Below are 57019 nucleotides of genomic sequence, written 5' to 3' on the forward strand. Positions count from 1 at the left end.
CAATACATCGCCTTCGGCTACCTTACTGCCATCTAAGATATCGGCCTTCTCAACAATACCTACGCAGAAGCCGGCCAAATCGTAGTCATTGCCTTCGTACATGCCGGGCATTTCGGCAGTTTCGCCACCTACTAATGCGCAACCAGCCAGTTCGCAACCAGCACCAATGCCGGTTACTACATCTGCAGCGATATCCACATCCAGCTTACCCGTGGCATAGTAGTCAAGGAACAGCAGCGGTTCAGCACCGGCAACGATCAAATCGTTGACACACATAGCGACCAAGTCAATGCCAATGGTGTCATGCTTACCAAGGTCCATGGCAAGACGCAACTTTGTGCCGACACCATCCGTGCCGGAGACCAAGACTGGCTGCTTATAACCAGCGGGAAGCTCACACAATGCGCCAAACCCGCCAAGGCCACCCAGGACTTCAGGGCGTGTCGTGCGTTTGGCAACGTGTTTGATGCGATCAACTAGCGCGTTGCCGGCATCAATATCGACACCTGCGTCTTTATAGCTGAGTGAGGGAGTGGCCTGAGAAGTGGAGGTATCGGTCATGACAGATCCTGTGAAGCCTATAGCAGTACGGGTAGTGCTGGCGAAATGGCCAGTGCTGGGGCGATAACGGAACGGATTGTAACACCCAGAGACGTAAGTCGCATCGATGTGCGGCGTTAACCGATGTTCAATACGCTACTTTTGTTACTATTCAGTACGCTAAGGGCGCTAACCATCTTTCCAGGAGGGATATAAAGAGCATGCGACATTCATGGTGGGGCGTTGTGTTTTTGGTGGTGTTGGTGGGCTGCCTGTATTTACTCGATGCGGTATTGATGCCATTTATCGCTGGTTTAATTTTGGCTTACCTGGCTGACCCGCTTACCAATTATTTTCAGCGCTTAGGCATGAAGCGACCTTGGGCGGTGAGTAGCGTATTTTTAGTTTTGTTGCTGATTCTTATCTTAAGCCTGCTCGTTTTAATACCGCTGGTTGTTCAGCAGACGAAACAGTTAGGAGAGGCGTTACCGAGTGTCTTTAATTGGGTAGAAAACATTTTGGCACCGCAAGTACAAGAGTGGACAGGGTATGATCTAGGGGCAGAGTTAACGAACGTTCGGGAAACATTAGTCGAGAATTGGCGTGATGCGGGTAGCTATGCGGCTCAGGCGTTAAGTCAAATAGGTCGTTCGGGTATGGCTTTTGTTTCCTGGGTCACTTACGTTGCTTTGATCCCAGTCGTCACATTTTATTTGTTACTTGATTGGAGCAGGCTGCTTTCAAGTCTTGCTGATTTGGTTCCCCGTCAATGGACAAGTGATGTTTTCCGGTTGGCCCAGCGCTGCGATGAAGTTCTATCCGCCTTTCTGCGTGGTCAGCTACTGGTTATGCTGTGCTTAGGCATTATTTATGCAGCAGGCTTAACGTTAATGGGTTTGAATTTTGGCTTGCTGATTGGTGTTGTGTCTGGGCTTGTTAGTATTGTGCCATTCCTGGGTTTCATTGTGGGTTTGGTGGTGGCCCTCATTGTTGCGCTTTTCCAATTTGATACGTGGTGGGCTGTGCTGGGGGTGATCGCGGTATTTGGTATCGGTCAAGCGGCAGAAAGTGTCATACTTCAGCCTAAACTGTTAGGCGATAAAATCGGTTTGCATCCTGTTGCGGTTATTTTTGCAGTACTGGCGGGGGGGCATCTGTTTGGCCTTACAGGGGTGCTTTTAGCATTGCCTGCCGCAGCGGTCATTATGGTGCTTTTAAGGGAAGTTAAAGATCGTTATAAAGGCAGCGCTCTCTATGATGCCGAGCAACGTCCGACAGAACAGCAACATCATAATGATGGACAGGGTCGTCACGATGAAAGGGAGTCACCATGAGCCGATTACCGGCACAGCTACCGCTTGGGGTAGGGTTGCGAGACGACGCGACATTTAATAATTACTATGCCTCACAAGCAAATGCGTCATTAATGGAGTACTTGAGCCGGCAGCTTAAGGCGGATGCTGAACCATTCTTGTATTTATGGGGCGCGCCGGGCAGTGGCCGAAGCCATCTTTTACAGGCGGCATGTCACGCTGCCTCCGATGCAGACAAGCGAGCGCTCTACCTTCCGCTGTCAGATCTTGGCCACTTTCCACCGCTTATGCTGGAGGATATAGAGTGTCTGGACCTTGTCGCCATTGATGATCTTGAATATGTGATAGGTCGTAAGCGCTGGGAAGAGGCGCTATTTCACGCCTTTAATCGGCTGCGCGATGCGGGAAAAGCCTTAGTAATCGCTGCTAATACGTCTCCGCGCCAGTTAGACGTTGCCTTGCCTGATTTGGCGTCACGATTAACGTGGGGAGTTACGTTTCATCTACATCCACTGGATGATAACGAGCGCTTAGCGGCATTAAAGCTTCGTGCTAACGTTCGGGGAATGCAGTTGCCTGATGACGTAGGGCGCTACATTATGCATCGTGGGCCACGTGAGCTAGGAGAGTTGTGTCGTGCACTTGAGACGCTTGATCAAGCGTCGCTATCCGCTAAGCGGAAGTTGACTATACCTTTCGTCAAGTCGGCGCTTAATTGGTAACACATAATAAGCAAAACGCCCCCGCCAGATCACTGGCAGGGGCGTTTTAGTAACAGCAAGTCAATAACCGAAACAGGTTAAGCTGTTTTGCTCATTTTGCTGGCTGCTGCTTGTGCTTGCTTAACGTTATCTTCAGTCAGTTTTTGACCTTTCTGCAAGAAGTCTTGCTGAAGAGCGACCACTTTATCCGCATCGCCTTTTACACGCTCAGCCAGTTCTTTAGCCACTTTCTGCTGACCTTCCATATAGCTACGCAGGCCGCTGGCATCTTTAACGCTCATCAGCTGACGCATTTGGGCGATGCCGGTATCTACGTAAGATTTGTTGGCATCAAGCTGTGCGTTAAGCATTTTTTCAGAATAGTCGATACTTAGCGTCATATAGGCACGTACAGGTGCCATGAAGAAGTTATCGAACTGCTGAGTCATTTCGTTGGTGTTAAATGTTTGCATGGTAAACACTCCTGTTCCATTGCTCACTAATCGGCCCAATGATTGGCGGTGCCGTTAGTGTTGGTTGATCAGCAACGGTTTTGTTAAGCATTCACCGCGGCTGATATCTAGTTATCTTGCGTTGCAGCATAACAGGGGTTTTTGTGCAGTGCAACATTGCTGAGGATTGGATTTATAAAATATGTAACTGTCGCTGAGGAAGTTAATAATGCGTGTAGATTTACCTAACGCGTCGATGGCGCTAGGCTTAAGCGTATAGATAACCGTTACCACTAAAATAATCATTATAAAACATTATGTTAGTGATGTGGGTAGCGTTAGTTTAGGTTGTTTTAAAAGGAGTGCAAGGATGGACACACGTATTGAACGGGACAGCATGGGTGAGCTTGATGTGCCTGTGAATGCACTTTATGGTGCTCAAACACAGCGGGCTATCAACAACTTTCCTGTTTCGCATACTCCCATGCCATCAGCGTTTATTCATGCTGTCGCGCGTATAAAGCTTGCTGCCGCACGCAGTAACTATCAGTTGGACTTGCTGGATAAGCCTCGTGCCGATGCGATCATTAAAGCTGCTGGAGAGGTAATTGAGGGTCAGCATGACGCGCACTTTCCGATCGATGTCTTTCAGACAGGGTCTGGTACGTCGACTAATATGAACGTTAACGAAGTGCTAGCGACGCTTGCGAGTCGTGAAGGGATCGACGTAACGCCAAATGACCACGTTAATATGGGGCAGTCGAGCAACGACGTTATCCCGACGGCCATTCACTTGTCGGCAGCGATAGCTGTTCATGAAAGGCTTCGTCCTGCCTTAGTGTCGCTGCAGGCGACGATTGACCATAGGGCTAGTGAGTTGGCTCACGTTGTTAAAACAGGTCGTACCCATCTAATGGATGCCATGCCGCTGCGTATGGATCAAGAGTTAGGAGCGTGGTCGAGCCAAGTGGGGCAGGCTATTGAGCGTTTTGATAGCGCCATGACAAGATTGTGTCGATTAGCGCAAGGCGGTACGGCGGTAGGCACCGGTATTAATGCGCCTGAAGGGTTTTCCGAGCTAATGGCTCGCGACTTAAGTCAGCAAACCGGGCTGCCCTTTGAGCCTAACGAGAGCTTTTTTGCCAGTTTGGCCTCCCAGGATGCTGCCGTAGAGTTATCTGGTCAGTTAAAGGGATTTGCATGTGTGGTTATGAAGATCGCTAACGATTTGCGCTGGATGAATTCAGGGCCGTTGGCAGGGTTGGGCGAGATTGAACTTGAGGCACTGCAGCCTGGTAGTTCCATTATGCCGGGTAAGGTAAATCCTGTGATTCCTGAGTCGGCCGCCCAAGCAGCAGCACAAGTCATCGGTCTGGATGCCGCAGTAACGGTTGCTGGGCAGAGTGGTAACTTTCAGCTCAACGTGATGCTGCCGTTAGTAGCGTCGAATCTTCTTACATCGATTACCTTGATGAGTAACACAGCCACTTTGCTGGCTGAACGTGCTACCGCCACCTTCCGCGTGCGTGATGATAATTTACAGGGGCCACTCGCACGGAATCCTATTTTAGTGACTGCTCTTAATAGTGTGATTGGCTATAACGCCGCTGCCGCGGTGGCTAAAAAAGCCTATCAAGCTGGGCGGCCAATCATCGACGTCGCCGAAGAAGAAACTGATCTGGATCGCGCAACGCTTGAGCGCTTGCTAGACCCTGTTGTGCTTACGAAAGGAGGCATACCGAAGTAGCCTCTGTTGAGTGTTAAAGGGTCTGTTGAGTGTTAAAAGGGCAGACGTTAGGTTTCTTGCTCTTCCGTTTTGCCCTTTTGAATGGTTTCACTCGCCTCTTGGCGCTCTGCTGCACTGGCATCAGGTGTGTCGTGCTCATCCTGGCGTGAGGGGCGGTAGCAAAAAGTTGCCAATATAGGAAAGTGATCAGACCCAAACGCCCCAAGGCGTTGCATGTTAACGAGAGTGAAATGCTCGCTAACAAATGCGTGGTCAAGGGGCCAGCGAAGAATGGGGTAACTGGCATGAAAGGTACTGAACATACCGCGTCCACGGCGTGGATCAAGCATGCCTGCTATACGGCAGAAGCGCCGAGTTGTGCGTGACCAGGCAACGTCATTCAGATCTCCTGCGACAAGAGTGGCTTTTGGGTCTTGATGGATTTCTTTTCCAATCCATAAAAGCTCCGCATCACGCCATAGAGACTTTTCACTTTCACTGGGCGCTGGTGGCCTTGGATGAACGGCAAATAGACGGATATGCTGGCCGCTTTTCAGTTCTACCTGAGTGTGAATTGAGGGTATGTCGTCTTGTATAAGCCACTTTACCTCGGTATTTTTCAGCGCTAGCCGTGAATAAAGATGCATGCCATAAAGGTTATCTAGTGGAACCTTAACGCTATGAGGCCATTGCTCGTCTAGTGCTGGATCCAATTGATCTTGCCACCATTGATCTGACTCTAAAGTGAGAATCATATCGGGCTGATGGTGCGTTATCATCTCCAGGAGTTTTTTTGATTGACGGTTTGGTGTCAGTACATTGGCGATGAGTAGGGTGATCATCTGGTCTTCAGGCGCGTTATGTGCGGTTTTAACCTGAACTGGCCAGAGCTTTGTCCATGGCAAGATGTAGCGTAATTGCAGCCCTAACGTAACGAATGAAACAAGTATTGCTGTCACTTGCCACTGTCCTGGTTCTAATACCAATAGGCTCGCCAAGCCGCACGCCAAAGCGAGCACGGCGATTTGTAGTCGAGGAAATTCAAAACTGCGCACCCACCACCAGCGCATCGGCACGCGAGCGATAAGAGTGGCAAGTAACAGGGAGATGGCGGTGCATCCTAGCAAAGGCCCAAGCAAGGTTTACCTCCTGGTTTAACCGTGAATAGTTATTAATCTACGAAATAGTCGCTAAGCTATGATCAGCTTAGCGGCAAGAAGAGATATGTGTCGATCTCACTTTGCAATTGAGCAGTGTTAGTTTATTAGCCTCATTTCAAAGTGCTAAAAACTACTTGCAATTCAGCTATGAAGCCGTAGAATACGCATCCGTTGCACAGCAGGACCATAGCTCAGTTGGTTAGAGCGCCACGTTGACATCGTGGAGGTCGGCGGTTCAAATCCGCCTGGTCCTACCATTTACGTTATGTGCAACTAGTTACTTATACTTTTTATGTAGCTTACATTTAGGACCATAGCTCAGTTGGTTAGAGCGCCACGTTGACATCGTGGAGGTCGGCGGTTCAAATCCGCCTGGTCCTACCAAATACCTGCACTTGAAAGCCCCCTGCATATGCACGGGGCTTTTTTGTTATTGGTTGATAAAGAAGGGTAGGTCAGTTTGGCGAATAAACGTAGCCACAAGTGCTTCAATGCCTGACTGATCTTCTTGGCTAAAGCGTGCGTGCTGGGGGCTATCTAAGTCGAGCACTCCCCATAGGTGGCCGTCGATCACGATGGGAACAACGAGTTCTGAGCGTGAATCCGCATCGCAGGCGATATGATCAGCAATGGCGTGAACGTCATCAACGCGTTGAGTCGCCTGCAGGCGTGCCGCAGCTCCGCAAACACCTTTGTTGAAGGGGATTGGGTGGCAGGCGGGTTTACCCTGAAATGGGCCAAGGCTGAGTTGGTTGGGCTGGCGTTGGAGATAAACCCCCACCCAATTTAGCTCTTCTAATGTGTGATAAATAAAAGCGCAGGTTTGAGCGCTATTGGTTAGCCAGTCTCGGGTGTCTAGTAAGGCTTCAAGCTGCCGATTGAGCAGCGCATAATCAACACTATGCATACGCATTCCTTATGGGATTAAACGCATCATGCCAGCCCTAGGGCTGGCATGATTAAATTGCTAGAAAAGCGGTGCTGTTTATTCGATCCAGCCGGGAACTGCCGCACCCTTAAACAGTTCTTCTGCTTTTTCGATGACTTCATCGCGCTGGTAAGCATCAACAAGTTGACGGATTTCTTCGCGCTCTTCATCGCCGCCACGCACCGCGATTAGATTGACATAAGGGGACTCAGGCCCCTCCTTGATTAACGCGTCATCTAGGCTCAAGCCAGCCGGTTGAGCGAACGTATTATTAATGAACGCCATGTCCACATCGGGTAGCACACGGGGTAGCTGTGCTGCTTCAATTTCGCGGAAGCGGAAGTTACGCGGATTTTCAGCGATGTCAATGGGGGTGGCTTCCAGGTTGCTCGGATCATTTAGTGTGATCAGACCCTGGTTATGCATCAGAATGAGTGCACGTCCTTCATTAGACGGATCGTTAGGCAGTGCGATTTGAGCGCCATCGGGCAGCTCTTCAATGCTGTCGTACTTCTCAGAATAAGCGCCGATCGGGTAAACAAAGGTGTAGCCCGCAATGGCAAGATCATATCCACGGTCATTGACCATGGCCTGTAGGTACGGTTCGTGCTGGTATGCGTTAGCGTCTAAACTGCCGTCAGCGAGCGCAGCGTTAGGCGTCACGTAGTCAGTAAACTCAATGATTTCGACGTTTAGGTCGAACTCTTCTTTGGCAATCCGAGCAGCCACTTCCATAACTTCGGTTTCGGGGCCTGCTACGGTGCCCATTTTGATGGTGCGTGTTTCTGCGTTAGCAACATTAACCGCTAGTGCTAAAGCAGTTAGGCCGCCGATGAGTAGTTTTTGCATAGTGTCGCTCCTGTCGCGCAGTAAAGGTTGTATGTGATTATGGAGTAATAAAGAATAAAATTCTAATGCGTTTTGGTTATATTCGTCTATGCCGATAAAAGGCACAGGCTATTATCACTTGCGGTCACTTTTACGCACCAAGTAGTCGCCCAGACTTTGGAAGCCCTGCACCATAATCACTAAAATAACGACGGTAATTAGCATGATGGTTGGGTTAAAGCGGTTATAACCATAGCGAATTCCTAAATCACCAAGCCCGCCGCCACCTACTGCTCCTGCCATGGCAGAGTAGCTGACCAGTGTCACTAGTGTAATCGTTAGGCCTGTGATGATGCCGCCCCTTGCTTCAGGGATGAGAACTTTGGTAATAATTTGCCAGGGTGTTGCACCCATTGATTGTGCAGACTCAATAAGCCCAGGAGATAGTTCGTTAAGTGCACCTTCTATTAAGCGAGCAACAAAAGGAATAGCAGCAATAGTTAGCGGCACTGAGGCTGCATTAATGCCAATAGAGGTGCCTACCAGCATGCGCGTGAAGGGAATAATCGCTACCATCAAAATGATAAAGGGGATTGAGCGGCCAATATTGGTAACAATGCCTAGCACTTGATTAAGCACCGGCATGGCCAAAATTTGGCGAGGACGGGTAACGTAAAGCATCACGCCAAGCGGCAGGCCAAGTAGGGTAGCAATGACGCCGGAAATGGCCACCATGTAAAGCGTATCCAGCGTGGCTTGTAAAATAAGATCAAACATTGCGCTGGACATGGCCGAGTACCTCTACCTGTAGTTGATGTGCTTCTAAATAAGCCATTGCTTCCTGGGTTTGTGCGGGGCTGCCGAGCAGCTCAGCAATCATCAGGCCTAGCGTACGGTCTTGAATAGACTCGACCTTTGCCTGAAGTATGCTGACGTCAACGCTGCACTCTCGTGCTAAGCGAGAAATAAGGGGGGTCGAAACCGCATCGCCGGAAAATGTTAGTCGAACAACAGGGTGAGTATGCTCACTCGGCGTGTCGCTTAACCGCTCAATCAACTCTTTAGGCGGACTGAGCTGCAAAAAGTCATTCAGGAACTCTCGACCTAACTGCGTTCTAGGCGCAGTGAAAAAATCACCGACCTCAGCATCTTCAACAAGCTCGCCATTGGAAATAAGACTTACGCGGTGGCAAATTGATTTCACCACTTCCATTTCGTGGGTGATCAGCAAAATGGTGATACCAAGCTGCTGATTAATTTCTCTCAGCAGCTCAAGGATAGAGCTAGTGGTCTGGGGGTCCAGTGCTGACGTGGCTTCATCGCACAGCAATACGTTGGGTTTACTGGCCAGTGCACGGGCAATGGCAACGCGCTGCTTTTGACCGCCAGAAAGCTGGGCTGGATATTGCTTGGCTTTATCAGACAAACCTACCAGCTCTAATAATGGCGCTACACGATTTTTAATAGCGCTGCGACTTTCACCCATTAATTCAAGTGGGAGGGCCACATTGTCAAATACTGTGCGCGTTGTTAGCAGGTTGAAATGCTGAAAAATCATTCCAATACGATGGCGGGCGCGGTTTAATTCGCCACGGCTAAGGCGAGTCATTTCCTGACCGTCGACGACTACGCTGCCAGTGCTTGGCCGCTCAAGCAGGTTGACGCAACGAATAAGAGTCGATTTACCTGCGCCCGAAAGGCCAATAACGCCGTGAATCTTGCCTTTGGGGATCGTTAAATTAACGTCTTTTAGGGCATGTACGGTGCTATCACCGGTGCCATAGGTTTTACTTACATTGCTAATTTCAATCATAGCGTCTGCCTTAATGGTAGGCCGAAGACGGAGTGCGAGGGAGCAAGCGTAGGGCGGGAAATAAAAAAAGGCCACCCTTACGGGTGGCCATCAACGCTGGACACACCCTTTTAGCTGCACTTCACCAAGCTATTCGCTGGGTGGACGCCCGCAATCTGGGTACAAATCGGCGTCATTACATTTGCGGCGAAAGTCTAAAGAGTGGTGGCTGGCTTGTCAATTAGAACCCTTCTATTTCATGCTTTTGTGCTTGGGAGCAGATTTATTTACTGACTAAATGACTTTAAAGAGTGGTTAGTGCTTTTTTATGTGTTTTTTGGTTGGTTGCTGTCAGGAAAAAGCTATTCCAATGCTGGTATCTGGGGCTTTGGCTGCACAAGCCCTAGGCATTAGTAGTAAGCTTGCACAAAATTTTTAACTCTATTTTATCTTGAAAGTGTTTCATAAGAGGACCAAGCCATATGTTTACAGGCATTGTGCAAGGCGTCGCTAAAGTTGTTGCGGTAAACGAACTCGAAGAGTTTCGTACCCATGTTATTGCATTACCTGAGGAAATGCGCCGAGGGCTGTCGATTGGGGCATCGGTGGCTCATAACGGTGTTTGCCTGACGGTAACCGCCATAGAGGGTGAAAATGTCAGCTTTGACCTGATGCGTGAAACATTGCGTTTGACAAATCTTGGTGCAATTGCACCAGGGCAGTGCGTCAACATAGAGCGTGCGGCGCGCTTTGGTGATGAAATTGGGGGGCATTCCATGTCCGGCCACATTATTTGCATGGCTCGCGTAGTAGCGATAGAAGAGGCGCCTAACAATCGCAGGCTATGGTTTTCACTGCCAGAGAAAGTCGCTAAGTTTGTATTTGAGAAGGGTTACATTGGTGTTGATGGTATTAGCTTAACCGTAGGTGATGTGCGCCCCGCGAGCGATAGTGCTGGGGTTGAGTTCAGTGTCAATTTGATTCCAGAGACGCTGGCGCGCACGGTATTAAAAGACCGATTGTTGGGTGACCGAGTTAATATCGAGATTGATCCACAAACTCAAGTGATTGTAGAGACGGTAGAAAGGGTGTTGGCTAGCCGTCTTTAGAAAGTTATTTTGATCTACCGTTGACCGATCGGTTAGCTCATGGCCTGAAGTTTGCTATTCATATAAGTGGGTGGGCGACTTCCCATCAACGCTAGCGGCACACGGGGTACTCGCAAGACGAAGAGCCTTTCGGTAATATGTGCCGCTTTTCTCGCATCAAGGGACGCATTCAGCGTAAGCGCGAAGGATAAAAACGACATGAAACTTCTGGACAACTACTTCAAGCTCACTGAGCAGAAGACCACTGTAAAAACCGAGGTGATCGCTGGATTCACCACGTTCCTTACAATGGCTTATATCATTTTCGTTAACCCGAGCATTCTTTCGGAAGCGGGGATGGATTATGGCGCGGTGTTTGTTGCCACCTGTGTGGCTGCTGCGATCGGATGTTTTGTCATGGGGCTTTGGGCAAACTACCCAATCGCACAAGCACCAGGAATGGGGCTGAATGCCTTTTTTACCTATGGCGTCGTACTTGGCATGGGCTATACCTGGGAAGCGGCATTAGGGGCTGTCTTTTTCTCTGGTTTTGCCTTCTTTTTGCTGAGTATTTTTAAAGTCCGTGAATGGATCATCAATTCAATCCCGCTCTCGTTGCGTTTAGGCATTGCTGCAGGTATTGGCTTATTCCTTGCGATGATTGCACTTAAAAATGCCGGTATTGTGGTCGCAAATCCAGCCACCTATGTGGCACTTGGTGATCTATCCCAGCCTCCCGCACTTTACGCCTTATTGGGCTTTTTCGTTATTACGGCGCTTTCCTACCTGCGCGTAACCGGCGCAGTAATGATAGGTATTTTAGGTGTTACGATCCTTGCGATGTTGTTTGGTCATAACCAGTATGGCGGTATTATGTCGATGCCTCCTTCCATTGCGCCTACCTTTATGGCAATGGATTTAATGGGCGCGCTGGATGTGGCAATGCTTAGCGTTATCTTTGCCTTTTTGTTTGTTGATCTTTTCGACACATCAGGCACGCTCGTAGGGGTTGCTCATCGTGGAAAGCTGCTGGATGAAGATGGCAAGTTGCCACGCATTGGTCGCGCCATGATGGCCGATAGTACCGCGTCTATGGCAGGTGCTGCACTGGGTACTTCAACAACGACTAGTTATATCGAGTCAACTGCAGGTATCGCTTCGGGAGGCCGCACCGGTTTAACCGCAGTTGTGGTGGGGCTTCTGTTCTTAATTAGTCTTTTCTTTGCACCATTAGCAGGGTCTATTCCTGCTTATGCGACCGCAGGTGCTCTGCTGTATGTAGCTGTACTGATGGCGGGCAGCTTGGCTAATGCTAATTGGGAAGATCCTACTGACGCCGCGCCGGTACTAATTGCTGCCCTAGCCATGCCGCTGACCTTCTCTATTGCAGAAGGTATCGCGCTAGGTTTCATCAGCTATGTGGCGATTAAGACTTTGGCTGGTCGTTTTAGCGATTTGAATCCAGCCGTTATTATTTTGGCACTACTGTTTGCAGCGAAGTTTTTATTCCTGGGTTAAAAGCCCGTCTTACTATTAATCAATGAGAGACGCGATGAGCATCTACGGCGACTACATTAAGTCCGTTATTCGCACGGTTCCTGACTGGCCAGAGCAGGGCGTAAATTTTCGTGATATCACGCCACTTCTGCAAAATAGCGCTGCCTTTCGCAAGCTGATCGACAGCTTTGTGCACCGTTACCAGGAAATGAACTTAGATGCCATCGCGGCTATTGATGCCCGAGGCTTCATTATTGGTGCGCCGCTGGCATACGAGCTAGGCTGTAGCTTTGTCCCTGTGCGTAAGAAGGGCAAGCTGCCGTTCAAAACAATCAGTGAGACTTATACGCTTGAATACGGTCATTCAGAGGTTGAGCTTCATTCTGATGCTTTTCAGGAAAATGATCGCATCCTGTTGATGGATGATCTGATTGCAACAGGTGGCACCATGCTCGCAGCAGCGAATCTTATTCAGCGCTCTGGTGGTCAAGTGGTAGAAACAGCAACCATTATTGATCTCCCTGAACTGGGTGGTTCTCAGAAAATTCGCGATGCTGGCTATAGCGTATTCGCGGTATGTTCCTTCACTGAAAGCGAGTAACGCACCTTATGAGCAGCGAGCGCTATCATCAACACTTCACCGTTTCTTGGGATCAGCTACATCGCGATGTGCGCCAGCTGTGTCATCAGCTAATAGAACGGGACTTTAAAGGCATTGTAGCGATTACCCGTGGTGGTTTAATTCCTGCAGCGCTGATTGCACGCGAACTTAACATCCGTTTGATCGATACTATTTGTATTAAAAGTTATGATCATATGGATCAAGGTGGTTTAGACATCATGAAGGGCGTTGATCATGATGGCGATGGCTGGCTGCTAGTCGATGACTTGGTGGACACTGGTAAAACCGCGCGTGCTGTTCGTGAAATGCTGCCGAAAGCACACTTTGTGACAATTTATGCCAAACCAGAAGGACGTCCTCTGGTAGACCAATACCTTACCGAAGTGGCTCAGCAGTGCTGGATCCAATTTCCTTGGGATATGGGCATTGCGTATGTTGAGCCGCTAGCGGATCAACTGAAGAAGTAATATGGCCAACCCGCTACCCGACGACTGGAAGCAATGGCTTGGGCAAGAATTTCAGGCTGACTATATGTCAGCGCTGAAAGCATTTCTGGCCCAAGAGAAAGCAGCAAAAAAGGTGATTTATCCGCACTCATCGCACTGGTTTCGCGCTTTTGAGCTGACGCCTTTAGCCTCTGTAAAAGTCGTTATTTTAGGGCAAGACCCTTATCACGGCCCAAACCAGGCTCATGGCTTGTGTTTTTCAGTACAGCCAGGCATTCAGGTACCTCCCTCTTTAGTCAATATTTATAAAGAGTTAGCGTCTGATGTAGGTTTTAGGCCTGTGCGTCATGGCTTCTTAGAGTCGTGGGCGACTCAGGGAGTGTTGTTACTGAACGCTGCGCTAACGGTTGAGCAAGGCAATGCCGCTTCTCACCGTGGTAAGGGGTGGGAGCACTTTACCGATTGTGCCATTGAAACGGTCAGTCAGCATGCTGAACCATGTGTCTTCCTGCTATGGGGTAGCCATGCGCGGCAGAAGAAAGCACTGATTGATCAATCGCACCACTTGGTGTTGGAGTCTCCGCATCCGTCTCCACTCTCTGCGCATAGAGGCTTTTTTGGTAATCACCACTTTTCTAGGGCCAACCAGTTTCTAACCGAACATGGGCGCTCACCGATTGAGTGGCAATTGCCGGAAACCCCTTAACCTAATGGTCAGTTGCGGGTAGAATGGCGCGCAATTTTGTAAGCTTGTCGATGCGACCTAGGTCGCCATCCTGAATCCCCTGCAGCGAGGAAGTCCCATGAGTGTTTACGCCATTAACCATCCGCTTGTTCAACATAAGCTGGGACTAATGCGCGAAGCTGATTTGAGCACCAAGAGCTTCCGAGAACTAGCAGGTGAAGTGGCGAAACTGCTTACTTATGAGGCTACCAAAGGTCTCGAACTTGAAGATCATGAAATTCAAGGCTGGAACAATGCGCCAATTGCCACGCGACGTTTAAAAGGCAAGAAAGTGACGGTTGTGCCGATCCTACGTGCTGGCTTAGGTATGTTGGAGGGAGTCACTGACCTGATACCCAGTGCTCGTGTCAGCGTTGTGGGACTTTATCGTGATGAGGAAACACTTCAGCCAGTGCCTTATTTCGCTAAGTTTGCAAACGATATCGAAGAGCGCATGGCGCTTGTGATTGACCCTATGCTTGCGACGGGTGGTTCAATGGTTGCAACACTAGATATGTTGCGCGAGCGGGGTTGTGAGCATATGAAAGTCATTGTGCTAGTGGCTGCGCCTGAAGGTATCAAACGAGTCCAGGATGCTTACCCTGATGTTGAAATTTACACCGCATCAGTAGATGACCGGCTCGATGAGCACGGCTATATCGTGCCTGGCTTGGGAGATGCTGGCGATAAAATTTTCGGGACGCGCTGAGCTTTCTGACTAACAATGCCCCTTACGCTTTGCGTCGGGGGCATTTTTTTGGCTAACCACCTATTGTTGGCTAACCACCTACTTTTTGCTAACCACCTACAACGAAATATTGGAAGCGTTTAAATGAGCAATTCAGCAAGTCATGAGTCTTGGCCAAAAATGCTGCTAACAGGCGCGCAAATGCTATTTGTCGCGTTTGGTGCGCTGGTATTGGTGCCGTTACTGACCGGGTTAGATCCCAGTGTTGCGCTATTTACCGCTGGAGTTGGCACCCTAGTATTTCACGGGGTTACTAAACAAACGGTACCGGTTTTTCTGGCCTCCTCATTTGCATTCATTGCCCCGATTCAGGGTTCGATTGCAAGTTTTGGCGTGTCGGCAACGCTGGGGGGGCTGATGGCTGCGGGGGTTGTTTACGTTGTTATTTCCCAGGCAGTGCGTGTTAAAGGCACGGCATGGCTACATAGGTTGCTGCCGCCTGTTGTGGTCGGGCCGGTTATCATGGTGATTGGTTTAGCATTGGCGCCAGTCGCTGTCAGTATGGCGACAGGCGAGACAAGCGATAACATTGGTTATGGTCAAGCGATTTTCCTTTCTATGGCCAGCTTGCTAGTGACGCTTGTATTAGCTGTTTTTGGGCGTGGAATTTTACGTCTGGTGCCGATTATGGGCGGCATTGCAGTAGGGTATGGCTTAGCGCTTGTGATGGGTGTCGTCGATTTTACCTCCGTACGTGATGCTGCTTGGTTGTCGGTGCCTAGTTTTACCGCCCCTAGCTTTCACTGGGCAGCGATTTTGTTCATGATTCCCGTTGCAATTGCTCCCGCAGTTGAGCATATCGGCGACATGGTGGCGATAGGCTCGGTGACCCGTAAAAACTATCTTGAAAAACCTGGCCTTCATCGCACCTTGTTAGGTGATGGATTGGCGACCATGACCGCTGCCTTGTTTGGTGGACCTCCCAATACTACTTATTCAGAAGTCACGGGGGCGGTGACGCTGACTAAGGCGTTTAACCCGATGTATATGGTAATTGCCGCCGTTATCGCGATTGTACTGGCCTTTGTAGGTAAGCTGGGTGCGTTATTGCAAACCATTCCAGGCCCTGTGATGGGGGGGATTATGACCCTGCTGTTTGGCTCCATTGCGGTGATTGGCATGAACACTCTGGTGCGTGCTGGTCAGTCATTAACAGCGGCGCGTAATCTCGTGGTGGTCTCGTTAATTTTAGTGTTTGGGATAGGTGGAATGCAGTTCGGGGGCGGACAGTTCACTCTTCAAGGCGTGAGCTTAGCCGCGCTGGTCGGCATTGCGCTAAACTGGCTCTTGCCTGTTGAAAAAGAGGGTGAGTAGCTACTTAACTGTCTGTTCATTTACTATCTGTTCATCATTGGGAGTCGTTAATGGAAAAGGCCATTGATAGTCCATTTCCTGTGCTAGGCATTGCCGCATGGAGCGGAACTGGTAAAACGACCCTGTTAGCGCAGCTGTTGCCTCGACTGCGCGAGGTGGGCCTTCGGGTGGGAGTAATAAAGCATGCCCACCATAGTTTTGACGTGGATCAGCCAGGAAAAGACAGCTATCAGCTTCGTAAGGCGGGCGCTGAGCCGATGTTGATTGCATCTCGGGAGCGTTTTGCTCTGATGCAAGAGACGCCTGACCAAGAGGAGCCAGATTTGGCCTACCTTGTTTCAATGATGGCTTACCATGCGCCAGATTTAGTCATCGTAGAGGGGTTTAAAACGTGGCCAATTCCAAAGCTAGTTCTGTATCGTGAGGGCATTGGAGATGATTCCATTATGAGTGGTGATTGGGTGCAAGCAGTGGCGCTAAGCGGTTCGTCCCCTGAGTCGCTGAGTCCAACCGTAAAGCGGCTAGATCTTAATAATAGTGAAGCGATCACGCAGTGGGTGCTCGAATGGTTAAGCGCCCAGCCCAACAGCACCACTTCCTAACACCATGGCTTGATTAAATAGGTAACGATATGCAGCTAACTCACCTCAATAGACACGGCGAAGCCAACATGGTTGACGTCGGAGATAAGCGAGAGTCCCGTCGTGAGGCAGTGGCGTCTGGACGTATCGTTATGCAGCCTAAAACATTGCAGCTGCTGAGTGATGGCGATTTACCGAAAGGCGATGTACTAGCGACCGCTCGTATTGCTGGCATTCAAGCGGCTAAACGTACTCACGAGCTGATTCCGCTATGCCATTCATTGGCGCTGTCGAAGGTCTCCGTTGACTTCGATATCGATCACGCTAACGGGTGTGTTCATGTCTCAGCGCTATGTCGCCTTAATGGGCAAACAGGGGTAGAAATGGAAGCCCTAACAGCCGTATCGGTGGCGTGTCTGACACTTTATGATATGTGTAAAGCGGTAGACAAAGATATGCGCATTGAGGCCATTCAGCTGGAAAGTAAGCGAGGGGGAGTCCGCGGAGACTACCAGCGTGGTGCGCCAGAGCCTATTGTGACCGGCGGTAGTCTGGCTGGAGAGGTCAGCTTGGGTGAGCGCTGTTCATCGCCTTGTGTACGGGTGAAATTCCTTGCTGAATTACGTGAAAGGGTGGAAGAAAGTGATCTTTCTATAGGGCTTGATCAACTGCCAAGTCGAGATGTGGCTGGATTGAAAGCGGCATTAAGCGCTAGGGATTCGCGCTTTAACGTGCTCTCTGAGCAACGCACGCTATGCGCTATTAACCAAGTAATGGCAAACGATAGTGCACGACTTACTGATGAGGATGAAGTTGCCTTCTTTCCTCCAGTGACGGGGGGGTAAGTCCATGACTGACATCGCAGAGACTGAGTTGGATATTGCCGTTAGGGTTCAAGAAGCGCCGTTTGAAATGGATGATGGCTATGAAAGTACGCTTCGCCAGCGTACCGATATTGGTGCTATTGTCACCTTCACTGGGTTTGTGCGTGATTTTAATGAAACCCCAGATGTCATTAGGCTTACCCTAGAGCACTATCCTGGGATGACTGAGCGCACATTAACGCAGATTGGTGAACAGGCTTATCAGCGCTGGGCGTTGCAGGCCATACGGATTATTCACCGTATTGGTGATTTGGCCCCGGGAGACCCTATTGTACGTGTCCTGGTGGCTAGCGCTCATCGCCGTGATGCTTTCCAAGCTTGTGACTTTATTATGGATTTTTTAAAAACCCAGGCGCCATTTTGGAAGAAAGAGCACTCCAGCGATGGTGCTTACTGGGTAAAAGAGCGCCACACCGATCAGCAGGCGGCAGAGCGTTGGTAGTTAAGGATAACAAGCCAGGGATGGCGGGCTAAGGATATTAGTTTTGATCGCTAGTACCGCCGTGACCGTTAGTTTCGCCGTCTAAAACGTACTGCCAAGCGCTTCTGACGAGGGCATTTCGGTTGCCATTATCTGCAAGTGCACGTCTGGCATGTGTTGGAGGTGATTGGCTAACCAGTGAATTAATCTTGGCTGTAGCGCTTGGCGTAAATCAGCCAAGGTGGCCGCTTCTATCTCTTCCAGCTGGTCATCTAGCCATTCGCTGAAACTGTCTTCGTCAAGTGGGCTGGTCGCGCTAGCATCCAGCATTAAACGGCCAATCCGGCACCAGCCAGTGTCGGTAGCCGTAACGGGAAGCGCCAAAAACAGGCTGCCGCGTCGTGTCGAGTGAGAACCTGTCTCAAGCCCTGGATGAGGCACAACGCTATTTTGGTTAACGATACAGGGAGGCTGTGGGTGGCGAGCTTCGCAACGTAACCCTAGATTGTCGAACGCCAGCATGTCGCCATTTACCGGAGCGAGCGGGGCGTTAATGCCGAGGCTGGCGGCAATTTCCTGATGGGCGGCCTGGTGACGAGCTTCACCGTGAACTGGCAGCAATGTTTTTGGGCGAACCCATTGATACAGTTTTCTTAGCTCATCTTCAGCAGGATGCCCGGTAGCATGTAGTTCTGGATGGTTCATTTCATCGAAAATTACTACCCCAAGCTGCGCTAGACGTTTTTTAAGCTGTTCAATAGGGCGCTCGTTACCAGGTATAGCTTTGGCAGAAAAAATAATACTATCGCCAGGCTCGAGATCAACAAACGGATGCCTGCGCTGTGCTAAACGCTGTAGCGCGGCACGCGGTTCGCCTTGGCTGCCTGTGGCAATAATCACAACTTCTTCTGGCGGCAGATAGCCTAGATCATGGGGCGGCACTAACGGCGGAAAGTCGTCTAGATACCCCAGCCCTCTTGCCACGCTCACCATACGCTCCATTGAGCGACCCATAAGACTGACCCGTCGGCCGCATTGTTGCGCAGCCAACCCAATGGCTAATACACGGGCGAGGTTGCTCGCAAAACATGATACAACGACGCGGCCTGTGCACTGTCTTAAAGTATGGGCAAGTGCCTTTGCTACGTCTCCTTCACTGCCAGAATGACCGGGCATCGGGGCATTGGTGGAATCGCCTACGACCAAATCAATAGGTGCGAGTGCACGAAATTGAGCAGCGTCAATGGGCATGCCGATTAACGGGTTAGGATCTAATTTCCAGTCTCCTGTGTGCAGTACGCGATAGTCACCTGCCTGCATTAGAATTGAGCAGCTTTCAGGAATTGAGTGGGTGACCGAAAGGTAACGCAGCGTAAAAGGGCCAAGTTCCATGGCATCGCCCGGCTCCACAACCTGAATGGCAGCGCTGCTAAGCTGGTGCTCTGCGAACTTATGACGCAGCAAGCCCGCTGCTAGCGGTGTTGCAAAAATAGGGCAGTTCCACTTAGGCCAAAGCCATGCCACAGCGCCAATATGATCTTCATGGCCGTGAGTAATGTAGAGAGCCTTAGGGGTAATGCTTAACGCTGCTAGTGTCTCTGTATTGGGCACCTGCAATGGGGAGTTAGGTAGATCTTGACGAATCATCATGCCGCAGTCGACGGCGATCCACGTATCGTCGTATCCATACAGCGTAAGATTCATTCCAATTTCACCACACCCACCTAGCGGCAGTAAGTGCAGCGGTGGGCGACGGCGGGGACGAAGTTGAACGCGTGGTGGATGCATCAGTAATGAAAAGCCTAAAAAGTAAGACCTTAACTATACGGGAAGGCAGGGGCGGGTAACAATCATCACGGCACTCAGCTGCGGTGCTTCCTTGCTATGCATAAGGTACACTATTTCACTTATATACAGTTTTCCTACTGATGGTAGGGGCTTGTCGAACGTGCCGTTAAAATATGTCAAGAGTGTTTATTTATGTCTCATTATTACCGTTTGGTGGTCTCTTGCCCTGATCAAGTGGGCATTGTGGCGCGTGTCTCAAGCTTTATTGCTCAGCAAGGTGGTTCTATTACTGAGGCAAGCCAGCACTCTGATCTTGAGACTGGTCGCTTTTTTATGCGTTATGAAATTCTGGCAGATTCGCTAGGTATGTCAGCAGAGGCGCTGCGTAGTGCGTTTGAGCCAGTGGCAGAGGCCTTTCACATGCAGTGGTCGCTGGTTGATACTCAAAAACGCAGGCGTGTGGTGTTAATGGTGTCGCGTGAGTCTCACTGCCTAGTTGATTTACTGTACCGTTGGCAGGCTGGTGAACTTGACTGTGATATCGTTGGGGTAATTTCAAACCACGAGGATATGCGATCTCTTACTGAATGGTATGGCATTCCATACCATCATGTGCCCGTTGATCCTGATAACAAGCAGGCTGCTTTCGAGCAAGTTCAAGCGCAGATAGATAGTGCCCGGGCTGACTGTGTGGTGCTGGCGCGTTATATGCAGATTTTGCCGCCTTCTCTCTGCTCACGATACGCAGGTCGAGTGATTAATATTCACCACAGTTTTTTACCCTCTTTTGCCGGTGCTAAGCCCTATCATCAAGCTTATCAGCGAGGAGTTAAGCTGATTGGGGCCACCTGTCACTATGTTACCGAAGAGTTGGATGCTGGGCCGATTATTGAGCAGGATATTCATCGGGTAAGTCACTGTCATACGCCAACAGATCTCGTGCGTTTTGGGCGCGATGTTGAAAAAGCCGTGTTGGCTCGCGGTTTGCGGTGGCACTTAGAAGATCGAGTGCTCATCCATGGTAATAAAACGGTGGTTTTTAGTTAATTACGAATAGGGACTGCCATGTCGTTTGCGCAGAGTGTTTTAGCCCCCTGGGCGTTGATATTGACTTGGTTGCTATCGCTTAGCATGCTTGTATGGATGCTGTGGCTTCGACCATGGCAGGCTCTGTTTGACGATGTGGCACTTCAGCACCGCTGGCTAGCAGCAACGGTAACGGTGGTGTTGATGTGGCAGCTGCGTGCTCAAGCGGTCGACTGGCTAACGTTACACTTAGTATTTACCGTCTTAATGACGCTGGTCTTCAAAATGCCGCTTGCGCTAATTAGCAATATACTGATTAACGTTGCGATGTGCGCTATTGGCCGCAACGAGTGGGCATTACTTGGGGCCAACGTGTTGGTAACCGGTATTGTCCCTGCAGTTATTACCGGGCTGGTATGGCGTTTAGTTGATCGACGGTTGCCGGATAACCTAATGGTGTTTCTATTTGCATGTGGCTTCTTTGGCGCTGCGCTAGCGACATTGGGTGGCGGTTTATCAGCGGTATTGTTAATAGTCGTTGCAGGTACTGATCCCGAGGCGATTTATTTAGCTCAAGAGTATGCGCGCTTTCTACCACTACTCATGCCCTCGGAAGCCTTCATTACTGGCATGCTGTTGAGCATTTTGCTGGTGTACCACCCGGGTTGGGTAGCGACCTTTAATGACCACCGCTATATAGATTCTCAATGATACTCCAGTAATGCTGAGGCATCCTCTATCGATTGCCTCAGCATTATTTACACTTTCTTATCCAAGCGCTTGGCCATTGCCGCCACGGATGACACCGACACCGACCCCTTCAATATCTAGCTGCTGCGTACGCAGATCAATTTCAATTGGTGCGAAATCACTATTTTCTGCCATCAACGTCACTGTATGCCCTTGACGTTTAAAACGCTTAACGGTCACTTCATCTTCCAGCCTTGCTACCACAATCTGGCCATCACGAACGCGATCAGTCCGATGCACAGCAAGCAGATCACCTTCTAATATGCCGATATCTTTCATGGATAAACCACGCACCCTAAGTAGGTAGTCTGCTTTAGGGGTGAAATATTCAGCCGGTAGCGGACAATAACGATCAATATGTTCAGCCGCTAAAATTGGGCTTCCTGCGGCAACTTCTCCAATAACGGGCAGGCCGTTATGTGGTAGTGGCTCTGCCTGCGCAGGGAGTGTTGTGGCAGGAACATCGCTTATCTCTTGGGGTTCTTGATTAGGTAAGCGTATCCCTCGCGAGGTATTGCGAATAATGCGAATGGCACCTTTGCGCTCAAGTGCTCTCAGATGCTCTTCGGCCGCGTTAGGTGAGCGGAATCCCAGTGCTTTTGCAATTTCCGCTCGGGTAGGTGGATAGCCAAATTCACCCATTGTTTTAACAATAAAATCAAAAACATGTTGCTGGCGCGCGGTAAGTGGGCGTGACATAACAACCTCCAAAAATTGGACAAGACAGTAACTACCTGTCGGCTTAAACAGTATGTGGTTAAGTATACAGTATGTTGCTCTGTCCAGTACATGGTAGAGCGCCCTACAGTGGCGCTATCGGTGGCCTCTTATTGGTAAGGAGATCTATACGAATGAGCGTGGTGTTATCTCAGTAGCGTATCAATTGTAGTGTTCGGCAGGCGTTTGAATATGCGCTTAAAGCGTCTGTTAGCGTTGAACAAAAAGCCAACGATAAGTGATTGAGCCAACTTACGTTATGGCATAGTATTTAACGATGTTTTAAACACTCGTTTTCTGGAGGGCGCTATGGCGCAATCTGATACGGTAACGCGTATCCTTGATACTGCAGAGGTACTATTTGCTGAGCGCGGGTTTGCTGAAACGTCGCTGCGCAATATTACCAGCAAAGCGCGGGTCAATTTGGCTGCTGTTAACTACCACTTTGGCTCTAAGAAAGCACTTATCCAAGCGGTGTTTGCACGTTATTTAGATCCGTTTTCTGAGCGCTTTCATACTGCGCTTGATGAGCTTGAAGCGCACTATCACGGTGATGTAATACCCCTTGAAGTATTGTTGGAAACAATGGCGAGCACGGTGCTGACGGTACCTGCTGAGCGTAATAGTCTGAAGGTCTTTATGCGTCTCTTAGGGTTGGCGTATAGTCAGGCACAGGGTCATTTGCGACGTTACATTCAGCAGCAGTATGGCGATGTCTTTACCCGTTTTACAGAACTTGTGCGTCAAGCAACGCCTGATTTGCCTGATGCTGAACGTTTCTGGCGGCTGCATTTTATGCTTGGTACCGTGATCTTTACGCTGTCTGGGCTAGATGCACTGCGAGACATTGCTGCCAAGGATTATAATGAGCAAGTAACGGTAAGGGATTTAGTGAGACGCTTACGCCCAGTGGTGGTTGCCGCTATGAATGCGCCGCTGCCACCTGCCGCTGACGAAGGACATTATGCGAACACCCACGCTAGCTGAACTGCCGCCATTGGATGAAGGGTGGATAGAAATCAATATCCAGCAACAGCAATTGTGCTATTGGATAGGGCGCACGCCGCAATATACGTGCGCTGTATCAACGGGTGAAAAAGGCGTCGGGCAGCAGGAGGGAAGTGGTCAAACGCCTCGTGGGTGGCACTATATCCGTGCGTCAGTTGGTGACGGTCTACCTGACAATGCGGTTTTTCGTGGGCGTCGATGGACGGGAGAGGTATTTTCGGCAGCACTCGCGGAGAAATTTCCTCATCGTGATTGGATATTAACGCGTATTTTGTGGCTTTGTGGTTTAGAACGGGGTCTTAACCGAGGCGGTAGTGTTGACTCTCAGCGTCGCTATATCTATTTGCATGGCACGCCACCCGACCAACCAATGGGTATCGCTGCGTCACATGGCTGCATCCGGCTGCGTAATAGTGATCTGCTTTTTCTATTTAAGCACGCCCGACCTGGTACACCTGTCTGGCTTCATGATGGTCAAGCCTAGTCGATTCATTACTGATTTTTTGACACACGATGCTGATCAACTAAAATCAGTCACCCTTTTGTTGGATCCATCACAATGACTCACTCTTTAGGCCCGGTCATGCTCGACCTAGAAGGGCCACGATTAACGCAAGCTGAAAAAAATCTTTTGATGGACCCTGCAGTGGGTGGTGTCATTCTATTTGCTAGAAATGTCGAAAATGCTTACCAGGTCCGAAAGCTTTGCAGTGATATTCGTCGCGTCCGCAGCGAGCTTTTGCTTGGCATTGATCAAGAAGGTGGCCGGGTTCAACGTATCAAAGAAGGTGTTACTCATCTTCCTGCTATGTCGCGTATTGGTGAACAATTTGTTGATGATCCAACGACAGGACTCACGTTAGCTAAAGATACTGGCTGGCTACTGGGTATGGAAATGGCTGCTTGTGGTCTTGATATTAGTTTTGCGCCTGTCTTAGATGTTGAAAGTGGCATATCCACTGTTATTGGGAATCGCAGCTTCAGCGCTGACCCTGCCCATGTCGCGCTTTTGGGGCAGAGTTTTATTAATGGCTTGCATGAAGCAGGTATGGCTGCGGTAGGGAAACACTTTCCTGGTCACGGGGGTGTTGCCGCTGACTCTCATGTAGCGCTACCGGTAGATGATCGCCCCCTGTCAGTGATTAAACAGCATGACCTTGTTCCGTTTAGTCAGCTGGCGGCACAGCTTGATGGCATCATGCCTGCCCACGTTATTTACAGCGCATTTGATTCCCGTCCGGCTGGTTTTTCGCCTAATTGGCTGGGTATGTTAAGAGAGTCCCTAGGATTTAAGGGCTGTATTTTTTCCGATGATTTAAGCATGGCAGGTGCCCATGAGGCTGGTGATCCAAAGGCGCGCGCTAGCGCTGCGCTAGCCGCAGGCTGCGATATGTTGCTGGTCTGTAATGATCGCTCAGCTGCGTTAGAAATTGTTGAATCATGTCAAGGAATGCAAAGTAAACGACCCACCAAGCTACGCTATGGACGGGCCCGACCAGATCTAGATGCATTAACTGCATTAGGTCGTTGGCGCCGCACCCACGCTAAATTAGAGGCGTTGGCTACCTAGTTACCTACCCTTTCTAACATCATTTAATTGTTAATCTCTTCCTGGAGTAACCCAATGTCTAAATTGGATAAAGAGGCGCTTGAGTCGCTTGACTCAATGCGTGAGCTGATGGATAACGCTGACTGCTTAATTTCCCAAGAGCAGGTAGAGCGTGCGCTGGATCGAATGGCTGAAGCGATTAGCAAAGATCTAGGGGATAAACTGCCGGTTTTTTACTGCGTTATGAATGGTGGTTTAATTACCACAGGACATCTGTTAACACGACTTGGTTTTCCGCTGGAAGTAGACTATTTACATGCAACGCGGTACCGCAACGAATTGCGTGGTGGCGAGCTTTTCTGGCGCGTTTCACCAGAAATCCCCATGGCAGGGCGTCACGTCGTCATCGTCGATGACATTCTTGATGAAGGGTCAACATTGGCGGCCATACTCGCCTATTGCGAGGAAGCCCAAGCAGCAAGCGTCACCACGGCTGTACTAGTAGACAAACAGCACGACCGTAAAGCAGTACCTGGCTTAAAAGCCGATTACTGTAGCCTTGAAGTCGCCGATCGTTACGTTTTCGGCTTTGGCATGGACTACAAAGGCTACTGGCGTAACGCCCCTGGGATATTTGCTCCTAAGGGCATGTAGTTAAGTTGAGATCTTAATAAGCCCAGTGCATTACATTGGCACTTTTTTAGGCTTAGCGAGGTGAAAAACGCCTCGTTAAGCCTGTTTCGGCAATCATACGCGTTGAAATCTCTTCTACCGAGAAGCGCGTTGTATCGATAAACGGGATATGCATCGAACGGTAAAGCGATTCTGCTTGACCAACTTCTTGTAAACATTGATCCATTGAGCTGTAACGGCTATTTGGGCGCCGCTCATTGCGAATCGCTGCTAGTCTGCGGGCATCAATTGTCAGGCCAAATAATTTATGGCGATGCGGTGCTAGCACTTTAGGTAGCTTCAAGCTGCCATCTTCATCCAGGTCATCTTCAGTCAATGGGTAGTTAGCTGCTCGTATGCCAAACTGAAGCGCTAAATAAAGAGACGTGGGCGTTTTACCGCAACGAGAGACGCCGACCAAAATAATATCGGCTTTATCGTATTGATGGGTGCGAGCACCGTCATCATTATCTAGTGCAAAGTGTACTGAATGGATGCGATCCATATAGACATCATCGCTACCAATTGAGTGCGTCCTGCCAACACTATAGGAAGAGTGCGTTTCTAATTCTTGTTCGAGCGGCTCTAGAAAGGTAGAGAAAATATCTACCTTAAATCCAGAGGCTTGCCGAATAACATTGCGAATGTCCTGATCTACGATGGTGTCAATAATAATAGGACGGTGACCATCGCGGTTAGCAGTAGACTCGATTATTTCTGCTAATGCCTGTGCCTTTTCTAACGTGTCGATGTAAGGCTTGGTTAACATATTAATTTCAACATCACTAAATTGGGCCAAGAGGCTACGCCCAAGGCTTTCCGCAGTAATGCCAGTGCCATCTGAAATAAAAAAAGCTGTACGCTTCATAACCAAGTCCACCAGTAAATAGAACGCCTATTGTGGGTTGCACCGCGGATTAGCACAATATTTGGTGCTTAATTCTGCGTGCTTTTCGTGCCCACTACATAAAAAGCTATTTATAGCGTTTTGTTGTAAAAAACCTCCACTCCGTTCGCTATTAGACCAATGGCGAATGCTGTATGGCAATGCTAGGGTGGCATTGTCTATAAGAGTCGGCCTACCGGGTCGCGAAGCAGTCTAAAAGCGAGGGGGTTGCGTGGAAGAGTACATTCTATGGTTCGATCAGCTAGGTATGGCAGACGTCGAACGCGTGGGTGGTAAAAACGCTTCGCTTGGCGAAATGATATCGAATTTGTCGGGTGTCGGTGTGACAGTGCCAGGTGGTTTTGCCACGACGGCTCATGCCTATCGTGAATTTCTCTCTCACGAAGGGTTAAATGATCGTATCAATGCCACCCTTGCTCGCCTTGATGTCGATGATGTTAAAGCGTTGGCCGAGGCTGGAAAAACCATCCGCCAATGGGTTATTGATACCCCACTTCCCCCTGCATTTGAAAACGCGCTACGTGATGCCTATGAGCAGCTTCAAGCCAAACATCCTAGCTTGAAAGTTGCCGTACGCAGCTCGGCAACAGCAGAAGACTTGCCCGATGCATCTTTTGCAGGGCAGCAGGAAACGTTCCTAAACATCGAAGGCTTTAACAATATTAAGCAAGCGGTGCACGAAGTGTTCGCCTCGCTGTTTAATGACCGTGCGATCTCCTATCGCGTTCACCGCGGCTATGCCCATGAAAATGTAGCGCTGTCGGCGGGTGTACAGAAAATGGTTCGTTCCGAGACCGGTGCTTCCGGGGTCATGTTTACTTTGGATACAGAGTCTGGTTACCGCGATGCGGTGTTTGTAACCGCTTCGTGGGGGCTTGGCGAAACGGTTGTTCAGGGGGCTGTTAATCCTGACGAGTTTTATGTGCACAAGCCCACGCTTGAAGCGGGCCGCCCTGCGGTACTGCGTCGCACACTGGGCTCTAAGTTGATCAAAATGATCTACGGCCAAGACGCCAGTGCCGGTAAGTCGGTTGAAACTGTTGACGTGCCACTCAAAGATCGTGGTCGGTTCTGTATTAACGATGAACAGATTATGGATCTCGCGCGGCAAGCCATAACCATTGAAAAGCACTATCAGCGCCCGATGGATATTGAGTGGGCGCTAGATGGCGACGATGGTCAGCTTTACATCGTTCAAGCTCGCCCTGAAACCGTTGTTTCTCAACAAGAAGGCGGTAAATTAGAACGCTTTCACCTGCGTGAGAAAGGACGCACACTGATCACTGGACGGGCGATTGGTCAGCGTATTGGGCGTGGTACGGTAAAAACAGTGCTAAGTCCTGAAGAAATGGACAAGGTTCAAGAGGGCGATATTCTGGTGACCGACATGACCGATCCCGATTGGGAGCCGATCATGAAGCGTGCGTCAGCGATTGTAACAAACCGCGGTGGACGAACCTGTCATGCCGCCATCATTGCCCGAGAATTAGGCATTCCCGCAGTGGTAGGGTGTGGTGATGCGACCACTCAGCTCAAAGAAGGCATGGATGTCACGGTGTCTTGTGCTGAAGGTGATACTGGGCACGTCTATGAAGGGCTTTTGGCATTTGATTGTAAGGTGTCAAGTGTTGATGCAATGCCTGAGATCCCCTTTAAAATTATGATGAATGTGGGTAATCCGGATCGTGCCTTTGGCTTTGCTGGTTTGCCCCATGCGGGGGTTGGTCTCGCCAGGTTGGAATTCATCATCAACCGTATGATTGGTGTACATCCTAAAGCGCTGTTGGATTACGACACGCTGCCTGCCGATCTTCAGCAAGTTATCGATTTACGCACCGCCGGTTACGATGATCCAGTCAGCTTCTATGTTGATAAGCTGGTCGAAGGTATTTCAACACTGGCTGCTGCTTTTCACCCTCAGCGAGTGATAGTAAGGCTTTCTGATTTTAAATCAAATGAGTACGAAAACCTTATTGGTGGCAAACTCTACGAACCCGGTGAAGAGAACCCAATGCTTGGTTTCAGGGGGGCTTCTCGTTATATCTCAGATGCCTTTAGACCCTGTTTTGAGCTTGAGTGCCGAGCGCTTAAGCGGGTTCGTGAAGAAATGGGCTTTGATAACGTTGAAATCATGGTGCCCTTTGTTCGCACCACCGATGAAGCGCGCGAGGTAGTCGAGTTGTTGGCTGCTAATGGCTTGCCGCGGGGCGGTGAGTCTCATCCTGATGGCTTAAAAGTTATCATGATGTGTGAGCTGCCAGCTAATGCGCTACTGGCTGATGAGTTCCTTGAGTACTTTGATGGTTTCTCTATTGGCTCTAACGATTTGACCCAGCTAACACTTGGACTTGATCGTGACTCAGGTATCGTTGCGCACCTGTTTGATGAGCGAAATCCAGCAGTGAAAAAGCTGTTAGCCATGGCCATTAAGGCATGCAAAGCACAAGGCAAGTATGTTGGTATTTGTGGCCAAGGCCCTTCTGATCATCCGGATTTGGCCAAGTGGTTAATGGAGCAGGGAATTGATTCTGTCTCTTTAAACCCAGATGCAGTGCTTGAAACTTGGTTTATGCTGGCAGGTGAAACCATTGAATAATACGTTCTAGCAGCATGACGAATCTAATTCGTATCTTCGCCCGGCCATTGTGCCGGGCGAGTGCGTTTTATAGGCTACGCTTTGACTGAGTTATAGAATGTTGGGGCGTCGTGAGGTTCATACGCGCTAAATCACTGTCGTAGGAGAGAAAAGCATGTTGCCTAAACGGATGTTATCGCTAACGGGCTTAATGTTAGTGCCTCTATATAGCTGGGGGTTTAGTTATGAAGTGCCCTCTATTACTCCTGAAGTAGGATCAGGTTTTGAAGAGAAGCCTGGCTGGGAGGTTTCGACATTTGCGGTAGCGGCAGCAAATCCGTTGGCAACCGATGCGGGTTATCAGGTGCTGAAAGCCGGCGGCAATGCCATTGATGCCGCCGTAGCGGTGCAAATGGTACTGACACTTGTTGAACCTCAGTCGAGTGGTATTGGTGGTGGTGCCTTTTTGATGCATTACGATGGGCATGATGTACAGGCTTATGATGGCCGTGAAACCGCACCTGCGGCAGTGACCGGTGAGCTATTTATCGAGAACGGTGAGCCACTTGAATTTGCCGATGCAGTGGCGAGCGGTTTATCTGTTGGTGTGCCTGGCACCGTACGTATGCTTGAAATGGCGCACGCAGAGCATGGCCAGTTGCCTTGGAAAGAGCTGCTAACCCCTGCCATTACGCTTGCAGAAGAAGGTTTTGGAGTTAGCCAACGCTTGCACACTAGCTTAGCGAATGACACCGCTCTGCGTGATAATGTGCTGGCAAGTGACTTTTACTACACCGGTGACGGGGAGCCGATAGCCGTTGGTGAAACGCTTAAAAATCCTGCATTGGCTGCTATTTTGCGCCGTATTGCCGAAGAGGGTAGCGTCGCGCTTTATGAAGGAGATATTGCAGAAGATCTTGTTGAGCGTGTTCAATCACACCCTGTGCGCCCAGGTACGCTAACGTCAGATGACATGAGTGGTTATGCGGCCCTAGAAAGAGAACCACTGTGCACGCCTTGGCAGCAGTGGGAAGTGTGCGGTTTCCCGCCACCTTCGTCGGGCCACCTGACGGTGATGCAAATTTTAGGCATGCTAGAACAGCAGCCTTTACTGGAAGCGCCGTTAGAGGATGGTGTGAGTAGCAGCGGTTGGCTACACCAGTTTTTAGAGGCGTCTCGCTTAGCATTCGCTGACCGTGGTCGCTATATCGGCGACCCTGACTTTGTTGAGGCACCGGGTGGTGATTGGTCGCTCATGCTAGCACCTGATTATTTAGCTAACCGAAGTGCATTGATTGATGAGCAAAGCATGGGTGGGAGTGCTAAACCAGGTAATCCTGGCGAGCTTTCGATTAGTGTTGCAAGCCAACCTGAGCAGCCTGAGTATGGTACCAGCCACATTAGCATTGTGGATGCAGAGGGCAACGCACTTGCAATGACGACCACCATCGAGCAAGCATTTGGTTCACGTATTTTAGCCGACGGTGGAACTGGGTTGGCGGGTGGTTATTTGCTGAATAATGAGCTGACGGATTTTTCGTTTGTTCCCGAGATAGACGGTGAACCTGTCGCCAACCGTGTTGAGCCTGGCAAGCGGCCTCGTTCAAGCATGAGTCCAACGCTAGTGTTTGATCAAGAAAGTGGAGAGCTAGTGGCAAGCTTGGGCTCACCAGGCGGTGCCGCCATTATTCATTATACTGCTCGCACCTTGGTGGCTATGCGCGACTGGGGGTTGAACGCGCAGGAAGCGCTGAATCTACCTCACGCTATCACTCTGGGTGGTGATGTGTTTATTGAGGAGGGGCGCTTTCCTGAGGAGACGATTGAAGCACTTCGTGAACGTGGGCATACCGTCAACGAGCGTGAGCTTACTAGCGGACTGCAAGCCATTATGCGCTTGGAGGACGGCAGCTTATTCGGGGGCGCCGACCCGCGTCGTGAAGGCGTTGTGATGGGAGACTAATGCTCATCATGATGGGTAACCTATTGCCGTAACCAGTTGCGGAGCTTTACCAACATGAGACCGCCGTCGCTTAATGCGCGGCGGTCTTCTATTAGTTCACTTAAGCGGTCTGGATAGTCGGTGATGATCGCATCAACTCCAAGATCTATGAGGGTAGACATGCGCGTTCGGTCATTAACTGTCCAGGCATGTATTTCGTAATTATAAAGCGCAGCCAAGCGTATTTCTTGCGCTGTGATGCGGTTATGGCGCAGGCCAAGCGCATCAAATTGGCGTCGATCCAATGTGCCAGCCAGTATTAGTTGGGCAAGTAAAGTAACGCGTAAGTCAGGGGCTTGTTGTTTTAAATAGGTAACCATATTGGGCGACATGGTTGCCATCCGCATTTCCAGGAACACATTTGGAAACCCACAGTTCGCATTCGCATTGAGCACGTTATTCTGGGTTGCCCAGCAGCGGTAACGAATGTCGCTTTCTGCCTCAAGGGTTGCTATCACAGCGCGAGCGAGCTTTTCTTCGTCGCCTGGTGATGGCTTCATATCAATCATCAGGCCAGCACGTCCTCGTACTAGCGCCAACGCATCATCTAAACCAGCAATTCTTTCGTCTTGAAAGGCGTCGCCAAACCAGCTGCCTACATCAAATTTGCTCAATTCTGCTCGGGTGAGGTCACCAAATTCTCGTCGATCGCCAGTCAGGCGCGCCAAGCTACGATCATGGTAGAGCAGTACTTGATTGTCAGCACTTAGGCGAACATCCAGTTCTATGGCATCAGAGCCGTCTTCAAGTGCTTGCCTTATTGCCGATAAGGTATTCTCAGGCGCTACCATTGAGCTTCCACGATGGGCAATGACCGCTACGTTATCGCGTATTTCAAAGCTATTGAGTATCCACCAAGCTTGAAGTCCAGCCAGAAGCAGCACGCTCAGCTCAATCGCCCACGCAAGACGACCAGGGTGAGCGTTTTCTGAACGAGGGGAAGGGCGCATTTCGCGATGGGCTAACTGTAAGTAAAGACAGGCGGTTAGCAGCGCATTGGTGGCAATACCTAAAAATGTAATGGTTAACGTAACGAGTACGTAGCTGGTTAAATAAGCCAGCATCGCTGGAACCAACACAGCATTATATTCGGGTAGCCCCCACAAGAGAGGCGTCACAACAGTATCAAATAACCATGTCGAGATTATCGGCAGGCTGATAATGACGATCAGTAGTGTTAACACTGCCGCACCAATCGATCGATGCCAGCCACGAGTTAAATGTACGCTACGCCTCAGTGCTTGGAAGGGTGAACAGTTGTCCAGTGCGACTAAAGGGAGTGCTAGTAACCAGCGCAGGTAGAGCCATGCGGCTAGTCCAAGCCAGATAATGAGTAAAGGCAATGCGCAAGCAATAAAATACCAAAGCGAGGCTGGACGAGTTTGTTGTAAATAGTAAGGATCTATACCGCTTAACCACACATCATAAAGCCACGTTAAGCCCATCATAAAAGGGGCTAAGAGTAGCAAGTGGGAGCCCACCTGAAGAATTACTAGGCCTGCGAGGGCTGGCAAGCGGCGGGTGCTCAACCAAAGTGCTTCAAAGGCGAGTCGGTAATGGTTGTCTTTAGGTCTTACGGCAACTAGCAGCATGCCCGTTTGTTGCCAATAAATTAGTAAGAATGCAAAACCAAGACCCACGAGCATTGCCACTAGGCCTAGGGGGCTAAATAGCAGTGCAAGTAATGCATCATTGGTGACCACTGTTCGATTGAGTTGTGCTAACAATGCCTGAGAAATCCAGGCAATCATCGGCACTAAAAGGGCAGAAGCTAATAGCGTAAAGAGTAGATGGTAGGCAATGAGAGGACGAAGATGGTCGCGTAGGGTGCGAAGTAGGGTGTAGCCCAATTGATTTAGCGGCTGCATGGTCACAATTTTGTCAGAATTTGAGCTACCAGGGTGGCACTATGTGCCACGCCTGGCAAGCAATTGCCTTAGGAAAGCTCAAGTGGTTTTTCGGCGATAATAATGCCGTTGTTATCTGCGTAAAGCCATTGTCCGGGGTGTAGCGTGGCACCAGCGAACGTGACAGGAATCTCACGTTGTCCTTCGCCGCGTTTTTCGCTTTTACGTGGGTGGTTACCTAATGCTTGAACGCCGATTGGTAGTGTGACAAGAATATCCACGTCACGCACGCAGCCATACATCACCACACCAGCCCAACCGTTCTTAGCAGCTTGTTCGGCGAGCATATCACCTAGCATGGCGCAACGGTGTGAACCGCCAGCATCTACAACCAGTACTGCTCCATCACCTGGTTCGGCAACGGCTTGCTTAACCATTGAGTTGTCTTCAAAACACTTAACAGTACGAATAGGGCCGTAAAAGCTGTCGATGCCGCCGTAGTTAGCAAACATTGGTTCAAGCACTGTTACGTCAGGGTACGCATCACATAAATCCGGTGTCACGACAGGGGGTGTAGTGGTCATTGCACGCTCCTAGAAAGCATTGTTTAAAGAAATCTATCTATGAAGACCAGTTTAAGAAAACCAAATGCTATAAAAAAACGCCCCAACCTAAAATAGGCTGGGGCGTTCGGTCATCGGCTCAAGAAGGGATTGTTACCAACCTTCTTGCGATGTTGCGAGCATCGGCGATAGGTTCGGTACTTCAAGAGCGTTACGCTTCTTGAGCAACCGGTATCACGTTCGAGGCGATTTTTTGATACTCCTCGATTTCGTGAAAGTTCATGTAACGATATATTTCCCCAGCGAGAGCGTCAAATTCACTCATATAGCGCTGGTACTCTTCTACAGTTGGAAGACGACCTTCCACGGCAGCAACAGCTGCCAGTTCCGCTGAGGCGAGATAAACATTGGCACCATCACCCAGACGGTTCGGGAAGTTACGTGTAGACGTAGACACCACGGTGCTTTTCGCTGCAACGCGTGCCTGGTTACCCATACACAGTGAGCATCCCGGCATTTCCATACGGGCGCCAGCACGGCCATAAATGCCGTAATAGCCTTCTTCGGTAAGTTGGTGCTGATCCATCTTGGTCGGCGGTGCTAACCAAAGACGCGTTTTCAGGCTACCCGCAGGCTGTTTTTCAAGTAACTTACCCGCTGCGCGGAAATGGCCGATGTTGGTCATGCACGAGCCGATAAACACTTCATCAATCTTTTCACCAGCCACGTCTGATAACAGACGGGCATCATCTGGATCGTTCGGTGCGCAAAGAACTGGCTCTTTAATTTCACTCAGATCGATTTCGATAACTTCAGCATACTCTGCATCGTTATCAGCACGCATTAAGCTTGGGTTGGCAAGCCATGCTTCCATACCTTCAATACGACGGCTGATAGTGCGTTCATCTCCATACCCATTCGCCATCATCCACTTTAGCAGTGTGATGTTGGATTTGAGGTACTCGGTGACGCTTTCTTCAGACAGTGTGATTGTGCAGCCTGCTGCACTGCGCTCTGCTGACGCGTCGGAAAGCTCGAAAGCTTGCTCAACAGTCAGGTCTTCAAGTCCTTCAATTTCTAAGACGCGACCAGAGAAAGCGTTCTTCTTACCGGATTTTTCAACGGTTAGCAGGCCCTTTTTGATGGCATAGAGTGGAATCGCGTGAACTAGGTCGCGCAGTGTAACACCCGGTTGGCGCTCACCTTTAAAGCGAACCAGCACAGATTCCGGCATGTCCAACGGCATGACGCCAGTCGCGGCAGCAAATGCCACTAGACCAGAACCTGCTGGGAACGAAATGCCCAGCGGGAAGCGAGTGTGAGAGTCACCACCGGTTCCCACCGTGTCGGGCAGCAGCATGCGGTTCAGCCAGCTGTGGATGATGCCGTCACCAGGGCGAAGAGAGACGCCGCCACGGTTCATGATGAAGTCAGGCAATGTGTGATGCGTATCCACATCGACAGGCTTTGGATAGGCTGCTGTGTGACAGAATGATTGCATGACCAAGTCGGCTTGGAAGCCTAGGCACGCTAAGTCTTTTAACTCATCACGAGTCATCGGCCCAGTCGTGTCCTGAGAGCCAACGGTGGTCATCTTAGGTTCGCAGTACATGCCGGGGCGCACGCCGTCCAGACCGCAAGCCTTACCGACCATTTTTTGAGCTAGGGTGAAACCTTTGCCCGTATCAACCGGCTGGTCCGGTAGGCGGAAAACATCAGAAGGCTCAAGGCCTAGTGATTCACGGGCCTTACCCGTTAAGCCGCGACCAATAATTAACGGAATGCGGCCACCTGCGCGCACTTCATCAAGAATTAACTGGGTCTTGAGTTCAAATGTTGTCAGTACTTCGTCGGTACCGTGCTTGCACACTTTACCTTCGTAAGGATAGACATCGATAACATCGCCCATTTCCAGGTTAGAAACATCCATTTCAACCGGCAATGCACCAGAGTCTTCCATCGTATTGAAGAAGATGGGCGCGATTTTACCGCCAAAACAGAAGCCACCAGCGCGCTTGTTAGGTACGTAAGGGATGTCGTCGCCAAAGAACCAGAGTACAGAGTTGGTGGCAGACTTACGTGAAGAACCGGTACCTACAACATCGCCAACATAGGCAACAGGGAAGCCTTTTGCTTTGACGCCTTCAATTTGTTTCAGCGGGCCGGTTGTTCCTTGAACTTCAGGCTCAATACCTTCGCGCTCGTTTTTGAGCATAGCGTTGGCATGTAGCGGGATGTCTGGACGCGACCATGCATCAGGTGCTGGAGATAGATCATCGGTGTTGGTTTCACCAGGCACCTTGAAGACCGTTAATGTAATCTTCTCTTCCAGTGCAGGCTTGGAGAGGAACCACTCTGCTTCAGCCCATGACTGAATAACGTCCTTAGCAACGGTATTGCCTTTCTTGGCGCGCTCTTCAACGTCATGGAACGCATCAAACATTAGGAGAGTGTGCTTGAGCTGTTCACCAGCTTCACGAGCAAGTTCTTCGTTGTCTAATAGCTCGACCATGGAGACGATGTTATAACCGCCTTGCATGGTGCCGAGGAGTTTGACGGCATGGATTTTGTCGATTAACGGAGAGGTGGCTTCACCTTTAGCAATCGCAGTTAAGAAACCTGCTTTTACATAAGCTGCCTCATCAACGCCTGGGGGGACTCGGTTAGTGATTAGATCAAGGACAAACTCTTCTTCACCTGCCGGCGGATTCTTAAGTAGCTCAATTAAGGCAGCAACTTGTTCGGCGTTCAGGGGCTTGGGCGGTACGCCCTCAGCAGCGCGTTCCTCGACATGTTGGCGGTAAGCTTCAAGCACGTTGGGGCCCTCTCATCTTCTTAGTGGTGACGAGCGCATACCCACACGGTATTGAGTATGTGCCCGGACACGTGACATACGCTTGACAAACAGCGTCTGGTGGATGAAATGGATTCTACGGGAAACTGTCGACAATGTTAAGACGACAAGCTCTTGGGGGCCTTGTACTTTATGTTGAGGAGCTGGCAGAAGGTTTCTGAACAACGCGTTTTTTTCTTAATTAATCCTGCGGGTGGAAGTTTTTTACCGAACTGCCGTCATTTAAGGGGAGGGCGCGTGTGATTATTGTGATGCCGCGTTACCCTATTGTTTGCTCATTTCGTCGTATTATTATCACTACGGCAATAAAATTACTTAAGTTGAAGTGTGGAGCTTCAATATAAGCGTATTTTTATATTAGCAATGTGCTATATAAAAAGTGCTGTTACGGCCTACTTATGGCAAATGTAATGGCAGGGAACAAACGCCAAGGGCGTTTATATGTTGTACAATAGTGAGATAAGCGCTTGGTAATGGTATTATGTCGATACAATTAAATACGCTGGAACCCGTGGGACATTCGCTACAAGCAGATGATTTATTGCCAGAATGTCTCCATCAGTTTCTTGCTTGCCCAACGCCAGATGCATGGCTGCAATGGGCACTGGATAACCCTGAGATACTTCTTGTTGATCACGCTCAGTGTGAAAAGAAAGCCGCTTCGACGGCAATGAGCTTGCTCTATCGTTATGTTGATCAGCCGTTATTATTAAGCAAGATGTCGCAGCTGGCTCGAGAGGAGTTACTGCATTTTGAGCAGGTCGTTGGCTTAATGGAGAAGCGTGGCGTGGCCTACACGCACCTTACGGCTTCACGCTATGCCGAAGGCTTACGTAAGCATCTTCGCAGTAACGACCCGGACCGCTTGATTGATGTATTAATCATTGGTGCGCTTATTGAGGCACGTAGCTGCGAACGCTTTGCACGCTTGATACCTTATTTAGATGAAGAGCTTGCAAAGTTTTATCGCACATTGGTGAAGTCCGAAGGCCGTCATTTTGAAGATTATCTGCTGCTTGCTAAACAGCAAACAACGGCATCAATAGATGACAGAGTCGCTTTTTTTGTGGCGCGTGAAGCGGAGTTGATTACTTCGCCAGATACGGCTTTTCGTTTTCACAGCGGTGTGCCAGCGTAGGCCATCGCTAGTCTAGGTAGGATATGTATCATGCGCGATGCTCGTGAGACAGACCAACTGACCCTGTTTGGCCATTTTTCTTTGTCACAAGGAGAAGATGTGCTGACGCACTTCAGTTATGACAAAGTAAAAGCGCTGCTCGTGTATTTGTTGTTACACCGGCAACCTGTCAATCGGGCATCGCTCGCGGAATTGCTATGGCCAGATCAAGGGCTGTCATCGGGCAGGACGAATCTGCGTCATGCACTTCACTGTCTGCGGCAATCGATGGGGGATAATGCTGATCAAGTATTGAACGTCTCTCGCCAAACCATCGCATTTCAATTGCCTGCTCAATGGCGGGTTGACTTGCATGAATTGCAACAATTATTGGAAGGGCCGCGGGATTTAGCCAACCTCGAAGAGGTGATGGCGTGTTACCAGGGCGATTTAATAGAAGAGCTTCAACTCGCCAACTGCAGCGAATTCCAGCGTTGGTTAGTTCAGGTAAGAAATGAATGGCGTCAACGGGTTATTCGTTTTGCTGAGCAGGTACTAGATGCCCACACCGATGTGCCTGACAATTTATTGGAAGGATTAGTTAGTCGTTTTTCAGGCTATGGACCCTTTCATGAGCGACGGGTGCGCCAGTTGGCTGAGCAAAACCAGATGGCAGCGGCTCATGAGCAGTACAACAGCTATTTACAATTATTAGCGCTTTCTGGTCAGCAGCCCGAACCGAGCTTTCTACAGCTTGCTAATTATTGGTCAGACGGTCACCACGATCCGCGCGTAATGAGCCCGCAAGGCGCTTTTTCTCGCGTGTTAGCAGCAGATAGTAAACCGCTTCGCGAAGATGAAATTGAGCTACGCCAGCTGTCGGTAATGGCCATTCGGCTTAAATTGCAAGGCGATTGGCAAGATCGTGCTGCTACTCGTAATTGCTTGGCGCTCCAACTAGAGTTGCTGCGTTGGTTAGAACAGCAATGTCATCACTTAGGTGGTTTTTGGTTGCCTGGTGCAACAGGTGGGCTTGGTTTGGCCTGTTTCGGTACTCATGGACCAGCACATCAGCTAGCAGAGCTTGTCGCTCTGTATGAGCACTGTCGCCAAGCGTTACCTCAAGAGTCGCAGCGTCACTGGAGTGGTGAAGGAGAACCTCCAAAATTCGAGCTTGCCGCAGGTCTTAATAGCGGAAGGGTGGTTTACCTTCCAGAGCGACAGTTAGCGGATCCGTTGGGCCAGGTTACTCAAGTGGCGCTGGAGCTAATGAGTGCGGCAGAAGGTAGCGAATTGGTAATCTCTCAAGAAGCGAGCCAACACATGCCGCCTGCGCTGGATTTACAGCCGCGGCTAGTGTCTCGCTTGGTGGCCAGCGATGGCCGTGTTCGTTTGAGAGCGCTTGTGTTGGGTGTCAATGAAGGTGGTAGGGATGCGCTGCCACCTAGTTTAGTGGGGCGAGAAACATCTCTACGTACACTTAGAGACGCGCTGGCGAGAGCGGGTATAGGGCTGCGTCAAAGCGTTTTAGTACGCGGTGCCTCTGGGATGGGTAAATCCGCTCTCATGGTGGGTTTTCGCCAGTTAGAGCTTAGCCGCGATGCTGCGATTTGTTGGCAGCCAACAACGCGGTTATCAGTATTAGAACCCTATGGCGTTGCTCGCACTTTACTTACTTGGTACTTAGAAGCGTCACCAACCTGTGCGGCTATACGGCAGTTACAGGAAACGCTGTCATTGGAGCCTTTAGATGATGAGCGTCAGCAGCTTCTTGAAGAGGCTCTGGGTGTTCGTGATGTTCAGGAAGTTGCACAGCTGATCCAAAACGGTGAAGCAATAGAGTTGGTAGTAAAGCTTTTACATCGCTTAATAGATTATCAAGCCAGTTCACGTACATTAGTATTGATGATTGACGACCTGCAGTGGCTTGATGAGCCCTCTTTTAAGGTGCTTGCTGGTTTACAGGCACGTCTACCTATTAATACGGCTTTTATGTTAGTGGCTAGCCACCATGGTCGAGAGTCACTTCCGGTCAAGCTGCATTGGGATCAGCAAGTCACCCTGGGAAGGTTGGATGCCCTCCAGTCCTCACGCTTGCTTTCGCAGTTATCCCGTCGTTACCGCATTCATTTAAGCCCGCGGCTGCGTAATCAAATTATTGAGCGTTGCGACGGTGTGCCGCTCTATATGCAAGAGATTTGTCGGCGTCTGGATATGGATCGTCGTGAAGGCCGTAGCGTGCAGTTTGATGAGCTACCAAAAGGGTTATTAGGGCTGCTTGCCAGCCGTATTGACCAGCTTGAAGGCGATCGGGAAATTGCCCATGTTGCAGCAGTGCTAGGTAAGCGGTTCCGCCTTGATTTTCTGCAAGAGTGTAGCGGTTGGGAAAAACCGCGTTTGGCTCAAGCTATTGAGCATATGCGACAGCTGGAAATTATCGAGCCAGTAGATAAAGAGGGGGGGGAGCCAGAGCATCAGTTTAGCCACCAGCTGCTGCAAGAAGCTGCTTATCTTTCGTGCCCAAGAGATGTACGCGTTAAGCTTCATCAGCAGGTAGTTACACTGATCGAAGAGCGCTTTCCTATGTGGATTAGTCGTCATCCTGGTGATTTTGCAACCCACCTCCGCCGTAGCGGCCACTATGCTAGAGGTGCCCGTTACTTTGAGCTGTCTGCACGGGAAGCCTTAAAAGTGAGTGCTAATCGCACTGCTTTGCGCATGGCAGATTTTGGCTTAGCCAGTCTGAGACACGTTGAGCATGAAGTTGAACGTGAAGTGAGTCTGCTCACTGTGCGCGGTCAGGCGGCGTTTGCCCTGGAGGGGCATGGTTCGCCTACTGCTCATGAAAGCTTTGTGCGAGCACGAGAGTTGCTGCGGCAATCAAGCAGTGAAAGCACGGAAGACCCAGAAGATCTTGAGCAAATCTTCTTGGTCAAGTGGGGGCTATGGGTTGGGCGTAGCCAACGCTATGCGCACGCTGATGCCTTTGCATTAGCATCGACCCTGGCAGATATTGCAGGGCGCTTAGAGGACCCGCGTTATCAGAGATTAGCTGACTATGCGAGAGCGCATTGCGAATACTGGGCTGGCAGCATACAACAAGCACATGACCATTTGGATGAAATTGATCCGCTCAACGCCCCAATGATGATTGAATGGCTGCCATTCTCTGATCACCCACAAGTAACCGCTGCTTGTTTTCAAGGTTGGGCGCTCTGTCTGCGTGGTGATTATCAGCGTGCAGAGCGACATGTCTCTTCTGCCATTCGGTTAGCAGAGAAAATTGGTCATCCTGGCACGCTTGCTATGGCATTAATGTTTGCGGCTGCTTTATATCGCCAACTAGGCCATGTGCACTTAGCGGCAAGACACGCGGAGCGTGCGGCGGCAATGACGGGCACGCCCGACTTGCAGCTTTGGCAGATTTCAGCCCAAGGCATTCTTGGCTGGCAGAGAGCACTTGCGGGTGATCAGACGGGCTTAGTCCAGCTGCGACATAGCCTTGATCAAATGGCAGAGCTGAACGGACGGGATCGCTATCAACGCCCAGTTTTATGGTATTCCGATGCGTGCATTGAGTTGGGTGAGCTTAAGGCAGCAGAGGATTACCTGGATCAATGTCTTGTTATTGCTAAAGAGCGCACAACGCTTTTTCTACCTGAGTTAGCAACGCAGCTTGCCAAAGTGCGTGATTTGCTTGGGCACCCCGCCAATGAAGTGAAAGCGCTAACTGAAATGGCTATTAATCAGGCCAGGGAGCATGGAAATCGGCATCAGGAGCTGGCGGCACTTGAACTTTGGTTAACGCGCATTGCACCAAGCGACCTTCAGGCAAAAGAAGCATTTAGGCGTTTATTGAGCGAAGTGAGTCACAGCGATGCACCAGTACTGGTCCGTTGGGTTAGTCTGCTTGATAGGCGTTTGCCTCACGCGGTAAGTGTGGAAAACGAAATCTGAATTAGCTATTAACGCGTTGTTGATTCTAGCCAGTTAAGTGTGGTGAGTGCTTCTTCTCGGTGCTCGCCGCATACATCGGTATCATAGTTAAACTGCTCACACACAGCTGGACGGCTAGGATCTTCAAATAACTTGCATAAATAGTCATCGCTTAACTGCACGCACCGAACCCCCGCTGGTTTGCCATCAGGCATACCGGGTATATAAGAAGTGATAGACGGTGCAATACAGCAAGCACCGCAGCCTGCTCGGCAGGCGGCGGTGTCTGTGGCAAATACGTGATTACTCATGGCAAAGCTTCAGCGGTAGCTCCTTTATCAATTCCTTCAAATGCCTGAACCAATGTTTTATGGCCGCTGTGCTGTGCAATATTATTGGCAAGCCATAAAGCAATATTTTCGACGGTTGTTGGCTTAGGTAGTATGCAGCAGCGATCTTGAGGCAGGGTGATGGAAAACGTACCTTGTGCTGAGCGGTATCGACACGTTAGCTTCCCGTCAATCTGGCTTTCAATATCGGCTTTTTCAAGCAGGTAGCGATTATCAAGCCAGGCTGCCCAGTGGTTTTCAAGTGCTGGTTGCCGTGCCTGTTGTTGCCAAATATACAAGCGCGAGCGGTGACCATGGGCAATACGCTGGCAGTTACCAAGATGCCGCTTCAAGCCGTGCGTATAACTATAAGCCGCGCCGTCAATACACTCGTCTTTAAGTACTAACGTGACGTTATGTACGTTTTTGGGTCGTTGCTCGGTTAGCTGTGCGCTTAAGTAGCGTGTAACGCGCTCAAGGGTGATGTTGTCCCAAGGGAGCAAGCTAAACGCCTGGGCGGGGCCGCGAACTTCCATTTCGTAGGGAGATGCTGTGCGTATACAGATACCTTCATCACAGTCAGTAACCTCCACGCCGGGCGCGTTGATAGGTACGAGCAGCGTATGGTCTAGGCCATTATCCAGCGTGCGCTTAATCCACGGCTTTACTTCTCCGAAATCAAAAAGCATGCCGTCTTCGGCTAACTCCCCGTCTAACTGGGCATCCACTTGCCAACTACAGCCTATTAACCCTTTCGCTGGGCACCATAATGACACATCAATATGGCTAAGATGATTTACAAATAATGCCATTACTCAAACCCTGCAATTTTGTGCGTTTGAAGCGATAAACGCCACTGGGGGTTAGCCATGCAATAAGCAGTAGTGGCCTGCACCGTCTCGAGATTTTTCTCTGGAATGCCGTGATCCATTGGCTGCAAAAAAAAGTGGTTGAAGTCCAAGTTGGCAAACTGAGTTGGCGGCGCCGTAGTCTGTGGGAAAACCAATTTTAGTTCATCGCCACGAGTGACCACCAGTGGGTTTTTGCCCTTAGGGCTAACGCATAACCAGTCAATTCCTGGCGGTGGTAATACCGTACCATTGGTTTCAACGGCTACTTCGAACCCAATGCTATGTAGTGTTGCGATCAATAAAGAATCAAGTTGCAGTAGTGGTTCCCCACCGGTAAAAACAACATAGGGCGTTGCATGCTTTGCCTCGGCTGGCCAGAGATCCTTTATATGCTGAGCGAGCGCACTGGGTGTACTGAAACGGCCTCCGTTAACGCCATCCGTGCCGATAAAATCGGTGTCGCAAAAAGAGCACTTTGCGCTAGCACGATCAATTTCACGTCCAGACCAAAGATTGCAGCCGCTAAAACGACAAAATACACTGGCACGGCCTGCCTGTGCGCCTTCACCTTGTAAGGTGTAAAACGCTTCTTTAACGTGATACATCAGTGGTTAGCCTGTGCAGAAGTGATTTCATACGCCAGAGGGTCTGCGACATTATTGGCTGCAAACGCTGCGAGACGCTCATGGCAGCTGCCGCATTTACCGCAGGCAAGATCACGCCCTTCATAGCAGGTCCAAGTATCTCGGTAATCTAGGCCCATTGCTAAGCCATCCCGCAAGATATCGGCTTTGCTCAATTCTAAATAAGGGGCATGTAAGCTAATGGGGTCAAAATTAGCGATGCCAGCGACGTGATTCATTGCATGAACAAATTCAGGGCGGCAGTCAGGGTAGAGAATATGGTCACCGCCATGGGCACCATAATCGACACGCGCCGCACCGATATTAACCGCTTTAGCAATGGCTAACGAAAGCAAAATCATGTTGCGGTTAGGGACAACGGTGGTGTGTAGGTTGTCAGCAGCATAGTTGCCTTCGGGCATTGATACGTCTGAGTTGGTCAGCGCTGAGTTATCAATTAAGCCCTGAATAGCGCGTATATCAACGATCTGATGGGGAATATTGTGCTGCTTACACACTGCTTTTGCTACGTTCAACTCTTTTGAATGGCGTTGGCCGTAATCAAATGACAGAGCATGAACCTCTAGCCCTTCTTTGATTGCGCGGTGAAGAACGGTGTAAGAGTCCATGCCGCCGGAATAAATCACAACGGTAGATAGCGCGTTCGCGCCAGAGGTCGAGGGTGACAACATAATAGAAGCTCATTGGTCGGAGAATTTATTGAGTGCTTTTAGCATCGTGCTAAGCGAAGTTTCCGGGGTCCGGTCCGGCAAGGGCGGCAGTTTACGCAATGCAGCGTTACCTGGCTAGCAGTAACGGTAATTGGTACTATTTTCTGTTCGGTATGTGCATGGGTCAACATGCTAAGCTGACTCTTCTAGTCGTAAGGGATGAATTCATGGCCACCATACAACATAGTGAAATTATCAAAGCCCCACCTGAAAGGGTGTTTGACTTACTGCGTCGAGTAGAAGATTTTGCTGATTATTCTGATCTCATCAAATCAATTGATACCTTAGGCAATAACCGTTACCGCTGGCACGTTCGTGCGGTTGGAGTAGATTGGTCTTTTGATGTAGCGGTAACAGAAATAACCCCCCCCTATGTGTTGGCGTGGGAATCATTAGAAGGAGTAAAAAATCAGGGTCGTTATCAGTTGCGTGAAGTGCCAGAAGGTACAGAAGTATCGCTCACTCTGAGTTATGACATTCGTAACCGATTAATGGAAAAAGCGGTAAACCGCGCTGCAAAGCCATTAGTAGGTAAAGTAAGCAGGCAAATCCTTGAGAGGGTTGAAGCGCGGCTAAATGAATAACTTTTTTAAGCACTCTTGGCGTTGGGCTGCCGGTTTTTCTATCGCGGCAATGTTTGCCTATGTTTGGTTATGGTATTCGCCGGACTTGATGGCTGTAAAACGTTGGGCGGCGACGATGTCGCATCATCCTCTGGTTGTGATTGCTATAATGGGCACAATGGCTATCACATTGGCAATTGGCTTGCCGGGCAGTATCGGACTATGGCTGATAGCACCTTTTTATCCCCCTATAGTAGCTACGCTAATGTTAACGTTGAGTAGTGTTGCTGGTGCGTGGGGTGCCTATCTTTTAGCCGCAAATGCTGGGTGGCGTTGGCAGCCAAAAGGGTTGACGTTTAAAGTGATGGAAACACTGAAAGAGAGAAGTGATTTGTTAACGCAGTGCGCGCTGCGAATTTTGCCGGGTTTCCCGCACTCAGTGATTAATTTCGCAGCAGGATTAGGGCGTATCCCTTTAAAGCGCTACTTAATGGCGGCAGCTATCGGGCTTTCGATAAAATGGACGGTTTACAGTAGTGCTATTTACGGTGCGCTTGAAGCTGTCGAAGAAAAAGATGCGTTGCAAATCGAGGTGATTTTACCACTTGTTGTGTTGACGCTGCTCCTTTTTGTGGGAGGCTGGTATAGGCGCCGCGTAGAAGCGGCGCGTCAGTGATAGCAAACGTGCTTAGTCAACTGTTAAGTCTGATAGTCTGTTAAGTCTGATAGTGATGTGGTTAGTTGCCTTTATGCATTGATGCATCAAGGTGGTCGACAACTTCAGCCCAGTCGGCGTCTTCTTCCACGGCTTCGCGAAGAAATTCCGCTTGGCCTTCGTTCCAGCAGGGAGCCTCAGCTAGCGGCATTTCTTTGGGTAGGGGAGAGTGGCGTTGAATAAAGTGTTCAATGGACTCCGCATCCGAGCGTAGTCCGAGTTGTTCAAATAGCTCGCTAAAATGGTGTACGGGTTGTTCCATACGTTGCCTTCCTTTTTGGTTATGAACGTATGTTTAAACATAGCGTGTATGAGCGAGTACGCCAGTGCCGAGTATGTGTTACACGGTTATAAAGGTTGTCGTGTGTTTTATCGCTCGCCAACAAGTGAGGTTAAAAAGCGTTGCCGGCGATCATCTAGCGATAAGGGTTGAGCCAATAGGTGGGTAAGCTTGGTGAAAGCCGCCTCCGGCGTCATGTTGCCGCCTGACAGCAGGCCTGCTTCTGCTAGGCCATGGCCCGCTGCGTACTCGCCCATATGAATGCTGCCTTGGGGACATTGGCTAATTGCAGCCAGCAGTTTACCTTCGCCACTGGCATTAGCAATAACATCAATAATTGCAGGATCGTTGGGTATATTACCTGCTCCCCAAAGCTGCAGTAGAGCGCCCTTGACGCGTGAATCGTTAAGCAGGGTCTCTAATTGCCAAACAGCGATACCTGGCCATAAGGTTAGCCGGATAACGTCCCCGTTGGAAACCGCTTGATAGTCGGCAAGCTCGAAACGGGGTGCGCCACGCTGTTGAAATCCTAAGCCTCTACTGGGGTAATAAATGAAGTCGTCGCCCACGCGTTCACCAATACAGGGATAGCTAGGGGAAAAAAATGCATCAAAGGCTTCCGTATGCTGTTTGATGGCTCGTGTGCCTCTCAGAAGGACGTTTGAAAAATAAATCGCCACCTCCTTTAGTTCAGCGTTAGCAGCAAACCTTAACGCGCCGTGAAGGTTGTCGAGCGCATCGCTATTCGCTGTCTCAAGAGGATACATAGAGCCTGTCAACACAACTGGGCGATCAATCCCTTGCAGCTGATAGGCAAGACTCGAAGCGGACCAGCTTAGGGTATCGGTTCCATGGATAACCACAAATCCACGATAGGTGGCAAGGCGAGCAGCAATATCTTTGGCAATCTGTTGCCAAGTCAACGGCGTCGCTGCACTTGAGTCGATTAATGATGGGTAGCTAAGGACGTCATAGGCGGGCAGGGCATGCTGATGTACTAAAGGCAGCCGACTTAATGCGTCTGCCATGCGAGCTTGAAAGTTTCCCCCCGGGATTAGCCCTGTTGTATTGGACTGCATGCCAATTGTGCCACCAGTATAAATCACCAACACACGTTCTTGAGTGGGAGTGGCGTTCATTAGGGCGGAATTGATACTCATAGCCGTTTCCTGAAGTGGGCGAACACAAGTCGTAGTATCTAAATATTTATAACTAATAAGGTGTATAAAAAAAGCGTGTAAATAGCTGATTCCGAAGGAAGCTATTAGCCGCGGTGCACGACTAGTTCGCCATTGTGATCGTCAAGTTGACGGTTACGCCCAGCTAATAAGGCGAAGCCACAGCAAAGGGCAATCAGTACGATGAGCAGCCATGCGATATGGGGTATCTCTGCTCCAGCTTGCAGCATTAGCCCCACCCCAAATGGCCCTAGCGCTGCCAGCGTATAGCCCCCGCCTTGTACTAGTCCGGAAAGCTGTCCTGCGAGACGCGAGTTAGCCGTTCGTAACACCAGTAGGCTAAGTGCTAGGCTAAAGCTGCCACCCTGGCCAATGCCAAGTAGCACAGCTCCTGGCCATTTCCACGCCAGCGGTGCAATAAGCAACATCCAAAGCCCAAGTGCCGTACTCAGTAGTACGAGCAGTAAGGCGGGGCGTTGATCGTGGGTTAAGCGGCCAAGCCAGGGAGCACTCAGTGCTGAACCAAGCTGGCACATGATGGAGATGGCCATCGTCCAGCCAGCCGCTGCCTCGTCATAACCTCTATAGACTAATAAGGTTGGTAGCCACCCAAAGACAATGTAAGCCATCGAAGACTGAATGCCCATGAACAGCATAACGTGCCACGTAAGTGATTTACGTAGTAGTTGTGTAAGCGAAGAAGAGGTTGCTGGACTAGGCTGCGTGCACTGAGTTGCTGGAATGTTGATAAGCCATAGGACTAAGGCAATAAGTGCCAACAGTGACCAACTCATGAGACTCAGCTGCCAGCTGCCTAGCCATTGCATCAGTGGAACACTAAGACCAGCACCTAATGCACCTCCAAAACACAGTGCCATGGTGTATAAACCCGTTAAGAGATCGGCACTGTCAGGTAGCTCTCGTTTCACTAGTGCAGGAAGGAGGGTGCCGCCAATACCAATTGCGCTGCCAGCCATTGCAGAACCAATAAAAAGAGCCCCTGACATTGGTAGGCCTCTTAAAATTAACCCGCAAGCTAACAGAAGCAGTGCAGCGCTTAGGGTTCGTTCGCTGCCGATACGCTTAGCCAGTAGGGGAGCAAGAGGTGCTGATAAGCCTAAAAAAAGCACGGGCAAGGTGGTTAAAATGCCCGCTGATGCAGGGCTTAAGCCAGCGGTTTCTTGCAGTCGGGCAAGCAAAGGTGCCACTGATGACATGGCGGGGCGTAAATTAAGCCCCACCACGAACATCAAAATAATAAAGGTGCATGCGCGACGAGATACCATGTTTACTATTACTTGAGATGTGGGCGTAAATCGCCGCGAACGGCATCAAGCAGAGTAATGAAATGATAATCTTGCTGTGTATCTAAGCAGTCTACGCGCACCTCGGTACGCATACCCTTATCCATATTCAACTTGTCGTAGATTTCGAGGGTTAATTTACGCGCGGGTTTGTCCCCAGGGGCAATAATGCCGTCTTCCAGCGTAAATGTTTCGAGTAGTGTTACTCGCACTCGCGTACTGCTCTCTTCGCTAAGGACGCGACGAACAAACAACCATCCTTCACAAGGCAGTGATTCGTTATTATTGCGTTCACGTAAGAAAAGCGTGCGATAACAGGCGCCCTGCGTAGAGGCTTTTTCTGCCATGCTACGATACGCCTGCAGCACTTGGCCTGCTGATGCACGGGCATCTTCCAGCCGCTGAGAAATGCCTTGGTGCTCGCGGCTTAGCTGCTCCTGACGTTGAAAGGTAAGCCACTGGCGGTAATCGTTAATAAGTTGAGACGACGCCATAATCACTCCATGAATAAATTAAGCAGTACCGCCGGAATACGCAGAACGGTAACCTTCGCATATTCCTAAGCTAAGGGCTAGCGACGGGCGCGGCGACGTTCACCGCCTTTGTTCGCCGCTTGCCCTTCCGGTTTACGCTTGGCACGGGGCTGTTTTTGGCCACGTCGGCCATTTTCAATTGGTTCAGGCTTGGCGTTGGGATCAGGTTCAAAACCAGGTTCGATACGTTTAGGCAGATTTTGCTTAATAAGCCGCTCAATCCCACTCAGCAAGCCGTGTTCGTCGACACATACGAGTGAAACTGCTTCTCCATCGCTGCCCGCTCGGCCGGTACGTCCAATACGGTGCACATAGTCTTCTGCCACATTGGGTAAGTCGAAATTAACAACATGGGGAAGTTCGTTGATATCTAACCCACGAGCGGCAATATCGGTGGCGACGAGTACTTGTAAATCACCGCTTTTGAACGCCCCCAACGCCCGTGTTCTAGCACCTTGGCTTTTATTGCCGTGAATGGCCATAGCGGGTATGTCTTGCTTAGAAAGCTGTTCTGCTAAGCGATTTGCGCCATGTTTGGTACGCGTAAAAACGAGTACTTGAAACCAACCATGCTGCTGAATCAAATGCGCCAACAGCTCGCGCTTTTTATCGCGATCTACCCGGTAAATAGTTTGCTCAATCTTTTCAGCGGTCGTATTGCGAGGTGCGACTTCTATTAACGCTGGATTGTTGAGCAGCTGTTGCGCCAATAACTGTATTTCGTTAGAAAATGTTGCCGAAAACAGTAGGTTTTGACGCTGTTTAGGCACTAAACGTAATAGTCGCTTGATATCATGAATGAACCCCATATCAAGCATGCGATCAGCTTCATCGAGTACCAGGATCTCCACGGCTGAGAGATCGACGTGGCCTTGTTGTTGTAAGTCGAGCAGCCGGCCTGGGGTGGCTACCAATACATCAAGTCCCGCTTTAAGTGCATCAACTTGTGGTTGTTGGCCAACGCCGCCGAAAATAATATGCGAGCGCAAAGAGAGATGCTTGCCGTAAGCAGTCACGCTTTCGCCTACTTGGGCAGCAAGCTCACGCGTAGGGGTAAGTACTAACGCGCGTACTTGGCGTTTACCGGGTCGTTTGCCATTCGCTAACCGCTGTAACATAGGTAACGTAAAACCAGCGGTTTTGCCTGTGCCCGTTTGCGCACTGGCAAGCATATCGCGTCCTTCAAGCACGACGGGAATGGCTTTTTGTTGAATAGGGGTAGGCTGTGTATAGCCCTGCGCGGTAACCGCGCGGAGTAAATCGTCGTGCAGACCAAGTTCAGAAAAGCTCATGCGTTCTCCGCAATCGCTTAGTAAGTGACGTCGCTTGGCGTCGTCGTTACTGAGCGTAATGTTCAAAAAGCGAGGATAGTACACCTTCGCGGCAGCGAAGTTTGCCAGATAAAGTGCGATGCCGCGATGGTCATTTTTTTGCCGATCAAGACGGTGAAATAGACATTGGCTTGAATCGGGGGTGACGTGGTAATGCTGAAAGATAACTCCTTTAGTATATCACGGATCATTCATTTCAGCGTTTAACATAGAGGTAAAGCACCTTGTTGAAGCTAGATCTAAAAATAATTTCCTTTGTGAATCTCTTCGGCAATTTGCAGTGCTACCTTATCCCAGCTTTCGCCAAGCGAGCGCACCAGGGCAGGGTAACCATCCTGCTGAAGTTCGGTTTCGGCAGAAAAGCTTTTTAGCGCAAGTAGGTTGTTATCTGCACTGCGTAACTGCCATTGGCCGCTGGTGACTGCTCGCCCGTCGTGTCGCCCCTGAAACTGGTCAACTTCAAGCAGCAGTGTGAGCGCTTCAGGCGTATTGCCGTCAGCATGAACGATCTGAACGGATGTAAGCTCTTGGGATAGTTGAGCACGTAATGCACGTTCTAATTGGCGAGCAATACTTTCAGCCCACTGGTGTTCGCGGGCTTCATTTAGGGTAATGTCATCAAGCTGCATGACGATACCGTCCACATCTAGATAGTGGGCTAAACGTGGTGAACGCACTTGAAGCGTGCCAATCGATTGATTTGGCGAGCTTACTGCGTTTTCGCTGGGTAGCATATAGCGAGTGGGTGGTGTGACACTACTAGCGCAAGCACTTAGCAGACTGCAAAGGCCTAATAGTGATAAATAACGGATTACCTTATTGCGCATAGTAAGCTCCTACTTAGCGTGGTGCGCGAGGCACGGGGTCTTGGGTATCCAGGTTATCGAATAAAAGCGCCCTTGGGTTTTCATTTAATGTGCGAGTAAGTGGTTGTAAGTCGCGCATTAAGCGATCCAGTCGTTGGATAGCGGTGGTTAATTCTTGGTAAGCCGGAGAGGATGGTGAAACACCTTGTAAGGTGTTACGCAGTTCCTCAAGGGTGGCATTAACGTTGCCGCCGACTGCCTGAGTATCTGGGTCATTTAGCAGCTGGTTGATGGAAGTGCTGACCTGGCGTATTTCGTTAAGCATGCTTTCAGATGCTTGTAAGTTTCGGTCTAGGCCGGTGAGCAGTGGCTCAATATCAAGCGCGTTTAATTTCTCAAGCAGGCTGGTTACCTGCGCTTGGATCTGTGCAAAGCCGCCAGCGACCGTGGGGAACACTGTTCGCTCGGAAAATGTTTCCGCGACATATTCGTCAGCCAGTTCGCGTTGAAAGTTAAGGTCAACAAAAAGTGCGCCTGTCAATAAGCTGCCATTTTTGAGCGAGGCACGGAGCCCCAAGCCAAAAAGTCGCTTAAAACGTGAGTCCCACTCTTCGATATCGATATCAGTATTCTCAATGCCCAATCGCTGAGGCTCAATTCGAATCAGTACTGGGATAGCAAACTGAGAGCGCGAGTCGGGCTGCGGTGCGGTAAAATTCCAAGGTACGGACGCAACCGTGCCGATTCTTACACCGCGAAACTCGACAGGAGCACCTTTCGATAAGCCGCGAACGGTATCATCGACCAACAGCACATACTCAAGATACCGGTTAAAAGTGCCTTCTCGGGCAGTATTTTCATCCGCATAGAGATTAAAGCGTGCATTAGGCTCTACCGGTTGCCCCATGGGTAAATCTTCTGGCACGCCAAACGTAACACCGCCTCCCAGTAATGCTTCAAGGGATTCTACGTTGACACGAACACCGTCGGCATCTAGCTGGAAATCAACCCCGCTTGATGTCCAAAATCGAGTGCTATCTGTTACTAACTGACCGTAAGGTTCTTCGATAAATACTTGGTGGTGCATGGTACGAGAGTTGGCGTCAAACCGAGTATCTTCTACTCGTCCAACGGTATAGCCTTGGTAAGAAACAGGGTCGCCTATTCGAAGCGAGTTACCTAGCTGGCTGACCAGGCTGATTTGCAAACCTGCCTGCCCGGCTGGCGCAACAGGTGGTGTATCATTTACCGTAAATTCGCGTTTAGGCTCATTGGATTGTCCTGGTTCTAGCTGAATATAAGCACCAGATAATACTGTGCCCAAGCCGCTGATGCCTTCACGGCCAATGCGCGGCTTCACTACCCAGAATCGGCTATCTTCTCTGAGCATTGCCTCTGCTTCTGGCTGGATACGGGCGGTCATGACGGCGTGGGAAAGATCATCAGATAAGCGAACATTTTGAACTCTGCCTATCTCGACATTTCGGCTTCGAATAAGCGTACTGCCCGCTTCGATGCCTTCTGCACTTTCCATTGTTAGCGTAACGAGCGTGCCCCGGCTTGCGTAATTGTCGTAGACAAGCCATAGCCCAATAACAACGGCAACAATTGGTACAATCCAAATCGGCGAGAGCCGCGTTTGGGGCGATGATTTTGCCCGGTGTAAATTGTTGTTGTCGTTAATATCAGCTTTCTTTGGTGTTGAATCATTAGCCATCAACAGTTTCCTTGGTGGCCGTTTTACGGCGAGTAGAGCGAGGAGGTGGGGTATCCCAAATTAAGCGCGGATCAAATGTCATAGCAGCCAGCATTGTCAGTACAACAACGGCAGCGAAGGCGAGCGCTGCAGGTCCTGGTGTAATTGACATTAGAGAGCCAGCGCGAATCAAGGCGACCAATATGGCAACCACAAATACGTCAACCATCGACCAGCGGCCTATAAATTCAGTGAGCCGATAAAGCCGTGTGCGACTTTGCGCATTAAGTTCGTTGCTATGTTTTATAACCATACAAAGCCAAACTAAAGCGACAAGTTTGCCAACCGGCACGATAACACTTGCCACAAAGATAACAGCAGCCACTGGCCAAGAACCCATTTGCATAAGCTGTACGACCCCACCGATGATCGTTGACGGTGACGAGTGTCCTAAACTGGTGGTGGTCATAATAGGGTATACATTAGCGGGTATATACATCACCGCGGCTGCAAAAAGAAGAGCCCAGGTGCGTTGTAAACTATGAGGGAGCCGTGGGTGGAGCCTTTCATGGCAACGCAAACAGCGTCCTTTGCCATGCTCAGGAAGGCGATTAATTAGCCCGCAAGTTGGACAGCCGGTTATCCCTTGGCTGGCCGCTGTTTCACCTGTACGTGTACCTTCTGGTGCGAGCGGTTCTTTCTCTAACGAAAACCACATCCAATCCGAATCAATGGATTGTGTCGTTAACAGTAAGAGGATGGCAAACACGCTGAACGCCCAGAAGGAGATGCCTAGCTCGATTTGTGCCATACCCGCTATTTTTATCAAACTAACCAGTGCCCCAACGATGAAAACATCTGCCATCATCCATGGGTTCAGCCTTGCGAGTGAACGGGCGATGTCTCGGCTAAACGGCATTGGATGGCCTCGAAGCAAACCAAACTGAAGCCAGATAACGCCAATCAGATAAATCGCGGGAAGGACCACAATCGTCATAATGACAGCGATAGCGACAATAGGCTGATGAAAAGCGATCAATGTAGTCGCCGTCTGTGAAAGCTCAATACGATTACCAATGCCGCTGACACTGAAACTAACAAAAGGAAATGACACGGCTACAAATAGTGCTATCAGGGAAGAAAGCGCGAGCGCCATACTACGTTGAGCGGGATAGCGATGCCGTTTTACTAGCACATGCGAGCATCGCGGACAGGATGCTTTCTCTCCAGAGCCGAGCGGAGGAAGTGCTGAAACCCAGTCACACTCATGACAGGCGCGCAAACGTCTACGCTGAACGCGTGCTTCTGGAGGGTGGCGGTCGACCTGTGGTGTGTTTACCCGCATAGAAGGTCGTTTGATAAACTGAAAGTGAGGCAACAGCTAATTCTCAATACGTTGAGGAACCCAAAGTAGTACGGTGGGCAGATACTTCTGTCAAATCGAGGAGTGTCTTCGCTCCATTAAAACAGCACTTGACCTAACCAACCAGTTAGACAAGGATGCCTCGACAATGGTGCCTGATGATAGTGCCTAACATTACGTTATTAAGGAAATGAAATAATGTTGCTGCCTTTTTTTGCTGTGGTCGTGGGTTTGGTGCTGCTTGTATGGAGCGCTGAAAAATTTATTGATGGCGCCGCAGCTACCTCCCGATGGTTAGGGCTATCGCCTTTGTTAATTGGCATGCTGGTGATTGGTTTTGGCACCTCTGCACCCGAAATGATGGTGTCTGTGTTAGCGGCCATACAAGGAAATCCTGGTTTAGCGGTAGGTAACGCCTACGGTTCAAATATCGCAAATATTGGCCTTGTTTTAGGTTTTGTTGCGTTGATTGCTCCTTTAGCGGTGCATTCCGGCGTGATCCGCAAGGAGATGCCACTGTTGATAGGTGTCATGCTGCTGACAGGTTATATGCTATATGACGGTTGGATTTCTCGCGGAGAAGCCATCTTATTGCTAGGTGCGCTGGCGCTCTTTATTGGGGTTAGTATTGTTCGTTCACGGGGACAGCAAGATGATCCGCTAGTCGGTGAAGTAGCAGAGGCGCTTGATAGTAAGGCCATGTCGCGTGGCAAAGCGATTATGTGGACGTTAATTGGGTTGATACTGTTGATCGCAAGCTCGCGCATCTTAGTGTGGGGAGCGGTCGAAATAGCGGTAGCGTTTGGGGTTAGTGACTTAATTATTGGCTTAACCGTCGTAGCAATAGGAACATCCTTACCAGAGCTTGCATCTTCTATTAGCGCTTTACGGCGCAAAGAGCATGATATGGTGTTGGGTAATGTAGTCGGTTCTAATTTATTTAATAGCTTGGCAGTGGTAGGCCTTGCCGGCGTCATCACTCCAATTGAAGTGGGGCGTGAAGTGTTAATTCGCGATTGGAGTGTTATGACCTTCATGACCTTGATGATGGTGTTTTTCGCGTTTTCTTGGCGCGGTCGCCCACGGCGTATAAACCGTATTGAAGGCGGCATGCTGTTCTCTATGTTTATTGCTTATACCGGCTATATGGTCAGCATTGTGGTGATGTCTTAGCCCCGCCGATAATTTACTGCGTCAATGCGACACAGTCTGTAAAAAGAACTAGCGGTGTATAATGTTTGTCACAACGTCAACTTGCAACACATTCAATGACCAAGCTTGGAGCTGTGTCGCTGTCATCAGGTTTAGCACTTAAAAGCAGCACCAGCGATGCTCAACTAAGCTTGTGTGACCCAGTAATGGGATGCTTATTCAGGTCTTAGGAGAGTGTGATGGAACTTGATCCCCTCGTGCTATCACGAATTCAGTTTGCCTTCGTAGTATCATTTCACGCGATCTTTCCAGTTTTCACCATTGGTCTAGCTTCTTACATAGCGCTACTCCATGGGCTTTTCTTCAAAACCAATAACCCTGCTTGGGATCGTCTATCGCTGTTCTGGACAAAGGTGTTTGCGGTTGTCTTTGGCATGGGAGTGGTGTCTGGCATTGTCATGTCGTTTCAGTTCGGCACCAACTGGAGTAACTTTTCGCAAGCGGCGTCAAATTTTCTAGGTCCGGTATTAAGCTATGAAGTTGTGACAGCTTTCTTCTTAGAAGCGGCCTTTCTTGGTGTGCTGTTATTTGGGCGCGGTAAAGTGCCTCAGGGCGTCCACTTATTTGCAGCCATTATGGTAGCGGTAGGCACCTTTATTTCCTCTTTCTGGATTTTGTCGGCAAACAGCTGGATGCACACGCCAGCCGGGGTGGAGTTAATTGATAACCGCTTTCATGTGACCTCATGGCTACAGGCAATTTTTAATCCGTCCTTCCCCTACCGTTTTGCCCATATGGCTATGGCATCATTTTTAACCGGCGGTTTTGTGGTGGCTGGTGTAAGTGCTTGGTTCTTGCTTCGTGGTCGCGATCTAGAGGCTAACCGCCGAGCGTTGTCGATGTGTTTATGGTTACTACTGTTTCTCGCCCCGGCGCAGGCTGTGGTGGGTGATTTTCACGGCCTCAATACCTTAGAGCATCAGCCAACAAAAGTTGCAGCAATGGAGGGCCATTGGGAAACCTCAACGAATGTGCCCCTCCTGTTGTTTGCAATTCCTGATCAGGAAGCACAAAAAAATCACTTTGAACTGGGTATTCCAAATCTAGCCAGCATTATTCTTACTCATTCACCCGAAGGCGAGATTCCTGGTATTACAGAAGTGGCACCAAATGAGCAGCCACCGGTTCTCATCGTGTTCTGGGCATTTCGTGTGATGGTGGGAATAGGGTTGCTAATGATTGCCACCGCGCTGGTTGGTTTACTTATGCGGCGTAAAGGACGGGTGTATCAGCATTCGGCCTACTTGAAAGCATTAGTCTGCATGATACCCATGCCTTTTGTGGCAGTGCTGGCAGGTTGGGTTGTCACTGAGTCCGGACGGGCGCCTTGGTTGGTATACGGCATTATGACTCATGCGGAAGGTTTAACGCCGTCACTTACTGGGCCAATGGCGCTGTTTACGTTGGTCGGCTATGTGCTGGTCTATGCGGTGGTGTTTTACGCTGGTATTTATTACCTCACACGCGTGGTGCGCAACGGTATGTTGCCTGAAGATAAGCGGGAAACTACGTCAGAAAATTTCAAACGTCCGATGCGGCCCTTTTCCGCAGCGCATACGCCTTTTGATGAGGATGTTGACCCGGCAAGGAGTTAACGATTGGAGTGTCTGCTCGAACGTTAATGATGATACCTGTCACGTCCATTTGAAACGGAAGCAAAACATGATGACTAAGTGTGTCTGGTTTGATAGGCGTTCTCCTGTGGTTGTATTTGTCTTAGGTGTATCCATTCTTGGCAAGGCGCGACCATAAGTGAGGAGTGCCGTTAACGTGATGGTGACATCTAATATAGATCAGGTAATGCCGATAACTTCGCGCTCATGGTTGAATTCCCTCGCTCGGCATGAGCAAAAAAAACTTACGCTAGCAGCGATATGGGGGGTACTGGCGGGTAGTCATACGGTGCTACTTGTGGTGGGGCTGGCGTGGCTCGTCGATCAGCTCGTTATTCATGGCCGCTCGCCAGCATCGCTAACCGTTTTTTTCCTTGGGTTGATGGCGGTGGTGCTGCTTCGCTCACTATTTCAAGCAATGCAAGAAGCCAATAGTGCAGAGGCAAGTCTTCGTATCCGTCAGCATGCGCGGGAGGAGTTGTTAAATAAAGTAGCGGCGCTTGGGCCAGTTTGGCTTACTCGCCAACAGAGTGGCGCGATAGCGACTCAGGCGGTAGAGCATATTGAAGCGTTAGACGGCTATTTCGCGCGTTTTTATCCGCAGATGAGGATTGTGGTCGCATTACCGTTGCTGATTCTTTGCATTGTTGGATGGTTGGACTATCTTGTCGCCCTCTTTTTATTGCTTTCAGCGCCGCTTATTCCTCTTTTTATGGCGTTGGTGGGAATGGGCGCTGAACGCTTGAACCGTGATCAATTCATGGCCGTTTCGCGTTTGTCAGCCCACTTTGTAGATCGGGTCAGGGGAATGACGA

53 protein-coding genes and 2 tRNA genes (2 of these 55 running past the window's edge) are annotated in these 57019 nt (G+C 49.8%); 30 read left to right on the top strand and 25 right to left on the bottom strand.

The genetic code is table 11. The features are described from left to right. A protein-coding gene (gene purM / locus CR46_RS0101295) for a phosphoribosylformylglycinamidine cyclo-ligase (protein WP_030069373.1) crosses the window boundary here: on the bottom strand, positions 1-561 show its 5' portion. 507 nt of this gene lie to the left of the window's left edge; the window shows 561 of its 1068 coding nt (coding positions 1-561); its start codon is at positions 559-561; its stop codon lies beyond the left edge, outside the window. A 200-nt stretch (positions 562-761) separates the two neighbouring features. On the opposite strand from purM, the gene CR46_RS0101300 reads away from it, so the two are divergent. Together CR46_RS0101300 and hda are read left to right on the top strand one after the other, a co-directional pair. Continuing rightward, positions 762-1874: an AI-2E family transporter gene (locus CR46_RS0101300; RefSeq protein ID WP_030069374.1), complete on the top strand. Its 1113-nt coding sequence runs from the start codon at positions 762-764 to the stop codon at positions 1872-1874. Continuing rightward, on the top strand, positions 1871-2575 hold the full coding sequence (gene hda / locus CR46_RS0101305; RefSeq protein WP_030069376.1) for a DnaA regulatory inactivator Hda: 705 nt from the start codon (positions 1871-1873) through the stop codon (positions 2573-2575). Before CR46_RS0101300 ends, hda begins: the two co-directional genes overlap by 4 nt. Before the next feature lie 77 nt (positions 2576-2652). Here hda and CR46_RS0101310 read toward each other — a convergent pair whose 3' ends face one another. Beyond that, positions 2653-3027, bottom strand: a complete 375-nt coding sequence (locus tag CR46_RS0101310; RefSeq protein WP_030069379.1) for a phasin family protein — start codon at positions 3025-3027, stop codon at positions 2653-2655. Between the two features lie 349 nt (positions 3028-3376). Between CR46_RS0101310 and CR46_RS0101315 the strand changes: the two genes are divergently transcribed. Further along, positions 3377-4753, top strand: coding sequence for a class II fumarate hydratase (locus CR46_RS0101315; RefSeq protein ID WP_030069382.1), 1377 nt, complete (start codon positions 3377-3379; stop codon positions 4751-4753). Between the two features lie 47 nt (positions 4754-4800). Here the strand turns inward: CR46_RS0101315 and CR46_RS0101320 are convergent, their stop codons facing one another. Then, complete coding sequence (locus CR46_RS0101320) at positions 4801-5871, bottom strand: endonuclease/exonuclease/phosphatase family protein (RefSeq protein ID WP_030069384.1); 1071 nt, start codon at positions 5869-5871, stop codon at positions 4801-4803. 201 nt (positions 5872-6072) lie between these two features. On the opposite strand from CR46_RS0101320, the gene CR46_RS0101325 reads away from it, so the two are divergent. Together CR46_RS0101325 and CR46_RS0101330 are read left to right on the top strand one after the other, a co-directional pair. Further along, positions 6073-6149 (top strand) — tRNA-Val (locus CR46_RS0101325). 50 nt (positions 6150-6199) lie between these two features. Then, a tRNA-Val gene (locus tag CR46_RS0101330) sits at positions 6200-6276 on the top strand. A gap of 46 nt (positions 6277-6322) precedes the next feature. On the opposite strand, the gene CR46_RS0101335 is transcribed toward CR46_RS0101330, so the two are convergent. From CR46_RS0101335 to CR46_RS0101350, 4 genes are all read right to left on the bottom strand, one after another. Next, a complete protein-coding gene (locus CR46_RS0101335) occupies positions 6323-6799 on the bottom strand; it encodes a GAF domain-containing protein (RefSeq protein WP_030069387.1) in 477 nt (158 codons plus the stop codon). A gap of 78 nt (positions 6800-6877) precedes the next feature. Next, a complete protein-coding gene (locus CR46_RS0101340) occupies positions 6878-7669 on the bottom strand; it encodes a MetQ/NlpA family ABC transporter substrate-binding protein (protein ID WP_030069389.1) in 792 nt (263 codons plus the stop codon). A 114-nt stretch (positions 7670-7783) separates the two neighbouring features. Beyond that, positions 7784-8437 carry a methionine ABC transporter permease gene (locus tag CR46_RS0101345; protein WP_030069392.1) on the bottom strand — a complete coding sequence of 218 codons (654 nt, stop codon included), beginning with the start codon at positions 8435-8437 and terminating at the stop codon, positions 7784-7786. After that, complete coding sequence (locus tag CR46_RS0101350; RefSeq protein ID WP_030069394.1) at positions 8418-9461, bottom strand: methionine ABC transporter ATP-binding protein; 1044 nt, start codon at positions 9459-9461, stop codon at positions 8418-8420. Before CR46_RS0101350 ends, CR46_RS0101345 begins: the two co-directional genes overlap by 20 nt. A 461-nt stretch (positions 9462-9922) precedes the next feature. Between CR46_RS0101350 and CR46_RS0101355 the strand changes: the two genes are divergently transcribed. From CR46_RS0101355 to moaE, 10 genes are all read left to right on the top strand, one after another. Continuing rightward, on the top strand, positions 9923-10549 hold the full coding sequence (locus CR46_RS0101355; RefSeq protein WP_030069396.1) for a riboflavin synthase: 627 nt from the start codon (positions 9923-9925) through the stop codon (positions 10547-10549). Positions 10550-10747: 198 nt separating this feature from the next. Then, positions 10748-12046, top strand: a complete 1299-nt coding sequence (locus CR46_RS0101360) for an NCS2 family permease (RefSeq protein WP_030069398.1) — start codon at positions 10748-10750, stop codon at positions 12044-12046. A 34-nt stretch (positions 12047-12080) separates the two neighbouring features. Then, positions 12081-12626 (top strand): adenine phosphoribosyltransferase, encoded by a 546-nt coding sequence (locus tag CR46_RS0101365; protein ID WP_030069400.1) that lies wholly within the window; start codon positions 12081-12083, stop codon positions 12624-12626. An 8-nt stretch (positions 12627-12634) separates the two neighbouring features. Further along, the gene (gene gpt / locus CR46_RS0101370) at positions 12635-13114 is read left to right on the top strand and encodes a xanthine phosphoribosyltransferase (RefSeq protein WP_030069402.1); all 480 of its coding nucleotides are present in this window, start codon (positions 12635-12637) and stop codon (positions 13112-13114) included. 1 nt (position 13115) lies between these two features. Next, the gene (gene ung, locus CR46_RS0101375) at positions 13116-13799 is read left to right on the top strand and encodes a uracil-DNA glycosylase (RefSeq protein WP_030069404.1); all 684 of its coding nucleotides are present in this window, start codon (positions 13116-13118) and stop codon (positions 13797-13799) included. A gap of 97 nt (positions 13800-13896) precedes the next feature. Next, positions 13897-14526: a uracil phosphoribosyltransferase gene (upp, locus tag CR46_RS0101380; RefSeq protein ID WP_030069406.1), complete on the top strand. Its 630-nt coding sequence runs from the start codon at positions 13897-13899 to the stop codon at positions 14524-14526. Positions 14527-14649: 123 nt separating this feature from the next. Then, entirely contained in the window at positions 14650-15879 is a 1230-nt protein-coding gene (locus CR46_RS0101385) for a uracil-xanthine permease family protein (protein WP_030069408.1), read from the top strand. A 50-nt stretch (positions 15880-15929) separates the two neighbouring features. Beyond that, a complete protein-coding gene (gene mobB, locus CR46_RS0101390; protein WP_030069409.1) occupies positions 15930-16481 on the top strand; it encodes a molybdopterin-guanine dinucleotide biosynthesis protein B in 552 nt (183 codons plus the stop codon). 29 nt (positions 16482-16510) lie between these two features. Further along, complete coding sequence (gene moaC, locus CR46_RS0101395) at positions 16511-17305, top strand: cyclic pyranopterin monophosphate synthase MoaC (RefSeq protein WP_030069411.1); 795 nt, start codon at positions 16511-16513, stop codon at positions 17303-17305. 4 nt (positions 17306-17309) lie between these two features. Beyond that, positions 17310-17786, top strand: coding sequence for a molybdopterin synthase catalytic subunit MoaE (gene moaE, locus CR46_RS0101400; protein WP_030069413.1), 477 nt, complete (start codon positions 17310-17312; stop codon positions 17784-17786). A gap of 81 nt (positions 17787-17867) precedes the next feature. Here the strand turns inward: moaE and CR46_RS0101405 are convergent, their stop codons facing one another. Next, positions 17868-19469: a ribonuclease J gene (locus tag CR46_RS0101405; protein WP_030069416.1), complete on the bottom strand. Its 1602-nt coding sequence runs from the start codon at positions 19467-19469 to the stop codon at positions 17868-17870. A gap of 276 nt (positions 19470-19745) precedes the next feature. Here CR46_RS0101405 and purU point away from each other — a divergent pair, with 276 nt between their 5' ends. Together purU and CR46_RS0101415 are read left to right on the top strand one after the other, a co-directional pair. Further along, positions 19746-20600 (top strand): formyltetrahydrofolate deformylase, encoded by an 855-nt coding sequence (purU, locus tag CR46_RS0101410; protein ID WP_030069418.1) that lies wholly within the window; start codon positions 19746-19748, stop codon positions 20598-20600. A gap of 18 nt (positions 20601-20618) precedes the next feature. Then, the gene (locus CR46_RS0101415) at positions 20619-21290 is read left to right on the top strand and encodes an energy-coupling factor ABC transporter permease (RefSeq protein ID WP_030069419.1); all 672 of its coding nucleotides are present in this window, start codon (positions 20619-20621) and stop codon (positions 21288-21290) included. A gap of 57 nt (positions 21291-21347) precedes the next feature. Here CR46_RS0101415 and lexA read toward each other — a convergent pair whose 3' ends face one another. Further along, entirely contained in the window at positions 21348-22028 is a 681-nt protein-coding gene (gene lexA / locus CR46_RS0101420) for a transcriptional repressor LexA (RefSeq protein WP_030069420.1), read from the bottom strand. A 327-nt stretch (positions 22029-22355) separates the two neighbouring features. Between lexA and CR46_RS0101425 the strand changes: the two genes are divergently transcribed. From CR46_RS0101425 to CR46_RS0101440, 4 genes are all read left to right on the top strand, one after another. Continuing rightward, a complete protein-coding gene (locus CR46_RS0101425; protein WP_030069421.1) occupies positions 22356-23033 on the top strand; it encodes a TetR/AcrR family transcriptional regulator in 678 nt (225 codons plus the stop codon). Beyond that, positions 23011-23538, top strand: a complete 528-nt coding sequence (locus tag CR46_RS0101430) for a L,D-transpeptidase (RefSeq protein WP_030069422.1) — start codon at positions 23011-23013, stop codon at positions 23536-23538. Before CR46_RS0101425 ends, CR46_RS0101430 begins: the two co-directional genes overlap by 23 nt. Before the next feature lie 75 nt (positions 23539-23613). After that, positions 23614-24624 (top strand): beta-N-acetylhexosaminidase, encoded by a 1011-nt coding sequence (gene nagZ, locus CR46_RS0101435; protein WP_030069424.1) that lies wholly within the window; start codon positions 23614-23616, stop codon positions 24622-24624. Positions 24625-24678: 54 nt separating this feature from the next. Next, positions 24679-25257, top strand: a complete 579-nt coding sequence (locus CR46_RS0101440; protein WP_009723414.1) for a hypoxanthine-guanine phosphoribosyltransferase — start codon at positions 24679-24681, stop codon at positions 25255-25257. A gap of 52 nt (positions 25258-25309) precedes the next feature. On the opposite strand, the gene ppsR is transcribed toward CR46_RS0101440, so the two are convergent. Beyond that, entirely contained in the window at positions 25310-26143 is an 834-nt protein-coding gene (ppsR, locus tag CR46_RS0101445) for a posphoenolpyruvate synthetase regulatory kinase/phosphorylase PpsR (RefSeq protein ID WP_030069428.1), read from the bottom strand. Positions 26144-26393: 250 nt separating this feature from the next. Between ppsR and ppsA the strand changes: the two genes are divergently transcribed. Together ppsA and ggt are read left to right on the top strand one after the other, a co-directional pair. Then, positions 26394-28778: a phosphoenolpyruvate synthase gene (gene ppsA, locus CR46_RS0101450; RefSeq protein ID WP_030069431.1), complete on the top strand. Its 2385-nt coding sequence runs from the start codon at positions 26394-26396 to the stop codon at positions 28776-28778. A gap of 154 nt (positions 28779-28932) precedes the next feature. After that, positions 28933-30720 carry a gamma-glutamyltransferase gene (gene ggt, locus CR46_RS0101455; protein WP_030069433.1) on the top strand — a complete coding sequence of 596 codons (1788 nt, stop codon included), beginning with the start codon at positions 28933-28935 and terminating at the stop codon, positions 30718-30720. A gap of 20 nt (positions 30721-30740) precedes the next feature. Here ggt and CR46_RS0101460 read toward each other — a convergent pair whose 3' ends face one another. The 3 genes from CR46_RS0101460 to acnB all read right to left on the bottom strand — a co-directional run bounded on the left by CR46_RS0101460 (position 30741) and on the right by acnB (position 35984). Continuing rightward, complete coding sequence (locus tag CR46_RS0101460; RefSeq protein ID WP_030069435.1) at positions 30741-32627, bottom strand: glycerophosphodiester phosphodiesterase family protein; 1887 nt, start codon at positions 32625-32627, stop codon at positions 30741-30743. Between the two features lie 68 nt (positions 32628-32695). Next, positions 32696-33190: a ribonuclease E activity regulator RraA gene (rraA, locus tag CR46_RS0101465; protein WP_030069437.1), complete on the bottom strand. Its 495-nt coding sequence runs from the start codon at positions 33188-33190 to the stop codon at positions 32696-32698. 190 nt (positions 33191-33380) lie between these two features. Next, positions 33381-35984, bottom strand: a complete 2604-nt coding sequence (acnB, locus tag CR46_RS0101470; RefSeq protein ID WP_030069439.1) for a bifunctional aconitate hydratase 2/2-methylisocitrate dehydratase — start codon at positions 35982-35984, stop codon at positions 33381-33383. Positions 35985-36504: 520 nt separating this feature from the next. Between acnB and CR46_RS0101475 the strand changes: the two genes are divergently transcribed. Both CR46_RS0101475 and CR46_RS0101480 read left to right on the top strand, forming a co-directional pair. Then, a complete protein-coding gene (locus CR46_RS0101475) occupies positions 36505-37161 on the top strand; it encodes a MiaE family protein (RefSeq protein ID WP_030069441.1) in 657 nt (218 codons plus the stop codon). A gap of 30 nt (positions 37162-37191) precedes the next feature. Beyond that, a complete protein-coding gene (locus CR46_RS0101480) occupies positions 37192-41097 on the top strand; it encodes an ATP-binding protein (RefSeq protein WP_030069443.1) in 3906 nt (1301 codons plus the stop codon). Between the two features lie 8 nt (positions 41098-41105). Here the strand turns inward: CR46_RS0101480 and CR46_RS0101485 are convergent, their stop codons facing one another. From CR46_RS0101485 to queC, 4 genes are read right to left on the bottom strand one after another with little or no spacing between them, the layout of a single operon-like run. After that, positions 41106-41387 carry a YkgJ family cysteine cluster protein gene (locus CR46_RS0101485; RefSeq protein ID WP_051690099.1) on the bottom strand — a complete coding sequence of 94 codons (282 nt, stop codon included), beginning with the start codon at positions 41385-41387 and terminating at the stop codon, positions 41106-41108. After that, entirely contained in the window at positions 41384-42217 is an 834-nt protein-coding gene (locus CR46_RS0101490) for a 6-carboxytetrahydropterin synthase (RefSeq protein ID WP_030069446.1), read from the bottom strand. Before CR46_RS0101490 ends, CR46_RS0101485 begins: the two co-directional genes overlap by 4 nt. Continuing rightward, entirely contained in the window at positions 42217-42861 is a 645-nt protein-coding gene (queE, locus tag CR46_RS0101495) for a 7-carboxy-7-deazaguanine synthase (RefSeq protein ID WP_030069448.1), read from the bottom strand. The genes CR46_RS0101490 and queE overlap by 1 nt, the downstream gene beginning before the upstream one ends. Continuing rightward, entirely contained in the window at positions 42861-43571 is a 711-nt protein-coding gene (queC, locus tag CR46_RS0101500) for a 7-cyano-7-deazaguanine synthase QueC (protein ID WP_030069450.1), read from the bottom strand. Before queC ends, queE begins: the two co-directional genes overlap by 1 nt. Before the next feature lie 206 nt (positions 43572-43777). On the opposite strand from queC, the gene CR46_RS0101505 reads away from it, so the two are divergent. After that, the gene (locus tag CR46_RS0101505; RefSeq protein WP_030069452.1) at positions 43778-44194 is read left to right on the top strand and encodes an SRPBCC family protein; all 417 of its coding nucleotides are present in this window, start codon (positions 43778-43780) and stop codon (positions 44192-44194) included. Next, positions 44187-44849, top strand: a complete 663-nt coding sequence (locus CR46_RS0101510) for a TVP38/TMEM64 family protein (protein ID WP_030069453.1) — start codon at positions 44187-44189, stop codon at positions 44847-44849. The genes CR46_RS0101505 and CR46_RS0101510 overlap by 8 nt, the downstream gene beginning before the upstream one ends. Positions 44850-44910: 61 nt before the next feature. Here the strand turns inward: CR46_RS0101510 and CR46_RS0101515 are convergent, their stop codons facing one another. The 8 genes from CR46_RS0101515 to CR46_RS0101550 all read right to left on the bottom strand — a co-directional run bounded on the left by CR46_RS0101515 (position 44911) and on the right by CR46_RS0101550 (position 53361). Beyond that, the gene (locus CR46_RS0101515; RefSeq protein WP_030069455.1) at positions 44911-45150 is read right to left on the bottom strand and encodes a DUF2789 domain-containing protein; all 240 of its coding nucleotides are present in this window, start codon (positions 45148-45150) and stop codon (positions 44911-44913) included. A 107-nt stretch (positions 45151-45257) separates the two neighbouring features. Continuing rightward, positions 45258-46328 (bottom strand): asparaginase, encoded by a 1071-nt coding sequence (locus CR46_RS0101520; RefSeq protein ID WP_030069457.1) that lies wholly within the window; start codon positions 46326-46328, stop codon positions 45258-45260. 104 nt (positions 46329-46432) lie between these two features. Further along, a complete protein-coding gene (locus CR46_RS0101525; protein WP_030069459.1) occupies positions 46433-47632 on the bottom strand; it encodes an MFS transporter in 1200 nt (399 codons plus the stop codon). A gap of 8 nt (positions 47633-47640) precedes the next feature. Next, on the bottom strand, positions 47641-48144 hold the full coding sequence (locus CR46_RS0101530; RefSeq protein WP_030069461.1) for a hypothetical protein: 504 nt from the start codon (positions 48142-48144) through the stop codon (positions 47641-47643). A gap of 77 nt (positions 48145-48221) precedes the next feature. Beyond that, positions 48222-49475, bottom strand: coding sequence for a DEAD/DEAH box helicase (locus tag CR46_RS0101535; RefSeq protein ID WP_030069462.1), 1254 nt, complete (start codon positions 49473-49475; stop codon positions 48222-48224). A 278-nt stretch (positions 49476-49753) separates the two neighbouring features. Then, positions 49754-50341 (bottom strand): PqiC family protein, encoded by a 588-nt coding sequence (locus tag CR46_RS0101540; RefSeq protein WP_030069465.1) that lies wholly within the window; start codon positions 50339-50341, stop codon positions 49754-49756. A gap of 13 nt (positions 50342-50354) precedes the next feature. Next, a complete protein-coding gene (pqiB, locus tag CR46_RS0101545) occupies positions 50355-52037 on the bottom strand; it encodes an intermembrane transport protein PqiB (protein ID WP_030069467.1) in 1683 nt (560 codons plus the stop codon). Beyond that, on the bottom strand, positions 52030-53361 hold the full coding sequence (locus tag CR46_RS0101550) for a paraquat-inducible protein A (RefSeq protein WP_035536125.1): 1332 nt from the start codon (positions 53359-53361) through the stop codon (positions 52030-52032). The genes pqiB and CR46_RS0101550 overlap by 8 nt, the downstream gene beginning before the upstream one ends. Before the next feature lie 216 nt (positions 53362-53577). Here CR46_RS0101550 and CR46_RS0101555 point away from each other — a divergent pair, with 216 nt between their 5' ends. The 3 genes from CR46_RS0101555 to cydD form a co-directional block, all read left to right on the top strand. Then, positions 53578-54552, top strand: coding sequence for a calcium/sodium antiporter (locus tag CR46_RS0101555; RefSeq protein ID WP_030069472.1), 975 nt, complete (start codon positions 53578-53580; stop codon positions 54550-54552). A 218-nt stretch (positions 54553-54770) separates the two neighbouring features. Further along, positions 54771-56186: a cytochrome ubiquinol oxidase subunit I gene (locus CR46_RS0101560; RefSeq protein ID WP_030069474.1), complete on the top strand. Its 1416-nt coding sequence runs from the start codon at positions 54771-54773 to the stop codon at positions 56184-56186. A gap of 178 nt (positions 56187-56364) precedes the next feature. After that, positions 56365-57019, top strand: the 5' end (the start) of a protein-coding gene (cydD, locus tag CR46_RS0101565; RefSeq protein ID WP_030069476.1) for a thiol reductant ABC exporter subunit CydD. 1025 nt of this gene lie beyond the right edge of the window; only the first 655 of its 1680 coding nucleotides appear in the window; it begins with the start codon at positions 56365-56367; its stop codon lies off the right edge, out of view.

The sequence above is a fragment of the Vreelandella neptunia genome (assembly GCF_000712975.1).
GTDB lineage: Bacteria > Pseudomonadota > Gammaproteobacteria > Pseudomonadales > Halomonadaceae > Vreelandella > Vreelandella qaidamensis.

What these genes read in the sequence shown, in the direction of transcription:
- ung (WP_030069404.1), top strand. Translation starts at nt 13,116, where the DNA reads ATGGCCAACCCGCTACCCGACGACTGGAAGCAATGGCTTGGGCAAGAA.
- nagZ (WP_030069424.1), top strand. Translation starts at nt 23,614, where the DNA reads ATGACTCACTCTTTAGGCCCGGTCATGCTCGACCTAGAAGGGCCACGA.
- moaC (WP_030069411.1), top strand. Translation starts at nt 16,511, where the DNA reads ATGCAGCTAACTCACCTCAATAGACACGGCGAAGCCAACATGGTTGAC.
- CR46_RS0101560 (WP_030069474.1), top strand. Translation starts at nt 54,771, where the DNA reads ATGGAACTTGATCCCCTCGTGCTATCACGAATTCAGTTTGCCTTCGTA.
- CR46_RS0101335 (WP_030069387.1), bottom strand. Translation starts at nt 6,799, where the DNA reads ATGCATAGTGTTGATTATGCGCTGCTCAATCGGCAGCTTGAAGCCTTA.
- purU (WP_030069418.1), top strand. Translation starts at nt 19,746, where the DNA reads ATGTCTCATTATTACCGTTTGGTGGTCTCTTGCCCTGATCAAGTGGGC.
- CR46_RS0101310 (WP_030069379.1), bottom strand. Translation starts at nt 3,027, where the DNA reads ATGCAAACATTTAACACCAACGAAATGACTCAGCAGTTCGATAACTTC.
- rraA (WP_030069437.1), bottom strand. Translation starts at nt 33,190, where the DNA reads ATGACCACTACACCCCCTGTCGTGACACCGGATTTATGTGATGCGTAC.
- CR46_RS0101550 (WP_035536125.1), bottom strand. Translation starts at nt 53,361, where the DNA reads ATGCGGGTAAACACACCACAGGTCGACCGCCACCCTCCAGAAGCACGC.
- CR46_RS0101460 (WP_030069435.1), bottom strand. Translation starts at nt 32,627, where the DNA reads ATGCAGCCGCTAAATCAATTGGGCTACACCCTACTTCGCACCCTACGC.
- CR46_RS0101515 (WP_030069455.1), bottom strand. Translation starts at nt 45,150, where the DNA reads ATGGAACAACCCGTACACCATTTTAGCGAGCTATTTGAACAACTCGGA.
- CR46_RS0101540 (WP_030069465.1), bottom strand. Translation starts at nt 50,341, where the DNA reads ATGCGCAATAAGGTAATCCGTTATTTATCACTATTAGGCCTTTGCAGT.
- CR46_RS0101490 (WP_030069446.1), bottom strand. Translation starts at nt 42,217, where the DNA reads ATGGCATTATTTGTAAATCATCTTAGCCATATTGATGTGTCATTATGG.
- CR46_RS0101525 (WP_030069459.1), bottom strand. Translation starts at nt 47,632, where the DNA reads ATGGTATCTCGTCGCGCATGCACCTTTATTATTTTGATGTTCGTGGTG.
- pqiB (WP_030069467.1), bottom strand. Translation starts at nt 52,037, where the DNA reads ATGGCTAATGATTCAACACCAAAGAAAGCTGATATTAACGACAACAAC.
- CR46_RS0101415 (WP_030069419.1), top strand. Translation starts at nt 20,619, where the DNA reads ATGTCGTTTGCGCAGAGTGTTTTAGCCCCCTGGGCGTTGATATTGACT.
- lexA (WP_030069420.1), bottom strand. Translation starts at nt 22,028, where the DNA reads ATGTCACGCCCACTTACCGCGCGCCAGCAACATGTTTTTGATTTTATT.
- CR46_RS0101535 (WP_030069462.1), bottom strand. Translation starts at nt 49,475, where the DNA reads ATGAGCTTTTCTGAACTTGGTCTGCACGACGATTTACTCCGCGCGGTT.
- CR46_RS0101300 (WP_030069374.1), top strand. Translation starts at nt 762, where the DNA reads ATGCGACATTCATGGTGGGGCGTTGTGTTTTTGGTGGTGTTGGTGGGC.
- CR46_RS0101440 (WP_009723414.1), top strand. Translation starts at nt 24,679, where the DNA reads ATGTCTAAATTGGATAAAGAGGCGCTTGAGTCGCTTGACTCAATGCGT.
- CR46_RS0101315 (WP_030069382.1), top strand. Translation starts at nt 3,377, where the DNA reads ATGGACACACGTATTGAACGGGACAGCATGGGTGAGCTTGATGTGCCT.
- CR46_RS0101350 (WP_030069394.1), bottom strand. Translation starts at nt 9,461, where the DNA reads ATGATTGAAATTAGCAATGTAAGTAAAACCTATGGCACCGGTGATAGC.
- CR46_RS0101345 (WP_030069392.1), bottom strand. Translation starts at nt 8,437, where the DNA reads ATGTCCAGCGCAATGTTTGATCTTATTTTACAAGCCACGCTGGATACG.
- CR46_RS0101520 (WP_030069457.1), bottom strand. Translation starts at nt 46,328, where the DNA reads ATGAGTATCAATTCCGCCCTAATGAACGCCACTCCCACTCAAGAACGT.
- CR46_RS0101385 (WP_030069408.1), top strand. Translation starts at nt 14,650, where the DNA reads ATGAGCAATTCAGCAAGTCATGAGTCTTGGCCAAAAATGCTGCTAACA.
- CR46_RS0101555 (WP_030069472.1), top strand. Translation starts at nt 53,578, where the DNA reads ATGTTGCTGCCTTTTTTTGCTGTGGTCGTGGGTTTGGTGCTGCTTGTA.
- queE (WP_030069448.1), bottom strand. Translation starts at nt 42,861, where the DNA reads ATGTATCACGTTAAAGAAGCGTTTTACACCTTACAAGGTGAAGGCGCA.
- CR46_RS0101485 (WP_051690099.1), bottom strand. Translation starts at nt 41,387, where the DNA reads ATGAGTAATCACGTATTTGCCACAGACACCGCCGCCTGCCGAGCAGGC.
- moaE (WP_030069413.1), top strand. Translation starts at nt 17,310, where the DNA reads ATGACTGACATCGCAGAGACTGAGTTGGATATTGCCGTTAGGGTTCAA.
- ppsR (WP_030069428.1), bottom strand. Translation starts at nt 26,143, where the DNA reads ATGAAGCGTACAGCTTTTTTTATTTCAGATGGCACTGGCATTACTGCG.
- CR46_RS0101365 (WP_030069400.1), top strand. Translation starts at nt 12,081, where the DNA reads ATGAGCATCTACGGCGACTACATTAAGTCCGTTATTCGCACGGTTCCT.
- gpt (WP_030069402.1), top strand. Translation starts at nt 12,635, where the DNA reads ATGAGCAGCGAGCGCTATCATCAACACTTCACCGTTTCTTGGGATCAG.
- CR46_RS0101355 (WP_030069396.1), top strand. Translation starts at nt 9,923, where the DNA reads ATGTTTACAGGCATTGTGCAAGGCGTCGCTAAAGTTGTTGCGGTAAAC.
- mobB (WP_030069409.1), top strand. Translation starts at nt 15,930, where the DNA reads ATGGAAAAGGCCATTGATAGTCCATTTCCTGTGCTAGGCATTGCCGCA.
- queC (WP_030069450.1), bottom strand. Translation starts at nt 43,571, where the DNA reads ATGTTGTCACCCTCGACCTCTGGCGCGAACGCGCTATCTACCGTTGTG.
- CR46_RS0101405 (WP_030069416.1), bottom strand. Translation starts at nt 19,469, where the DNA reads ATGAATCTTACGCTGTATGGATACGACGATACGTGGATCGCCGTCGAC.
- CR46_RS0101430 (WP_030069422.1), top strand. Translation starts at nt 23,011, where the DNA reads ATGCGAACACCCACGCTAGCTGAACTGCCGCCATTGGATGAAGGGTGG.
- ggt (WP_030069433.1), top strand. Translation starts at nt 28,933, where the DNA reads ATGTTGCCTAAACGGATGTTATCGCTAACGGGCTTAATGTTAGTGCCT.
- upp (WP_030069406.1), top strand. Translation starts at nt 13,897, where the DNA reads ATGAGTGTTTACGCCATTAACCATCCGCTTGTTCAACATAAGCTGGGA.
- CR46_RS0101530 (WP_030069461.1), bottom strand. Translation starts at nt 48,144, where the DNA reads ATGGCGTCGTCTCAACTTATTAACGATTACCGCCAGTGGCTTACCTTT.
- CR46_RS0101425 (WP_030069421.1), top strand. Translation starts at nt 22,356, where the DNA reads ATGGCGCAATCTGATACGGTAACGCGTATCCTTGATACTGCAGAGGTA.
- CR46_RS0101510 (WP_030069453.1), top strand. Translation starts at nt 44,187, where the DNA reads ATGAATAACTTTTTTAAGCACTCTTGGCGTTGGGCTGCCGGTTTTTCT.
- hda (WP_030069376.1), top strand. Translation starts at nt 1,871, where the DNA reads ATGAGCCGATTACCGGCACAGCTACCGCTTGGGGTAGGGTTGCGAGAC.
- CR46_RS0101475 (WP_030069441.1), top strand. Translation starts at nt 36,505, where the DNA reads ATGTCGATACAATTAAATACGCTGGAACCCGTGGGACATTCGCTACAA.
- CR46_RS0101340 (WP_030069389.1), bottom strand. Translation starts at nt 7,669, where the DNA reads ATGCAAAAACTACTCATCGGCGGCCTAACTGCTTTAGCACTAGCGGTT.
- CR46_RS0101480 (WP_030069443.1), top strand. Translation starts at nt 37,192, where the DNA reads ATGCGCGATGCTCGTGAGACAGACCAACTGACCCTGTTTGGCCATTTT.
- CR46_RS0101505 (WP_030069452.1), top strand. Translation starts at nt 43,778, where the DNA reads ATGGCCACCATACAACATAGTGAAATTATCAAAGCCCCACCTGAAAGG.
- CR46_RS0101360 (WP_030069398.1), top strand. Translation starts at nt 10,748, where the DNA reads ATGAAACTTCTGGACAACTACTTCAAGCTCACTGAGCAGAAGACCACT.